The following is a 51964-nucleotide window of genomic DNA, read 5'->3' as shown; positions in this document are numbered from 1 at the left end:
CAGCTTATATAGTTTCTCATACTTACTTAACTTTGTCAAGAACTTTTTTTAAATTCTTTTTGTTAAGCTTAGCTGCTCTTGACAGCTTCATTATAGTATCATACAAGTTAGCTTGTTGTCAACATATTTTTGACTAACTTTTTTAACTTGTTTGCCGCCTCATCAAGCGACATGTGTTATCTTATCATAGTTTAAAAATTAAATATATAATTTATCTTTCATAGCATTAATTTATCTTTTTATTTCTTCTTTATTCTATGTCATTCTACATTATTTGCACATAGATACACGGGGATAAGTTATTATGATATCATATTAGTTTTATTAACTATAATTTTTATAACATAGCCTCTAAGTTATATATAACTTAGAGGCTATGTTGCATTACTTTATCATTATTCTAAATTATTCACTATTTCCTTAAACTTATTTCCTCTTGCTTCAAAGTTAGGGAACATATCAAAGCTCGCACAAGCAGGAGATAAGGTTACTATGTCCCCTTCTTCTGCTATTTCTTGTGCTCTATTAACAGCATCCTCAAGACTATTTTCAATTATAATAGGTAATTTTATATTTTTATCCTTTATGACTTTATCAAAAGCATCTTTTATCTTATATCTTGTAGCACCTACTAGTATCAATACTTTTATTTTTGAATATCCTTCTTCAGCCAGAGGTTCAAAAGGTATTTTTTTATCATATCCTCCAGCTATAAGAATTACCGGTTTTTCAAAAGCTCTAAGCCCCGCTACAGTTCTACTAGGGCTCGATGCAATAGAGTCATTGTAATATTTTATTCCCTTTATCTCTTGTACAAATTCGCATCTATGTTCTACTCCAGAAAATGTTGTCGCCACTTTTCTCATGGCTTCTATACTAACATCATCGCTAACAGCACAAAAAGCAGCAAGTAGGTTTTCTACATTGTGCATTCCCTTTAATTGAATTTCCTTTAATAAACATACTACTTCGCCATTTAAATAAAGCTTATTGTCATTAAAGAACGCACCCTCTTCAATATAATTTTCTATACTAAATTGCATTAAGCGACCTCTAGCTTCTTTATTCATAGAGCTCGTTAAGTCATTGTCCCTATTTAACACAAGTAGATCTGTATTGCTTTGGTATTTAAAAATATTTTTTTTCGAATCAACATACTCATCCATCCCTTTATGCATATCTAAATGATTAGGACTAAGATTTGTTACAATTGCAACCTCTGGTGAAACATTCATTGTCATAAGCTGAAAACTAGATAGCTCTAGTACTACTCTATCTGTATAGCTCATATCTTCTATTTTACTAAACAATGGAGTTCCTATGTTTCCACCTACCCATGTTTTATATCCATGCTCTTTTAAAATATTATAAACCAATGTAGTAGTTGTAGTTTTGCCATCACTTCCTGTCACTCCATAAATCTTAGCTGGACAGTACTTAACAAACTCCTCCATTTCAGAAGTTATATAAGCACCTTCTTCTTTAGCGTTAATTAAAGCGGGACTATCTATTCTCATAGATGGCGTCTTAAATACTACATCAAATCCCTTTAACTTATCTAAATATCCTTCTCCTAAGACAAGTTGTACGCCTTTTTTCTTCAGTTCAGCAGCAGTTTCACCTAGTTGATCTTCATCTTTTTTATCAAAAGCACTTACTTTTGCTCCTAGCTTTAATAAAAAGTCTATTAAAGGTCTATTACTTACTCCTATACCTACTACAGCAGTTTTTTTCCCTTTTATAAAGCCCTTAAAATCATTAAAATCCTTTTTCATCAAAAACCCTCCACTTTAACATGACTATTTAACAAAGTTTTAAAGCTAATTAAATCATTAAATCCTTTTATATATCTTATATCTAATTATATCACTTTAATATAATATATGACTTACTTTCTCAGTATCTTTTTATAATTGATATTGAAAAAGTCTCTTATATTCTTAATTTAAATGTTTTGTCCGTTTCATTTAAACTGTACTATTGTCCATAGTCGAAATTGCAAGAATATATTTAATTTAAAGACTTTGTTGTTGAGTATTGAAACTTATTGTCTTTATATGCTATACTAATTTCGTGCCGTAAGGAAACATTAATATAATTCCCCAAGTTTTAATTAAACATATAACATATCCCCATGATTAAACCCTATTTTGCCAGGTATGATACCTGGCTTTTTTGTTTTTACTTAAAAATTACTCTTAAGGATTATAACCATTTTAGGGATATTTATAAAAATTACTCCACTTAGCCCAAAAAAAATTAGAAGATACATACTACACACTTCATAGAATGATGTAGCACGTATCTTCTGGTATTCTTAGAATTCCATTTTACCTTTTATAAAGTCTCTTATTTCATCTATCTTTATTCTGAACTGCTGCATAGTATCTCTGTCTCTTATTGTTACAGTATCATCTTCTAAAGTATCAAAATCTACTGTTATACAGTAAGGAGTTCCAGCCTCATCTTGTCTTCTATATCTCTTTCCTATACTGCCTGCTTCATCATAATCAACATTAAACTCTTTTTGTAATTTACTATATAATTCTGATGATTTTTCAGAAAGTTTTTTAGTCAAAGGAAGTATTGCCGCTTTAAACGGAGCAATTGCTGGGTGTAAACGTAATACTGTTCTAACATCTCCATCCTCTAACTCTTCTTCGTCATATGCATCTACCAAAAATGCCAACACAACTCTATCTGCACCTACTGAAGGCTCGATACAATATGGCACATATCTTTCATTGGTAGTAGGGTCAAGATATGACATATCTTTTCCTGAATGCTCTTGATGTTGCTTTAAATCGTAGTCAGTTCTATCTGCTATACCCCATAGTTCTCCCCAACCAAACGGGAATCTATATTCTATATCAGATGTTGCATTGCTATAATGTGATAGCTCATCTTGTTCATGATCTCTAAATCTTATACTTTCTTCTTTAATTCCAAGATTTAACAGGAAGTTCCAGCAATACTCTTTCCAATAGCTATGCCATTCTAAATCAGTACCTGGCTTGCAGAAAAATTCTAATTCCATCTGTTCGAACTCTCTAGTTCTAAAAGTAAAATTACCTGGAGTTATTTCATTTCTAAAAGACTTACCTATTTGTCCTATACCAAATGGTACCTTTTTTCTTGAAGTTCTTTGTACATTTTTAAAGTTAACAAATATACCTTGTGCAGTTTCTGGTCTTAAATATATTTCTGCTTTAGAATCTTCTGTTACTCCCTGGAATGTTTTAAACATTAAATTAAACTTTCTTATGTCTGTAAAATTCTTTTTCCCGCAGCTAGGACACGCTATATTGTTTTCATCTATATAACCCTTTAACTTCTCATTACTCCATCCATCAGCACTAGCTTTTTCTATACCTTGATTTGTCATATGCTCTTCTACTATTTTATCTGCTCTAAATCTAGCTTTACATTCTTTACAATCCATAAGAGGATCTGAGAAATTTCCAACGTGACCTGATGCAACCCATACGTCCTTATTCATTAGAATAGCACAATCTATTCCAACATTGTATTCACTTTCATGTATAAACTTTTGCCACCAAGCTTTTTTAACATTGTTTTTTAATTCTACTCCTAAAGGACCATAGTCCCAAGTGTTTGCTAATCCTCCGTATATTTCTGATCCAGGATAAACATAACCTCTGTTTTTAGCCAAAGCTACTACTTTTTCCATAGTTTTTTCAACTGTCATAAATATTACCTCCTAATTTTTATTTTTATATTAATTAATAATTTTAAACTAGATTATATAAAAAAAAGGCCTACCATGAAGGGACGAAAATATTTTTCCGCGGTTCCACCCTTCTTGGCAAATGCCCTGCTTTCATCTCCTTGCTCTGAAGCTCCCTTCATAGACAAAACCTTAGTTGTTTACACCAACCACAACCTCTCTTTTAAGGCAATTTATCACTACTCTTCTTCATCATAGCAAGATATTTATTATTTTATGGTAAAAAAATAAAGCCTCACCATAAAGGGACGAAAATTATTTTCCGCGGTTCCACCCTTTTTGGCAAATGCCCTGCTTTCATAAACCTCACTCAAAAGCTCCCTTCATAGCAAAATCTTGGTTGCTTACACCAACCACAACCTCTCTTTTAAGATAATTACTATTACTCTTCTCTATCATTGTGAATTATAATATTTTTTATATTAATATATATAATATAGCAATAATTTAGTATTGTCAACGTTATCCATTAAGGTTTTTCTACTTTAATATAATTTACTATATCCATTAGATCAATATTTATACATTTTTATTACAAAAAATAAAAATGGCTCCGCGAAAAGGATTCGAACCTTCAACCCTTCGGTTAACAGCCGAATGCTCCACCATTGAGCTATCGCGGAACAACTTACATTTATTATTATATCAAGCATTCAAAAAAAGTCAACAGTTATTTTCACTTTTTTATATTTTCCACCTATTTTTATCTAATTTTATAATTTCTAAATCAAAAATCGACAGCTCACTAGAAGCTGTCGACTTAATATAATTTAGTTATTGCTGAGTTGGTTTCATTGTTGGGAATAATATAACGTCTCTTATAGAAGGTGAGTCTGTAAGGAACATTATCATTCTATCTACTCCTATACCAAGTCCACCTGTTGGAGGCATACCTATTTCCAATGAATTTATAAAATCATCATCCATCATATAAGCCTCATCATCTCCAAGCTCTCTTTCTCTAAGCTGTTGAATAAATCTGTCTTTCTGAACTATAGGATCGTTTAATTCTGAATAAGCATTACATACTTCTCTTCCGTATATGAACCCTTCAAATCTTTCAGTAAAATCTTGATTTCCTCTTTTCTTTTTAGTAAGAGGTGAATTTTCTACTGGATAATCGCATACAAAAGTAGGTTGTATCAATTTATGTTCGCAGAATTCTTCAAATAATGCAATTAAAATGTCTCCCTTTGTACATTCCTTTAATTCTTTCTTAAATTCAAGATGTTTTTCTTTTGCAATTTCTCTTGCCTCTTCATCTGTCTTTATTTCATTAAAATCTATGCCAGCATACTCTTTTACAGCATCTACCATAGTCACTCTTCTCCAAGGCGGAGTAAAATCTATTTCTATTCCTTCATATGTAACTTTTGTAGTTCCTAAAACTTTTTCACATACATATGCCATCATATTTTCAGTAATTTCCATCATATCATTATAGTCTGCAAAAGCTTCATATAACTCTATCATTGTAAACTCTGGATTATGTCTTACACTTATTCCTTCGTTTCTAAAGTTTTTGCCTATCTCATATACTTTTTCAAATCCACCAACAATAAGTCTCTTTAAATAAAGTTCTGTAGCTATTCTTAAGTACATATCTATATCTAAAGCATTATGGTGAGTTACAAACGGTCTAGCAGCAGCTCCACCTGCTATAGGCGAAAGTATTGGAGTTTCAACTTCTAAATAATCCCTATTATCTAAAAACTCTCTTATAGCTTTTATTATAGCAGTTCTTTTCATGAATGTGTCTCTTACATCCTGGTTAATTATTAGATCAACATATCTTTGTCTGTATCTCAAGTCTGGATCCTTTAATCCATGCCACTTTTCTGGAAGTGGTTTTAATGATTTTGAAATTAATTGGAAATCTCTAATATGCAGAGATACTTCTCCAGTTTTAGTCTTAAATACAGTTCCTGTTATTGACACAAAATCACCTATGTCAAAAGTCTTGTACTCCTTAAGTTTCACTTCACCAACATCATCTATTTTTATATATAGCTGAATTTTGCCATATCTATCATGAATATCTGAGAATCCAGCTTTTCCATGAACTCTTTTTGACATAAGTCTTCCAGCAACTGTAACATCTTTTCCTTCAAGTGAATCATAATTGTCTTTGATTTCTTTTGTTGTATGTGTTCTTTCAACCTTATAAACATCAAAAGGATCTTTTCCTTCACTTTGAAGATTTGATAACTTTTGTCTTCTTTCTCTGATCAACTCATTGAAATCTTCTTCTAATTTGTTTAAATTCTTTTCATCATTTGCCATTAATAAACCCTCCAATATTTTCTTGTGTAGCTTATCGTCTTATTCCTAGTATCTCATATTTGCTTACTCCATCCGGTACCTGTATCTCTATCACATCTCCTACTTTTTTGCCTACAAGTCCTCTTCCGACTGGAGATTCATTAGATATTTTATTGTTTAACGGGTCAGCCTCGGCAGATCCAACAATTATATACTCTACTTCTTCATCAAATTCATAATCTTTAACTTTTACAATTGAACCTATGCTCACTACATCAGTAGAAATTTCACTTTCATCTACTATCGTAGCATTTTTAAGCATATTTTCAAGTTGAACTATTCTACCTTCTACAAATGCTTGTTCATTTTTAGCTTCATCATATTCTGCATTTTCACTCAAATCTCCAAATGAAAGTGCTACCTTAATCTTTTCTGTTATCTCTTTTCTTCTAACTGTTTTTAAGTGTTCTAGCTCGTCTTCTAATTTCTTTACACCCTCATAAGTCATCACATATTTTTTTTCGTTCATTTTATTCTCCCCTTTTAATAGTTTACTAATAATTCTCTATATGATAATTTTACCCCTACCCATATGATAGCATAAACTTAGTAATTATTTTAAGTAATTATAAATCAGCATTATACTAATGTCAACATATTCAAAATCACCACAAAATATTCTAATCTTTCAATGATTATAGAACTAAAACCTCATCATTGAATATTATCTTATCTAAGAAAATGCTATTATACTTCAATGCCTCTTCTATATTTTCTTCTCCCATTTGACATAATATCGCACCTAAAAGTTCTGGTGACATATCTTCGTCTAATTCCCAAGGTACTTTGTAAGTAATATCATTTATAATAATATTATCTTTTTTTAACGGAATATACATATTGTTTAAATACCATATATTAGCTCTAGTTTCCAAATGAACATCTTTTGATGCTATAATAAAATCTGCATTTTCAATTGCATACTTGAAATCTGATGTCACTATAGGTGTTATTCCAAAGTTGGCTATAATATATTCTGCCATATGTGTAAGTTCATTTACATGTCTAGATAATAATACTATATATTTAGCTTCTTTTGCCATAAAACAAATTATATTAAAATTTATTATATCTACAGCATCATATATTACTATACAGCTATCTCTTATACTTTTGTGCATTTTCCTCAAGATAAGCTTTGAACTTGTCACTATCCCAAAAGCTATTAATTCCCTTTGGAAATCATTTAAATAGTCATAATCTAATTCCCTATATATTTTAGGCGCTAAATATATATCTCTTCCTTTTACCTTTCTCTTAGCAACTAACATGTTTTTATAGTATGATTGGCTATTAATATTGGGTGGAAGATTTATATCGGATATTTTTAAATTTAACTCCTTTATAAATCTTTCTCCCAGATATGATATTTTAAACCTATCCACTATTCTGCCAAAAAAGGTGTCATTGTCATAAGGAATCTTTTTATTGCAACTAACATACGCTATTGGCTTCATAAGGTATTTCCTTAAAATTATTCACGCTACTATTCTATTCCATTATATAATTAAAAATTACAATACTTTTATTCATAGTTATTTATTATTATTTAATCTTTCTTTATAATTTAATAAAATCTCTATTACATTTTCACTGCTTTTTTCATAATTGATTTTATCTTTTATTTCCTTATTACATTCTAAACCCTTTATGTACCAACCTATATGTTTTCTCATTTCTCTTACGGCCTTATCTTCAGCATTATAATAAAGAGATCTTTTATAGTGCTCTATACACATATCTATTCTTTCTTCCATACTAGGATAAACCATGTTTTCTCCCTTAATGCCGTTTTGAACTTGACTAAATATCCATGGATTTCCCATAGCGCCTCTACCTATCATTATTCCATCACACTTAGTCATTTCAAAAAGTGTCAGAGCGCCCTCGCAAGAAACTACATCTCCATTCCCTATGACAGGAATGCTCACAGCCTCCTTGACTTTCCTTATTATATCCCAATCTGCTTTACCCTCGTACATCTGTTCCTTTGTTCTACCATGAACAGTTATCGCATCTACTCCGGCTTGTTCTAATTCCTTTGCAAATTCTACTGCATTTATGTTATTAGAATCAAAACCTTTCCTAAATTTTACAGTTACAGGTTTTAATGAAGCTTTTTTCACTTCTTGCACTATCTTTGCAGCTAATTTAGGATCTTTCATAAGTGCAGATCCTTCACCATTTTTAACTATCTTAGGCGCTGGACATCCCATATTAATGTCTACAATACAGATATCATTATTGTCATTGAAAAAATCACAAGATTTTGCCATAACATAAGGATCATTACCGAATATTTGTACTGCTACTGGAGCTTCATCTCTTGAAATTTCTAACATACTTTCAGTATTTTCACTTCCGTAAAATAATGCTTTAGAACTTACCATCTCTGTATATACAAGGCCACATCCTAAGTTTTTACACAATCCTCTAAATGCTATATCCGTAACGCCTGCCATAGGAGCTAAAAATACAGTATTTTCAAATTCCAAATCTCTTATTTTCATTACAACACCTGTTCTCTATTCTTTTCGTAAATAATTCTAAGTCCTTTTAACGTTAGTGTTGGATCTATTACATTTATAAATTTAGATTCTTCATTAATAAGTTTTGCTAATCCCCCAGTTGCAATAACATAAGGTTCGTCTTCTCCGAGTTGCATCATTTCTTTCTTCATTTTATCAACTATGTAATCTACTTGACCTATATAACCATACACTATCCCCGCTTGCATACTTGATACTGTATTTTTACATATAACCCCTGCAGGTTTTATAAGCTCTATTCTTGGGAGTTTAGCTGCCTTCTGAAACAAAGCTTCTGAGGATATATTAATTCCAGGACAGATAGTTCCCCCTAGATAATCTCCTCTAGCTGTTATAGCACAGAATGTTGTAGCTGTTCCAAAATCTATTATAATAACAGATTTTTCATAAATTTCATGAGCTGCAACTGCATTAACTATCCTATCTGCACCTACTTCTTTAGGATTATCATATCTTATATTTATCCCAGTCTTTACTCCTGGTCCTACTACTATAGGAGTTATTTCAAAGTACTTTATAATCATATGCTCCAATGAGTACATAATATTAGGAACAACTGAAGATATTATAACTCCTTCTACATCTGAAGGATCAAGTTTGCTTTGCAAAAATAATTGTGTTACCTGAATACCATATTCATCTGCTGTTCTTATAGGATCTGTAGATAATCTCCAATTAGCAATTAGTTCTTTATTCTTATAAATCCCAAGAACAATATTAGTATTGCCTACATCTAAAACTAAAATCACTAACTGCACCACCTTTCTAGTAGTATATATTCTTATTTTTAATGCTAAACATAATTAAAGAGCAGCTCTGAAGCTGCCCTATAGTATACTCATTTTATTGTCAGTTTAATAATTTAATTTTAACAATTAAATTCTATTTGTCAAGAAAAAGGTTATGTCCTTTTGGCACTACGCCTGTACCTTTTTCATAAAATCATCACTATTTACTATATATCTTGTATGTATTCCTTCTCCTATTTTCCCATGCTCATCCCATGCTTGAACACTAAAGAAAAGTCTTTTACCCTCGACTCTTGTTAAAAGAGCTTCACATCTTACTTTCATTCCAACAGGTGATGCTTTGAGGTGCTTTATACTAACTTCTATTCCAACAGTTGTATATCCGTATGGAAGATGTAAATCTACACAACTTTTAGATGTGTTCTCCATAAGAGCTATCATAGCAGGTGTAGAAAAAACCTCTAAATTTCCAGATCCTATTTTGCTAGCCGTGTCATTTTCAGTTACGCATGTTTCTATTGTAGATGTTATTCCTTCTTTAACATTAAACTCCATAACAATCATCTCATTTCATTAAAATTTATATTAAAAATAGACACATATATGAATTATACCACTTTTATGTAGTTTTTAACATATATTTCACAAATAAAAAATAGAGGCTGATTAGCCTCTATCTTCTAAGCATTATTAAATATTTCTTCAAACTCATTTGCTTCAAGCTTTTCTCTTTCAAGTAATTCTTTAGCAACGGCATGAAGCTTTGATATATTTTCATTTAAAAGTTTTTCTGCTTTGTTGTAACCTTCATCAATAAGCTTTCTAATTTCTTTATCTATTTCAAAAGCCACTTCTTCGCTGAAATTTCTTCCTTTTCCAAAATCTCTTCCTAAGAAAACTTCATCATGCCCAGACCCAAAAGCTATTGGCCCTAAGTCACTCATGCCATAATCCATAACCATTTTTCTAGATATTGTTGTTGCTCTTTCAATATCATTTTTAGCTCCAGTACTTATATCTCCTATTATTAGCTTTTCAGCAACTCTTCCACCTAGAAGCCCTACGATTTCATCTTGAAGCTTTGTTTTAGACATATAAGCAGTATCCTTCTCTGGAAGATGCATAGTATATCCTCCAGCCATACCTCTTGGTATTATGCTTATTTGGTGAACTGGATCTGCAGTAGGCAGTAGCTTCATCACTACCGCATGCCCTGCTTCATGATAAGCTGTTAATCTTCTATCTTCCTCTGCTATAACCCTACTTCTCTTTTCAGGGCCTGCAATAACTCTAGTTACAGCTTCCTCAAGTTCATCCATCTCTATTGAATCTTTATTTTTTCTTACCGCTAAAAGAGCAGATTCATTCATTAAGTTTTCTAAATCAGCACCAGTAAACCCTGGTGTTCTTTTTGCGAGAACGTCTAGCTTAACTTCAGTAGATAAAGGTTTATTTTTTGAATGAACTCTAAGGATCTCTTCTCTTCCTTTAACATCAGGAGCTCCAACTACTATTTGCCTATCAAATCTTCCTGGTCTTAAAAGCGCAGGATCTAATATATCTGGCCTATTAGTAGCTGCTATCATTATTATACCTTCATTTGCTCCAAATCCATCCATCTCAACAAGTAATTGATTTAATGTTTGCTCTCTTTCATCGTGTCCACCACCAAGGCCAGCACCTCTTTGTCTACCCACTGCATCTATTTCATCAATAAAAATAATACATGGTGAGTTTTTCTTCGCTTGGTCAAACAAGTCTCTTACTCTAGATGCTCCAACACCTACAAACATTTCAACAAAGTCTGAACCGGATATACTGAAAAATGGCACTCCAGCTTCTCCTGCTATAGCCTTTGCTAGAAGGGTTTTTCCTGTACCTGGAGGTCCCACAAGTAATACCCCTTTAGGTATCCTTGCTCCCATTTCTATATATCTTTTAGGCTGCTTTAGGAAATCAACTATCTCTGCTAATTCAGCTTTTTCTTCATCTGCTCCTGCAACATCACTGAAAGTGACCTTTTTCTTATCAGGTGTAGCCATTTTAGCTCGGCTCTTCCCAAAATTCATAACATTTCGGTTGCCTCCACCACCCTGTGATTGCTGCATAAACATAAACCAGAATGCTACAAGCATTAATATTAAAAGTACCGTAGGTAAATATTGTACCCACATAGGTACTGCTGCTGGCTTAACATATACCTCCTTAACACTTCCATCCTTTGGATGTTCTCCTATAAATTGAAACAGTCTTTCTGATGGAACTACAGTCTCATATTGCTGACCATCTTTTAGTGTTCCTACTACTGTCATTTTATCTTCTTTTACTTCGAAGCTCGTTACTTTATTCTCTAACCAATATTTCTGAAAGTCATTAAAATTTATGGCTGTTGCACCTTCATTAGTTCTCACAAGCATTAGTGCTGCAAGAATTACTAATACAAATACTATAACCCAGGCCGTTGCGCTTGAAAATTTTTTCATTATAGGCCCCCCTCTCTTTCTAGTTTTATATTGTAAAATTGTATCATAAGGCAGATTTCATTACAATAAATTCGGCACTAATTTACTGATAAACCTCCTCCTTTAATATACCGATATACGGTAAATTTCTATACTTTTCTGCGTAGTCAAGACCATAACCTACTAAAAAATAGTCTGGAACAACAAATCCCATATACCTAGCATTGATTTCAACCGCTCTTCTTTCAGGTTTGCTTAAAAGGCATGCTATCTCAAGACTAGCAGGTTTTCTACCTTTTAGATATTCAATTAGGTATGCTAATGTTGTTCCTGAATCTATTATATCTTCTACTATTAAAACATGCTTACCTTCTATTTCAAAATCTAAATCCTTTAGAATTCTTACTATTCCTGAGGTTTTACTTGAATTGCCATAGCTCGATACTGCCATAAAATCCATTGTACATGGTATAGTTATTTCTTTTAATAAATCTGCCATAAAGGGAACAGATCCTTTTAATATTCCAACTAGCATTAAATCTTTCCCATCATAGTCTTTGCTTACTTGTTGACCTATTTCTCTTATTTTTGTTCTAAGTTGTTCTTCTGTAAGCAATACTTCTCTTATATCCTGTTGCATGCAATTCATTTAGGCTTCCTCACTTTCAATTGTTATTTTTAGAATTTTTTTTGTATTTTTGTCAACTTTAAAAAGTTCACTAACCCTGTATCCTACTACCCATGCAATTTCGCCACCAAAACATATAAGTGGAATTCTATCTCTTTCGTCTTTCGGCACTTTTAGATCTATAAATAAATCTTTTAATTTTTTGCTTCCCTTCATTCCTAAAGGCGTGAAACGATCTCCATCTTTTCTCCACCTAATTATAGTATCTCCTTTTATCTTATTATAGTCAAAATACTTAACAAAATTTTCTTGTTTCACAACTAGATTATCTGTTTTATCAATCAGCTCTAGGGTAATTCCTAAATTAAAATCTTTTATTTTATTTAATCCACTATGTAATGTATATTCAATGTTATTATTTTTTATATTTTGTTCTTTCTTCTTATAGACAGATATATCTCCATAATTATTTTGTATATGTATTTTGTTTGGAAGGGTCAGCATCTTACCTGTAGCATTTTTCTGAATATCAATCACATCATAAATATGAATCTTTTCAAAGTTATATAAATTGCCTGATACATTATAGAGCGCTAATCGTATAATTCTTGTAATTATAGATTCATGCTCTAAAAACGCTTCCTTAGATATTATAACCTTTTCTTTATTATCATCACAATATTTTTTATATTTTTCTTTTGCAATCATTTCTAAATAATCATTGTCTACTCTTATAGTGCTAGCTAATCTATTTAGGGTAGTCACAATATCTTCATTAAAATTTTCCTTTATGTACGGTATAAGCTGGAGTCGTACTTTATTCCTTGCATATATCGGCTCTAAATTTGTTTTATCTATTCTAGGATTAATATTATTATCCTCGCAATATTTCTCAATGCTTTCTCTTGAACAATTTATTAAAGGTCTTACAAAAATGTTGTCTCTTACTGATCTTATACCAATAAGACCTTCCATTCCTGTTCCTCGCATTATTCGCATCAAAACAGTTTCAGCCTGATCATTAGCGTTATGAGCTATGGCTATCTTTTGAGCTCCAAACTTACTTTTTAACTCATAAAAAAACTTATATCTTGCTTCTCTGCCCGCAGTTTCCGAGGAAATGTTTTTCTTTCTTACTAGGTCATTTATATTTACTCTCTTGCTTCTAAACTCTATATTTAGATTTTCACAAAATTTCTCAACATATTTTTCATCCTCATCCGACTCTTTTCCTCTTAGACAATGATTAATATGTGCTGCATATAAAGTTATTTGCAATTGCTCTTTTAAAGCATTTAATATATGTAAAAGGCATATAGAATCAGGACCTCCTGATACCGCAACTATTACTTTGTCTCCCTTTTCAAACATGTTATTTTCTTTTATTGTTTTTAGAGTTGTTTCTATCAAAGTTAACACTTCCTAAAAATAGTTTGTTTAGAAATAATATATTAATTATATCATAAATAATTTTCAATGTAAGAGTTTCGATCATATATTCCTATAACGACCTGTGTCTTCAGCAAAACAAAAAACTAAACACGCATTTTTTCATGCGTATTTAGTTTTTTCACTTTTTATTTTTGAATCAATATAAATTATATACCTTTTGTACAATTGCCGTCATATCATCCTTTACCTTTCCACCACTTAATTCTTTTGCCTTATTTATTATATTTTCGCACAAATCTCTTGGGTCTGTATTCTTCGAGTTTTTTAAGAATTCTACAATCCAATCTACCTTTCCAGCAGCCTCACTCTCATAGTCCAGTACGCCATCACTTAGCATTATTACTATGTCACCATTTTTAAGCTTCTTTTTAGTTATATCCACATCCGGTTTATCTAAAACTCCAATAGGTAATGTTTTAGAACTTATAACCTCAACCTCATCTCCTCTTTTTATAAAACTAGCAACTGATCCCACTTTCATAAAATCTATTTCTCCTTCATATAAATCCATGCTACTTAAGTCAAGTGTAGAAAATTTTTCATTCTCTGAAAACTTAATAGTCATAATAGAGTTAATAGTATTTATAGCTGTAAGTTTATTAAATCCTGCCTTTGCAAACTTTTCTATGAGCTCTACTGCAGCTCCACTTTCTCTTCCTGCTTGTGGCCCTGATCCCATACCATCACTTATTATAGTCATATATGTTCCATCTGGAAGCTTGCCGAAACTATAAGTATCTCCATTATGCTTTTCTCCATTTTTACATTCAGTACTTACATATGATGCTACATGATATTTTGGCGTTTCTTCAAAAGTAACATTACACCCATTCATTAGAGGGTTTAAATTGCAACCATCATCACTTACACACATACACTTTCCAGTGACTTCATTAATTAATGGTAAAACCTTTTTTATACATAATTGCTCTCCTCCACAAGCCTCCATTGATAATTTTACAACCAATCTATCATTTTTATTATTAAAACAGAATATATCTCTATACTGTATATTATTTTTATTCAACACTCTTCTTATATTATTTTCGGTATCAGTATTGAATTTTATATTATCATCAAATTCTTTTACGATCTCCGTTACAGAATTAGCCATGTTCTCTATCTGATGTGCCAAAAGCTCTCTACATTCACTTAGCCTATTTCTCCACATTTCATTTATTATATATCCGTTTACAATGTCTTCAGTGTTTTTAATAAGTACAGATCGTTTAGTGCATTTTCTTTCTAATTCATAGGGTACGTCCTTCTTGTTTTCTTGATAATTTCCAATAAGCTCACTAAATGCATTATAGGTATAAAAGGTTTCCCTTTTCCAGCACATAGACTTCATATTACATGTTGAGCAAACTCTATCAGCAAGATTTTCTATTAATGCACTACTTTTACTTTTCATTTCTAATTTATCGTTGTCTGCTAATTTTTCTAACACTTTTGACATATTAAGGAGCACATCTGAGAAGCTATTAAGCTTACCAATTAATATATCTTTAACTTTGTCAACATAGTTATCCTTGAAACATTCTTGCTTTTTTTGCCAATCTAATTCTAATTCTAATTTTCTATAAATCTTTTGCGGTATAGCAAGAAAAACTGCACAACTTATAATTGATTCTATAATTTTAAATTGTACACCTATATCTGAGTACATCTTTAGCACAGCAAAGGCTACTATGTATGCTAAACCACTCATCCACTTTCCAGTTTCTCTAAATATTCCTGATATGAGCCCACACAAGCCATATACCCCTATAGAAGTTATCATATCATTAGATGTAACCCCTATTATAGTTCCCATTGCTACACCTGCTGCCGCACCTGCTGAACTTCCTTTTACATATCCTAGTATAAGTACAAAAGTCAATGCTATAACATTTCTTATTGATACTCCATGAATGCTTGTCCCCCATGTTCCTGCTATTATAAGGGATGCAGTCACTGCCATACTTATTATTTCCTCGTTGGTATATAAATGTCTTGTTTTTAATTCTTTAAAGCATATTATTGAATAATGAATAATAAAATATAATGGAAAGATACATGTAATTTCAAAAAACGAAGTCAAAAATCCTATTGCTAAACTTAACTTTACAATTAATAATTTGTAAAGCAAAAATTCTAAAAAAATTGAAAAGAATATTAGTAATAATTTTTTCTTCTGTTCAATATTCTTTAATATATAGTTTAAAACTAAAAGTGTTGCGGTTACTATAAAATATACTGGTAAGTTTTTAACGTTATTATATAAAGAAACATACCCTAACAATGTTCCAATGCCCGATACTAAAGATACTTTGTTATTCTCAGAGACTATGATTGCTATTAAATAAGCTATTCCAAATGGAGCCATAAGATTTACCATAAGTACTCTGCCAACTAAAAATGCCGCTACAAAATAGCTAATAATTTTAAGGACATCTGATAGTTCTTGAAACTTTTGTTTTTTTTCTTCGTTTTTCATTTTTTTGATTCTTTGATATGGAAAAAGCTCCACTCCGTATTGCATCACATAACACCCACCTTATTTAATTACTTTCTATATTATAACAAAGGTATTTGGAAATAAATGTCACAAAGTAGTGTTGTGATGATTTTTTTTTAGGACATATATTCCTAAGTTTCTTTTTAATTATTTTATTTAGACAATTAATCTTAAAAAAAATATTTTCCATTATATTCCATGTCGTATATCAAAGATTTCTTTTATAATTCAACATTCTTATATATCTATAACTACATAGATATCAATTTTTAAACAATCTTGTATTATCAAGAATACAATAAAAAAACCTGTGATTTACTCACAGGTTTCATTTGGTAGCGGAAATAGGACTTGAACCTACGACACTTCGGGTATGAACCGAATGCTCTAGCCAGCTGAGCTATTCCGCCATATTATTTTTTTGGTTGCGGAGGCAGGACTTGAACCTGCGACCTTCGGGTTATGAGCCCGACGAGCTACCAGCTGCTCCACCCCGCGACATTGGTGCTGAAGACCGGAATCGAACCGGTACGGGTTTTAAAGCCCGCAGGATTTTAAGTCCTGTGCGTCTGCCAGTTCCGCCACTCCAGCACGTTGTATTGCTATCACCTAACAACATAGACTATTATATATTATATAAATATAGTTGTCAACTATATTTATTATATTTTTTTAATGTAAATATTAGGTAATATTAAAGAGGCTAAAATTAGCCTCCTCATATCATTACTAACTTGAAGTTCTTTTACAGCCTCTACCTCTTGAATCCTGATGTTTCTTTAGATCTTGAAATCTTTCTTCACTATCCTTTAAGAACTTTGTTAATCTGTCTTCAAAATTTCCTTGATTGGGTTTAGCTTTTTCTCTTTGCCAATCTATCTCTACAGGTCTATAACTCTTTGTCTCTGGAACAGCTTGTTTTATAGATAGACTTATCTTCCCATTATCATCAACTGAAATTACTTTAACTTTTACTTTATCCTTTTCCTTCAAGTAATCCCTTATATTTTTCACATAAGTATCTGAAACCTCAGATATGTGAACTAAGCCTGTTTTCCCATCGATATCCACAAATGCTCCAAAATTAGTGATATTAACTACTGTACCTTCTAGTATGCTTCCTGCCTTTAAGGTCATATTTAAAAGACTCCTCCTTAATAAAAATAATGTTTATATAAATTAAAAATTAAAAACAGATATTAGTTTTTTGTATCTATTACAGGAGTCTCGCCTTGTTTAATAAGACCTAGCCTTTCTCGTGCCAGTTTCTCTATATACATGTCTGATTTAGACATCTTAACTTCGTCCTGCAATTTTCGGTTCTTTTCCTTAGCTTTTTGTTCTTCTATTTTTTTATCAGCTATCTGGTTTTTTATATTACGCATGGTTATTTGCTGATTAATAAATATATAACAAACGTAAGTCAATATCAAAACAAAAATCACATTTTTTCCTTTGATTTTATTTCTCATAATATAATCACCAAACTCCCAAATAGGGATTTATTTTTAAATGCTATAATTACATTTTAATTTGATTTTCAATTTTCTTCAAGTTATTTTTTATAATTTCCTTTATTTTTTATTTTAATCAGATAAATTATGGCTTGAAATGGATAAAGTATTGAGTTTCTAGTCACTCTGAACACCCTTCCTAAGAACTTAAAAAGTTTGTATTGAGAACTTATAAAGAATCTACTGATTAGTTTCATGTATAAGTATATTCCTATTCCAATCCAAAGATATACGTACATTCCTATATATGCATAGTTAGTATATAATAAAAACGCAAAAACTACTACTGAAGTAAATAGCCAGAATAGAGTATCTTCTATAAAGGTTATAATTTTATTTGAATTGTTAAAACCTCTTATCAATCTATATAGATCAAACAATACTCCTGTTATTATCCCTGAGACAAGACTAAATATTATTAAACCAAATTGCTGATTTATTGAAATCACCATAATAGAGCTCCTATTTAAACAATCTTGATATTAGACTTTCTTTTTCCTTCTTAATTTGACTGTTGGTGTAGATACAAGAGTTTATAGTTCCTATAATTATTACATCTCCATTTTGCACGTCTAGTTTATTCATCTTTAAGCCTTGTCCCTTTATATTAAGAGTACCGAGGTTTGTATTTAGCACTATTTGTTCTTCATTAAAACTCACTACTTCAACAACGCCATTTAATATTAGTTTTTTTCTATTTTCAATACTTAATAAACTTTTCTTTTCTTCTATTTTTATTTCTTTTTTCTCCATATTATCCCCTCCACCTGTAATTAATATATGATTGACTACAAATGGATATTACTAACTAAGCAATATTGAGTTAATTATATTTATATATATTAGCTCTTTATATAAAAACTGCTGACAGATAAATCTGTCAGCAGTGATAGGCTGGATTATTCCTCATCTTCTTCTCCTGATATAATTTCATACATACCTTGCGCATTTTCCTTTTTAACATGCTCTGTAATATTTATTATTTTAGCCTTTAGAGATTTGCTAGCATACTGAATTTCTATAATATCGCCCTCTTTAACCTCTGTTCCGGGCTTAGCTACCTTCCCATTTATGCTAACTCTTCCCCCTTCACATGCCTCTTTTGCTACAGTTCTTCTCTTTATTATTCTAGAAACCTTAAGATATTTGTCTAATCTCATAGCATATACTCCTTATTAAAAGAAAAAACCTAGATTTACACCCAGGTTTTCTGAAATGATTATTTGTTTACTTTATCTTTAAATTCTTTACCAGCTTTAAATACTGGAACTGTTGATTCTGGTATAGTTATTTCTTCTTTAGTTCTTGGATTTCTGCCAACTCTTGCAGCTCTTTTTCTTGTTTCAAATGTTCCAAATCCAACTAATTGAACTTTATCTCCCTTTTCTAGTGTTTCTTCAACACTTTCAATAAAACCTTTTAACATTGCTTCTGCATCTTTTTTAGTTAATTTTGATTTTTCAGCTATGCTTGTAATTAATTCTGACTTATTCACCTTTTTTACCTCCTTAAATATCGAGTATGCTTATTCATAGCATACTAGCATATTCTTCACTAATTTTAAAAATCCTTCTTTTTTTACATCATTTTTACGTATAAAAGATAAATTATTTATTTTTAGCCTCTTCCCAAAGCATATCCATTTGCTCTAATGTCATATTGGCCATATCAACACCTTTAGATTTGGCTACTTCCTCTATATACGAAAAACGTTTTATAAACTTCTCTATAGTATAATTTAATGCAAACTCGGGGTCAATGTCAAGGAATCTTGCAACATTTACGGAAGCAAATATCAAATCTCCTATTTCTTCTACTATTTTTGCCATTTCTTTGCTTTTATATACACCTTTTACTTCATAATATTCTTCTAAAACCTTATCTAATGCATCTTCAATTTTATTCCAATCAAAACCAACCTTCGCAGCTTTTTTTTGAACCTTCTCAGCCCTCATGAGAGCAGGAAGATTTTTAGGTACATGTTTAAGTTCATCAGTATAACTTATAAGCCCTTGTTCCTTTTTCTTTATTTTATCCCAATTTGTTAAAACTTCTTCAGATGTATCTGCATTTATATTACTAAATACATGCGGATGTCTATTTATCATTTTTATGCAAATTTTCTCAATTACATCATTAATATTAAAAAATCCATCCTCTTTACCTATTTGCGCATGAAAAACTATTTGAAGCAATACGTCTCCTAATTCTTCGGCCAATTTGTCATCGTCTTTCTCATCTATGGCCTCCAGAACTTCATAGCTCTCTTCTACAAGGTATCTTTTCAAGCTCTCATGTGTCTGTTCTTTATCCCACGGACATCCATCGTTAGATCTCAATTTCTCCATTATATCTAATAAATCGTAGAAGTCTTTAGTACTATCTATATCTCTCGGAATATATATTGATGTTAGATAATCAATATCATCTTGTCTGTCCAGCTCGTATAATGGCATTTTTCTTATGCTTTCCAAGTTTTTAACACCGGCTGCCCTTACAAAGTATATTTCAAAATCATCTTTGTAATATTCCATTAGAGAAAGCTTTACCTCAGATGCAATAAATTTATCGTATACTTGAGTTATAATGGTACCAACCCTCTTATCTAATACTTGATTATTTATATCAAAAGCATCTATTATTTTAATTCCTTCTACAGGGTCTATCTTTAGACTCTCCATGAGGGCATCTACAAAACTAACTGCAGGAACAATTTCTGTCTCTATAGACTTTTTTTCGCAAAGTTCAAGTAATATATTTACTGATTTTTCTGCAACTAAAGGATGTCCTGGCACAGCATAAACTATATCATTGAACTTATTTTGCTGATCTATTAAGTCCTCTGCTATAGAACTATATACTTGATCAAAACTTTCTCCTTCTTCGTACTTATTATCGTAAGTTTCAAATAATATATTACTATTTTTTAAATAATCTACAGTAGGGTGCTTTTCTGTTCTTAAATAAATTTTAGATGCACTTTTCAATACCTCCAGAGCCCCAATGGTAAGCGCTTCCTTCGAACCAGGCCCCAATCCAATTATTTTTATCATGCATGTTCTCTCCTTTGCTTTTTAAAAAGCTTTTTCTTCACGTAGCTATACCTAAATATTCTGAGCAAAATTACTAATATTCCATATATAATCATACCAGAAGCTATAGATATGAAGCAGGATATTTTGCTACTTATGGTATAATTATAGACACTCATGTAGATAATTACAACCGCTATTATCATTAAAAGTGATGCAAATGCTGGTTTAATAAATATATCTGAAATATTCAATCTGATCTTAAGCCTTTTAGCTAAAAACAATATGTTTAGTAATGAGGCGACTATATAACCACCTATACTGCCTATTACAGCTCCATAGATATTTATATTGGGTATAGGTACCATTAATAAGGTAATAACAATTTTTACAACGCACCCTAGCCCCAAAATAAGCACAGGCATAATATAATATCCTACTCCTTGTAATATTGCAGTAGAAGTTTGTGCAATTATTATAAAAGGAATAGATATAGCTGAATACTGAAGTATTTCAAATCCAGCTGATTGTCCAGGAAATATTAAGTCTAGAATAGGCCATGCAAGACAAAATAGTCCAGCACAAGAAGGAAGGGCAATTACCATAGAAAGCTTCATAGCTAGTTCTATTTTATTGTCAACCTCAAGTTTTCTCTTTAATATGTGTGCCTCTGCAATTATAGGAACTAAGGAAGCACATAGTGCTGCTGATAAAGTAAGCGGAACATTTATCATAATAAATGCTTTTCCAGTAAGTTGTCCATATAATATAGTTGACTGTTTATAAGTAAAACCTGCTTCTAAAAGTTTCTGTGGAACCAGCGCTGAATCTATAAGGCTCATTATACTACTTACTGCTGCGCCTAACGAAACAGGTATGGCAATATAAAGCAACTTTCCCAATACATCGGTATTGTCTCTAACCTTTTTTACCTTAAACTCTTTTCTTATCTTAAAGTATTTTGCTACAAGATATATACCACCAAATATTCCTCCTGCTGCTGCTCCTAATGCGGCGCCACCAGCTGAGTACTCAATACCTCTAGGTAATAGCATATAGGCAAGTCCAACTCCTATAACTACCCTCCCTATTTGCTCAATAATCTGGGAAACTGCTGGATAGTTCATATTTTGCAGTCCTTGAAAAAATCCTCTAAATACACTCATTATTGATATAAAGATAGGTGCAAAGGCAATAGATATTAGTGAATAATAAGATTTGTTATCCCACTTTAAAAAGTGTATTATAGGCTTTGAAAAAATAAGCAGTATAGCTGTAAATCCTGCTCCTAATATGACCATGAGAAGCATAGCTTTTCTTAATACTAAAATTACACCCTCCTCATCGTGAATAGCATTACTTTCCGATACCATTTTGGAAATCGCTACAGGTATGCCTGATGCCGCTGCAATAAAAAACATATATAGAGGAAATGACATTTGATAATATCCTACCCCTTCGTCACCAATAAGCATCTGCAGTGGCCATCTAAAAAATAATCCTAAAAATTTCGCCAATATTCCTGCGATTCCTAATATAAAAGTGCCTTTAATAAGTGATTGTTTTTTCATAAAAATACCCCCGAACCATCGTATGACAAAAGCCTTGTCTCAATGTTTTTCACTTTAAAACTTATATAATCAAAAATAATTTATTTCTATGTTTATAATTATTTAAAATTAGGGGGTATTATTACTTTATAGATGAATATTTTTTGTCTTAGTGTCAATAATCATCTATAAAGCAGTAAATAAGATGGCAGCATAGCTGCCATTTTATTGTTCCATTTGCTTTCCTAAGAAGGACGATGCAGTTTCAGCTAACTTAACTTCAACCTCACTAAATTTTATTCCTTCTTCCTTAGCTACTATAATTACAGCTCCAATTGCATCTCCTTCTGCAATTATAGGAGAAATTACTTGTGCGGAATATTTTCCTTCTATCTCTTCATCATCATATAAAGCTATAGTCTTTTCTTTTCCTTCTCCAAGAGAAACGGATTTTCTTTCCTCTATCATTCTTTCAAGGTCACTGCTTATCTTCTTTTCTAAGTACTCTTTTTTTGGTGTTCCACTTATTGATATTATGCTGTCCTTATCACATATTATAACTATATTTCCTATTGTTTGTTGTAAGGATTCTGCATAGCCTTTTGAAAAATCACTTAATTCACCTATTGGAGAATATTTCTTAAGTATAACCCCTCCTTCTCTATCTGTGAAAATTTCCAAAGGATCCCCTTCTCTTATTCTAAGAGTTCTTCGTATTTCCTTTGGTATAACCACTCTACCTAGATCGTCTATGCGTCTAACAATACCTGTTGCTTTCATTGTTTAGTACCTCCTATATAATATAAATATAAGTTGTATTAATATTATCTTTCTAAATATGAAATTTTATACACAATTGTTACTTAAATTGGTAAGCACATATAAAATTATTTATATAAACAAAAATAAACCACAGCATTTTATTATTATGCTGTGGTTTATTTTATATTTTATGCAGTTATTGAAGATTTTTTTCATTCTTAGTTATTTTAGCTGATTTTTTCCATTCATCAATCTTTTGTGAAAGCATTTTATTTTTTTCTTGACTTTCTAATTGCTGTTTTATTTGATCTTTTACTGTTTCAAGTTTCTTAACAGGATATTCTTCCTTCTTTATAGTTTTTATTATATGGTATCCAAATTGAGTTTTTACAGGTGCTGATATAGCTCCTTCTTTTTGTCCTATAGCAGCAGCCATAAATGTAGGGTCGAATCCTGAATCAACATAATTCACAGTTCCTAAATCTCCACCCTTGTCTTTTGAACCAGGGTCCTGTGAAACTTCTTTTGCAACCTTTGCAAAGTCTTCACCTTTATCTAATCTCTCTTTTACCTTTTTAGCCTCATCTTCTGTTTTAACTAATATATGAGCCACATGTATTTTATTAGGCTTTTCTGTAAATTGCGCTTGATTTGCAGTATAATACTCTTGAACTTTCTTATCGTCAATCTTTACATCTTTTGTTACATTATCCGCAATGTTTTTAATAATTGCTTGACTTCTTAATTGTGTAAAGAACATCTCCTTTAAGGAATCCTCAGTAAAGCCCCCTTGTTTTAAAGCTTCTTGAAACTTACTAGTGTCATTTCCAAAGGACTTTTTAGTCTCATCTAATTGTTTAGCAGCTTCATCCTTTAATTTTGAGTCATCTGGAAGCAGATTTAACTCTTTTGCTTTTTGCTCAATAACTTTTTGAGTTATCATATCATCTAATATTTTTGTTCTCTGTTCTGTAAGAACACCTTTAGCCTCTTCATTTTTTTCATAATTTTCACCGTATTGTTGCTTAACCTGAGCTATAACCTGTTTCATATTCATATTATTATCTAGGTCTGCTCTAGTAATTTTTTCACCATTAACTACAGCTACAGGACTTTTAGCTATTGCTTCTGGTGTTTTGGCTATCATATTACAACCAACAGCTGAAAATCCAAGCATTGTTATTAAAGCTGTACACATTAGTTTTTTTATATTTTTCACAGTTTATTCCTCCACTTCTCTTAATGTTTTAGCGCAATACAAACTAATTTTAACACAAAAGTATTTTTACTACAAAGTTATTTTTGTTCATATATTTTTATCATATATTGCACTAATTCTTTAATTTCTAAAATTAAATCTTCTCTTTTTACATCTGCAAGTTTATAAGCAAACCCTGGTTTATCTCCCAGCTTTAGTCCTATTTTTCTAGTATAATCTCTTAATAATCCCTTGATAACATTCTCATTTATTCTAGATTGGCTTTCAAATATAAAAAGAACTTCATTCTTTCTTTCCTTTATTTCTTCTATACCAAGTTTTTTACCAATACTTCTTATATATGAAATATTCATAAGATTATATACTGATGAAGGTATTGTAGAAAATCTGTCTTCTAATTCGTCCTGAATTTCCATCATATCCTCGTAAGAGTCTATTGCTGCTATTTTCTTGTACACTTCAATTTTCTGTACCTCATCCTTTATATAAGAACCTGGTATATATGCATCTACTTTCAGCTCTACTGTTGTTTCCACTGGCTCGTTATCTATTTCTCCTTTTATAAGTTTTATCGTATCTTCTAACATCCTACAATATAAATCGTATCCAATAGAAGCCATGTGTCCATGTTGAGAAGCCCCCATCATATTCCCAGCTCCTCTTATCTCTAAATCCTTTAATGCTATTTTAAATCCTGATCCTAACTCAGTAAAATCCTTTATAGCCTTTAATCTTTTTTCTGCCACTTCTGTTAAAACCTTGTCTTTTCTATAGGTTAAATAGCAATAAGCCATTCTGTTAGTTCTTCCAACTCGTCCTCTTAGCTGATATAACTGCGATAATCCCATCCTATCAGCATCATATATTATCATAGTGTTTACATTTTGAATATCCATACCAGTTTCTATTATAGTTGTGGCAACTAAAATATCGTATTCATTTTTCATAAAATCTACAATAATTTTTTCTAATTCTCTTTCCTGCATTTGCCCATGAGCTAAAGCTACTCTTGCTTCAGGAATTAATTTTGATATATAGGACACCATTTCCTTGATATTTTCAACTCTATTATATACAAAGTATACCTGTCCTCCTCTATTTAATTCCCTTAATATAGCATCTCTCATCAACTGATCATTATATTCTATCACATAAGTTTGTACAGGGTATCTTTCTTCTGGAGGAGTCTCTATAACACTTATATCTCTAACTCCTACAAGAGACATATGTAGAGTTCTTGGTATAGGAGTTGCACTTAAAGTTAATACATCAACATTCTTCTTTAGTTTTTTGATCTTCTCCTTATGACTTACTCCAAACCTTTGCTCTTCATCAACTATTAATAGTCCTAGATCTTTAAACTGTATATCCTTTTGAAGAATTCTATGGGTTCCTATTAATATATCTACCTCTCCATCTTTTACAGCCTTTATAGTTCCCTTCTGTTGTGTTGAAGTCCTAAACCTACTTATCATATCAATTCTTACAGGGAAGTCTGAAAATCTCTTTACAAAGTTATTATAATGCTGCTGTGCAAGTATTGTAGTTGGTACTAAAAATGCTACCTGCTTCCCATCCATAACCGCTTTAAATGCAGCCCTAATAGCAACCTCTGTCTTGCCATAGCCTACATCGCCACATAGCAATCTATCCATAGGTTTATCGGACTCCATATCTACTTTTATATCGCCTATAGCTGATAATTGATCTGGCGTCTCATCATAAGGAAATTCTTCCTCAAACTGTTTCTGCCACACAGTATCCTTTGAGTATCTATATCCTTTAAGGGTAGTTCTTGCAGCATAAAGCTTGACTAAATCTTCTGCTATTTCTTCTATTGACTTTTTGACTTTCCTCTTAGCCTTTGCCCATTCCGAACTTCCTAACTTATTTATTTTAGGTGATTTTCCCTCTGTACCTATATACTTTTGCACCATATCAAGCTGCTCTACAGGCACATATAATTTATCATCCGAATCATATATCAGCTCTAGATAGTCTTTTTTATGACCTTCAAGTTCTAGCTGTTTTATTCCTTTATAGACACCTATACCATGATTTGCATGAACTACATAGTCTCCTGGCTTCAGTTCCGTAAAACTCTTTATTTTACTTACACCTTTTTTAGAAGTCCTATTTACTGTCTTTCTCTTAGCTTCTCCAAAGACTTCTTTGTCGGATATTACACACACCCTAAGATCCGGGTACTCAAAACCGTTTAGTTGACTTCCGAAGGTTATTACTACTTCTCCTGGCTGAATCTCATGTATCACATCTCTATAAGAGCTTTCTATTTCCCTGTCTCTTAATGTATCAACTAATCTCTCTCCTCTTGGCCTGGTACCAGAAAGAATAATTATTTTAAATCCTTTGGATTTCTTGTCCTTTATATCATCAATAAGCAAATCTATTTGTCCATGATAGTTATGTGAAGTGATTTGAGAAAAATTCACTATAGACCTTGGCGAAAGCATCTTAACAGATTTAGCAATAGCATCTATAGTTAGTATTTGCTTTTCCTCCAGCATTTCAACTATATGTTCCTTATTAAATAAAAGATCAATTTGTTTAGGTAAAATATTACCTCTTTGAAGAAAACTTTTATAATTTTCTTCAAATTCAAAATATACGCTATCCAGCTTCCCTTTGCATCTTTGAACGTCATCCATAATTATGAAATAATCTTCTGCATAATCAAAAAATGTTGATAAATTATCATGAAAGTAAGGAAGAAAACTGTCTATTGTCTCAAAGCTCCAATTTTCTCTCAGCAATTCAAGGTTTTTCCCAATAACCTCTTGTACTTTTTCCATAGTGTCCTTATTTTTTTGATCCTTCAGTCTATTTGATACAATTTCCAAGTCCTTTTCTATGCCTTCATACCCTTTTTTTATGCTTTCTCTATTTAAAATCATCTCTTTAGCGGGAAATATTTCAATACCTTCTACTTTTTCTATACTTCTTTGAGATTCTAAGTTAAAGTTTCTAATAGAGTCAACTTCATCGCCAAAGAGCTCAACTCTATATGCTTCCGCAGCAATAGGGGAATAAATATCCATTATTCCTCCTCTTATGGAAAACTGGCCTTTGTTATCTACAATTTCAACTCTTTCATATCCACATTGTATAAGTTTTTCACTTAAATCTTCTAAATCTAAAATATCACCTATTGAAATTTTAAAGGTATAATTTCTATATAAACCTACAGGAATATAGCTTGAAGCTATTGCTTCAATGCTAGTAACTACTACTTTCCTCTCTTTGTTTAGCATCTCCTTCATTACCTTTAGTCTTTCCCATCTTAGGTCTCCAGAGATTGCATCAATATTGTAAAATACTACTTCCTTAGTTGGGAAATAGTAAACATGAGGGATATAAAAAGATAAATCTTCATACAATTTCCTTGCTTCAACATCACTATGCGTAAGCACAAGAAATGGCTTGTCTAATTCCTCATACAATCCATTCACTAAATAAGCCCTTGCAGATTCTGAAAGTCCAAATACTCCTATTGGAAATCTAGACTTATCTATACTGCTTTTTATTTCCTTAAATTCCTTGTTAAATTTAAGAGGATTCATAAGTCCTTCTAGTCTCATTTTATAACAACCACCCTACAAACTATAAAAATTTAGTTATAAACCTTATATTTTAAAACCATTAAATTTATTCATTGCTTCTGTTATTCCTTCTTTTATTGCACATTCAACAGCATCTACACTAACTTTAAATGCTTCTTCAATCCTTTCCCTGTCTTCAGCACAAAATTTGCCTAGAACATGTGAAACCAATTGGTCCTTAGGCTGTCCCACTCCTACTTTAACCCTCGGAAATACATCTGTTCCTAAATTAGCTATTATATTTTTTATTCCATTATGACCTCCAGCACTTCCTTGAGTTCTTATTCTAAGTCTTCCAATGTCAAGACTGATATCATCATAGATAACAATTATATTTTCATTTGGTATCTTGTAGAAGTTAACTACTTCTCTTACACTTTCACCACTTAGATTCATATATGTACTTGGTTTGAGCAAAATTACCTTTTCGTATGCTATAGTTCCTTCTCCATACATCCCCTTAAATTTTTCCCTGTTGACAGGTATATTATACCTATCGCTTATTAAATCTATTATATCAAATCCAACATTATGTCTTGTATGCTCATACTGCCTTCCTATGTTCCCTAGTCCAACTATTAAAAACATTTCTTCACTCCTAACCATCTCGTAATTGTTAATCACATAATTAATATATTATACTAAAAGACATAAATAATAAAGAGACTACAAAAGTCTCCTTATCTATTTTTTTCTTTCACATCTGAAAGAGTAATATTTACTTCTATAGTTTTTCCATTTCTCCAAATTTTACACTGGATAGTGTCTCCAACCTTATGTTTATCTAAAACATCTGACAAATCTTCAACCTTAGTTATCTTTTTCTTATCTAGCTCAATAATAATATCTGTAGGTTTAATTCCAGCAACTGATGCACCGCTTCCTTGAACTACTTCTCTTATATAAACTCCTTGAATATTATTCTTCTCTGACACAACACCCTGACCATAAATGCCAAGGGATGGCCTTGAAACTTTACCATAATCCATTAGAGATTTTATTATATCCTTTGCTTCATTTATTCCTATTGCGAATCCCATTCCTTCTGCATTTGCCTCTGCCCCTATTTTTAAACTGTTTATTCCTATAACTTCACCCGTTTCATTACAAAGTGGCCCTCCACTATTGCCAGGATTTATAGCAGCATCTGTTTGCAAAACCTTATATATAGCTCCACCATATTGAATTTTTCTATTTAATGCACTTATTATTCCAGCTGTAACCGATCCTGAAAACTCTTCTCCCAAAGGATTTCCTATAGCGATGGCTATATCTCCTACTTTAACTTTAGATGAATCTCCAAACTTAGCAACCGGCAAATTTTGTGCATCTACCTTTATAACAGCTAAATCTGATCTTGGGTCAGTCCCAATTAAAGTCGCTGGTAAAGTTTTCCCACTAGAAAGCTTTACTGTTATCTTAGTTGCCCCTTCTATTACATGATTATTAGTAACTATATATCCATTAGGATCAAATATTATTCCTGAGCCACTTCCAACATCCTGTACACCAAAGTAACCTTCTGCCTTATTACTTATACCGACTACTGCGGGACTCACTGTTTCAGCAACCTTAGTTATATTAGTTTTAGGTAAATCTACGGCCTTCGTTTTAGCATCTTCATCTTTAGATTCAATCAAAGATTGATTAATTGGTGTATATGCTTTATTGGAATATTTTTTATTAACTATATAAGCTCCAGATACTCCACCTGAAACTGCTGCTATGAGTATAAAGGCTACGCCTTTAAATAAACCTTTTAATTTAGCTTTTGTTCTTCTATTTGTAAACTTTATCTCACCTTTTCCATCGCTTACATTTTTCCACTTAACATCTTTAACACTATCAAACCTGTTTTCATCCATCCAAGTACACCTCATAATCCATCAATATTAGGGACATTATAATAAAATATTTTTACACAAATATGAACAAAGTGTAATTATTCTTTAAATCCTTTTCAAAGTAAAAGTGAACATTACTCCTTGTGATTCCTTATTTTCAATCCATATGTCTTCCCCTAGCTGAGTAAGTATACTTCTGACTATAGATAGTCCAAGTCCTGTGCTAATTTTAGATGTTCTCGACTTATCTCCCTTATAAAACCTATTCCATATATATTTTAAATCATTCTCAGGTATAGTTGGGCCGTCATTAAATACTGATATTAAAGCCTTATCTCCTTTTGACTTTGTGCAAATTTTTACGTTTCCATCTTTTTTAACATATTTTATAGCATTATCTACAAGATTTGTAACTACTTGATTTATTCTATCTCTATCTGCTGCCACATAAAGATTATCATCCTGCATTAACACGTCTACCTTTAAATTTTTTTCTTTTATCTTCTGTTCAAATTTTATTACACATAATCTTATAATTTCGTTAATATCTATTTCTTCAATCCTTAGTTTAAATTGTCCCGCTTCAATAGCAGATAAATCCAACAAGTCATTTACAAGCCTTGTAAGTCTTTGAGTTTCTTCATAAGCAATTGATAGATAGTAATTCTCTTTTTCCTTTGGAATTACTCCATCTAAAATTCCACCAATAAATCCTTTTATAGAAGTTATTGGGGACCGTATCTCATGAGATACATTTGATATAAATTCTCTTCTATTCTTCTCTACTTCCTCTAAGGAATCTGCCATGGAATTAAAGGATTCTGCAAGCACGCCTATCTCGTCTTTTGATTTTATGCTTACCCTCTTATCCACTTCCCCCTTAGAAATTTTATCTGCTACATAATTTATTTGAGCAAGAGGCTTAACTATTATTTTTTGCGAAAAATAATAGATGACTATACATGAAATTACAATAGCAAATAAAGCAGAAATCCAAATGATCTCATATACCCTTATTAAGGTTCCCTTTAATTCACTTACAGAGGTATGCATCATTATAGCTCCTTTGAAAACACCTCTAGAAAAAATAGGTATATCGAAGGTATGCACAGGAACCTTAAATATATCTCCATAAATTCCTCTTTTTTCAATAGTGTGTCCCAGCCTTAGATCTTCCAATTCTTTTGTAAGAACCTGAGTATATAGAATTTTCTTATGGTCAATATCTGAAACAGCATATGCATATCCGTAATTATCTATAAGCCATATATCCGCGGACAAGTAATTGCCTATATATGTTAATGTTTCATTTATTTTATCAGATGAAATATTCCCTTCAAGATATTGTACCGCAGCAGTGCCTATAAATTGAGATTCAGTAATAAGCTGCCCCTTTCTTTGCTCAAAATAATAACTTTCAAACCAGTAAGATAGAAATGCAGCTGTCATAATAAAGCTTACCGCAATTATAGCTGCAAAAGTAGCTACTAGCTTGGAGAACAACCCTTTTTTCATCTACTTCACCTCAAACTTATATCCTACTCCCCATACTGTCTCAATTTGCCAATTTGGCCCTCCTTGAAGTTTTTCTCTAAGTCTTTTTACGTGAACATCAACAGTTCTTGAATCGCCAGGATAATCATATCCCCAAACTTCGCATAATAGTTGTTCTCTAGTAAATACTCTATTTTTATTACTTGCTAAATAGTATAATAACTCAAATTCTTTTGGAGGCATCTTTATTTCTTCGTCTTTGTAAAGTACAATATATGAATTAATATCAACTGTCAATTGTTCAAATTTTAATATCTCTTTATTTTCGTTATCTACATTATATCTTCTTAAAACAGCCTTTACCCTTGCCAATAATTCCTTAGGTTCAAATGGTTTAACTATGTAGTCGTCAGCGCCTAATTCAAGTCCTAATACTTTATCAAAGGTTTCTCCTTTGGCAGTAAGCATAATTACAGGAGTCTCGTAATCCTTTCTTATCCATTTAAGTACATCTATACCGTCGATATAAGGAAGCATTATATCTAGCAAAACTAAATCTGGTTTATACTCCTGAAAAACATCCTCAGCTTCTTTTCCATTGTGGCAAACCTTAGTATCATATCCCGCATTCTCTACATACATTTTTATTACTTCACATATGTTTTGATCATCATCAACAATTAAAACCCTTCCGATTCTTCCTTCCATATTGTATCTCCCTTCGTATATTATATTTTATAATAAATAATATAATTCAAATTATAATACATTTAATTCTATATATCTAATTTATCACATATTATATATCCTCTAATAGTATATCCTTAAAAAGTTACAAATAATTTACTATAATTTAATAGTATAAAAAGCATGCAGTAATTTAATTCTGCATGCTTTTAAAATCAATTTCTAGTCTTCAAATAATTTGCTTACTGAAATATCTTCATATATTCTTTTAATTGCTTCTGCAAATACAGGTGCTACAGATAATATCTTAAACTTATCTAACATTTTTTCTTCTGTTAGATCTATAGTATTTAACATTACCAATTCCTTAATAGCTGATTCCTTTATTCTGTCTATTGCCGGACCTGATAACACAGCGTGAGTACAACAAGCGTAAACTTCTTTTGCTCCCATTTGAACTAATGCATTAGCACCATTTGTTATAGTTCCTGCTGTATCTATCATATCATCTACTAGTATTACAGTTTTATCTTGTATGTCACCTATAACATTCATTATTTCTGATACATTAGCCTTTGGTCTTCTCTTATCAATAATAGCTATTGGCGCATGTAACTTATCTGCAAATTTTCTCGCTCTTGTTACACTTCCAAGGTCTGGTGAAACAACAACTATGTCTTCTCTTTCTGCAAATCCTTTTTGTATAAAGTATTTTGCTAAAATAGGCGCTCCCAATAAATGATCTAGTGGTATATTGAAATATCCCTGAATTTGAGATGCATGTAAGTCCATTGTTAAAACTCTATCTGCTCCTGCAGCAGTTAATATGTCTGCAACAAGCTTTGCAGTGATTGGATCTCTTGCTTTTGCTTTTCTATCTTGTCTTGCATATCCATAATAAGGTATTACCGCTGTTATTCTTCCTGCTGAAGCTCTTTTAAAGGCATCAATCATTATTAAAAGCTCCATTAGATTGTCATTTACAGGGTTATTTGTAGATTGAACTACAAACACATCTGTACCTCTTACAGTTTCGTTAATGTTTGCTGATATCTCGCCATCACTGAATGTTGAAACTACAGCATCTCCAACAGATAATCCTAAAATACCTGCAATGTCTTTTGCTAGTCCTGGATGAGAATTACCAGCAAAAATTTTAATATTTTTACCATGGGTTATCATTATGAAATCCTCCTAAAATTTTATTTCTTTATTCCTTTTTTCTCTAACCAACCTTCTTTATTAACCTGCTTGCATCTTGCGATAGCTAAAGCTCCTTCTGGAACTTCATCAGTTATAGTTGATCCTGCTGCTATATAAGTGTTATTGTTAACTTTAACTGGCGCAACTAGGTTTGTGTTGCAACCAATAAATGCATTATCACCAATTACTGTTTTATGCTTTTTCTGTCCATCGTAATTTACAACAACTGTGCCACATCCGAAATTACACTTGCTTCCTATCTCAGCATCTCCTATATATGTTAAATGAGAAACCTTTGTTTCATCTCCTATAGTAGATTTTTTTATTTCAACAAAGTCTCCAATTCTAGCTGATTTGCCTATAACACTTTCAGGCCTTACATATGCGAATGGCCCTACTGTAGTTCCTTCACCTATCTTACTTTCTAATATTGTAGAACATTGTATTGTAACATTTTTATCTATAATACTATCTTTTATCCTAGAATTAGAGTGAATAGTACAATTTTCTCCTATTACTGTTTTGCCTTGAATAACGTTACCTGGATATATTATAGTATCATTACCTATTTCAACATCTATATCTATATATGTGCAATCTGGATCAATTAGAGTAACTCCGTTGTCCATATGCATTTGATTTATTCTCTTTCTCATTACCTTCTCAGCTTCTGAGAGTTGTACTCTAGAATTTATACCCATAGTTTCTTCAAAGGGTATCGGCAACGCTCCTATTTTTTCGCCTTCATTTTTTAGAATTCCTATAACATCAGGTAAATAGTACTCTCCTTGAGCATTGTTATTGTCTAGTTTGTCTAAACTTTTAAGTAGACTTTCTATGTCAAAACAATACATTCCTGAGTTTATTTCATTAATCTTCATTTCTTCTTCAGTGCAGTCCTTGTGCTCTACTATCTTGCAAACTTCTTGATTACTTTCTCTTAATACTCTGCCATATCCATAAGGGTTATCTACTATTGAAGTCAATATAGTTGCTTTATAGTTTTTACTACCATGAAAATCAAAGAGCCTTTCCACCGTACTTTTCGTAATTAAAGGAGCATCTCCTGTAAATATTGCTACAGTACCTTTCTTACCCTTTAAAAATTCCTTTGCACACATAACAGCATGACCAGTTCCAAGCTGCTTATCTTGCAATGAATAGTTTACAGTCCTATTGGTAGTAGCATCCTTTACTTTATCTGCTCCTCTGCCTACAATTACATTTATGTCATTTACTTTTGCTTCTTTTACTGTATCTATTACAACGTTTACCATTTCTTTTCCACATATTTTATGAAGTACCTTAGGCGTGGAAGATTTCATCCTTTTTCCTTCTCCAGCGGCTAATATTATAGCACAATTATACATTATAACACCTCTTTATGGTCATAAACCTACATTTTTCTACTTTATATTATACGAACATCCCTTAAATATTATATTTTATATAGATATTATTTTCAACCTTATGAGTCATTTTTATATAAAAAAATCAATAATAAAAAGGAGTAGCTATACTCCTTTTTATTATTCTTCCGTAATTTGCTCGGAAGCAACTTCTTCATTTTTTACTTTTTCAAACTCTTCTAAAATAGATTTTTGTATTTTTTCTCTTGTTTGAGTATTAATTGGATGTGCAATGTCTTTAAACTCTCCATCAGGAGTCTTTCTGCTTGGCATTGCTATAAAAAGACCATTTTGGCCTTCTATAACCTTTATATCGTGAACTACAAATTCATTATCAAAGGTTACTGAAACTATAGCTTTCATCTTACCTTCAGCAGCAATTTTTCTTACTCTAACGTCTGTAATTTGCATATAAAATCCACCTCCAAGATGCTTATGTATATATTATTCTCTACATTTTATATTTTTCCTTCTTTATTTTGTTAAAAATTAATAAATTTTTTGAAAATTATATTATTTGAACATTTCAGAAGGAAATAACAATGCTTCCCCATTTTCATCAATACCTTTAAAATCTACTATTGATACATAATCTTGAATAAGTTTCTTAGGCGTTTCCACATTATCAATCAGTACACCTATCCCTAATAGTTCACTATCAAATTCTTTCAATAAATCTATTATACCTGATGCTGTACCTCCAGCCTTCATAAAATCATCTATAAATATACACTTACTTCCCTTATTCATTGCCTTTTTAGATAGGGACATATTTTGAATTCTCCCGGTAGATCCTGAAACATAATTTATACTCAGGGTTGATCCTTCAGTAACCTTTGTTTCTCTTCTAACTACTACCAATTGAACTCCGAGCATTTTAGCCACTTCATAAGCTAGTGGAATTCCTTTAGTTTCAACTGTAACTACATAATCCACATTTTTATCAATAAATGATGCAGCAAGTATAACACCTGCTGTTTGTATAACCTGAGGGTTAAACATTAAATCAGTCATGTATAAAAAATTCCCTGGTATTATTCTTTCTCTATTTTTCAAAATAATACATAGTTTTTCAGCAAATTCCTTAATTTTTTCATTAGATAGTCCACATACATACTTAACTCCTCCAGCAGCGCCAGATATAGTTTCAACTCTTCCCATACTAAGCTTCATTAAAATATCCTTGACTACAACTAAATCTTCACTTATTGTAGACTTAGCAGCGTTAAACATATCAGTAAAATTATTTAAGTTTATAATTTTATTTGGATTTTCTATTAATATTTTTGTTATGGCTGCAACCCTTTGGTTTCTACTAAATTTATCCATAATCATCACCTATTCACTTTAAAATTTACGAATATTTTTTTAAAATTATATCCTATTATTCATATTTTATTCTAAAAAAACCATATAATCAATAACTTTATTATCTTGTTTCATATATGCCAAAGTTCAAAATAAAATTTAACAATTGTGTTTTTTTGACTAATTTTTGTATATAATTATTAAATGAAGTTATTTAATTAAAGGAGCTGATTCTAATGACATTTGATTTTATAAACGATAAAAATAAAAATATACACTTTATAGGTATAGGCGGTATAAGTATGAGTGGCCTAGCTGAGATTTTATTAAACAGAAGCTTTAAAGTGTCGGGCTCTGATATGAAGGCTTCACCTATAACTGATACTCTATCAACTAGAGGTGCTGAGATTCATATAGGCCAAAAGAAAGATAACATAAATAAAGATATAGACTTAGTAGTATATACTGCAGCAATATCTGAAGACAATCCTGAGTTAATGCGCGCTAAGGAGCTAAACATACCGACCATAACTAGAGCTGAATTTTTAGGCAGCATAATGAAAGGTCATAAATTTAACATAGCTGTAGCTGGAACACACGGAAAAACAACAACAACTTCAATGGTTTCTCATATATGTCTAGATGCTGATTTAGATCCTACCATACTTGTAGGTGGACAGCTTGATGCCATAAATGGAAACGTACGTCCAGGCAATAGTGACTATTTTGTAACAGAAGCTTGCGAGTACAAAGGTTCTTTCCTTGAGTTTTTTCCTTATGTAGGAGTAATACTAAATATAGATGCAGATCATCTAGATTATTATAAAGATATAAATGATATTGAAAATGCATTTATAAAATTCGCTAAGCTTATCCCTAATGACGGTTACTTAGTTTGTTATGCTGAAGATGAAAGAATGAAAAATGTGATTTCTCAATCAAACTGCAACGTAGTTACTTATGGAATTGACTCTGGTGATGTTGTGGCAAAAAATATTGTATTTAATGAAAAGGGATGTGCTTACTTTGATGTGTATAGAGGTGAATCAAAACTTTTATCTATACAACTAAATATCCCTGGTAAGCATAATATTTTAAATGCTCTTGCTAGTATATGCTCTGCTTTAAGCCTTAATATATCTTATGAAAATATAGTAAATGGCTTACAAAGTTACAAAGGTACTCATAGAAGATTTGAACTAAAAGGAGTAAAAAATGGAGTTACTGTTGTTGATGACTATGCTCACCATCCAACAGAAGTTAAAGCTACATTGAGTGCAGCTAAAAATTATCCTCATAAGAAAATATTCTGCGTATTTCAGCCACACACCTATTCAAGAACAATAAATCTTTTTAATGAATTTAGTGAAGCTTTTGATGGTGTGGATGAACTTATATTAGCAGATATATATGCCGCAAGAGAGAAGGATACTGGTATCGTAAGCTCTTCTATGCTTGCAGACAAAGTGAAAGAAAGAGGCGTAAAATGCTCTAACATCCATAGTTTCGATGAAATAGTATCTTATCTAAATAAAAATTTAGAAAATGGTGATATTCTTTTAACTGTTGGTGCAGGAGACGTCTTCAAAATAGGAGAAATGTATCTTAAAAATTAAAAAATATAACTATGCGTAAAATCCTCCAACATGGTAATAATATAACTTATAACCTGTTGGAGGTGTTTTCTATGAAAAACTTTTTGATATCTGCTGTAGTAGATATTATTTTAATTTTTATTTCCTATTTTTTGTTTAGAAATATAATTAGTGGTCCTACACGCCACAGACTTTATGAAAAATTCTTTGGTTCTTTTGCTAAATTTGTAATTTATACATTTATAGCAACTTTAATTATAACAGGCGTTACAGCCTTAATCCTTTATAGAACCTGGTACATAGCTTATATTAATATATTGGCACCAGCATTGGTTTCTATACTAGTAGGATTTCTTATGTCAACTGTTCCTACACGCGGTGCAGGAGATGAAAAAAGCAAATAATAATTTTTAACGCTTACAAATAACTGATAGTAGTGAAATAACAAATCTATCAGTTATTTTATTATTATATTCACTATTGACTTTTTCCAAAATATAGTATATGATATTAAATATACCGGGGTGTGGCGCAGATGGGAGCGCGCGTGGTTTGGGACCATGAGGTCGCAGGTTCAATCCCTGTCACCCCGACCATTGAGTTACTAATGATTAGTAACTCTTTTTGCATTAAATACTAATATTTGTCGGGGTGTGGCGCAGTTGGTAGCGCGCTTGCTTCGGGAGCAAGAGGTCGCAAGTTCAAATCTTGTCACTCCGACCAAAAATACGTGGTAGATAAAATTTATCACGTATCTTTTTATAAGATTAAGTTCATTTTATATTTGAATAGATATTATCAACATTTATAATAATTCCTATATTAAATTTTTCATTTTAGATCAATCATTAGAAATTGGGTTAATGTTTTAAATTTAGAGTAAATTATAAATAATATGGTATAATATAAATTATTACTTACTTATAAGGAGTTGTTAGCATGAAAGCAAAATATAGTGATTTATTCAAGTCATTAATAAAAGCATATTATGAAGACAAGTTTGAGGATAAGGTAAATGAAATCTTAGCATCGAATGAACTTGATAAAGAAAATCTATGTAAAGTTATTTCCTCACTTTGTGGAACCGGTATAACTTATAGTCCAAACTTTATTTCAGACTTAAAAAAAGCTATATCCTCTTACGAAGCAGACCATAAAATAGTTAATAAAATCAAACATTGTTCAATGGATTGTACAGATGAAAATGGAGAAACTATATGCCAAAAATCATGTCCCTTTAACGCTATATTTATAGATAAGGAAAAACATACAAGTGTCATTGATTGTGAAAAATGTACTGATTGTGGTTTTTGTGTAGAAGCGTGCCCTACTGGTGGAATTCTTGATAGAGTGGAATTTATTCCATTAGCGGAACTCCTTAAAAGTAAATCACCAGTTATAGCTGCAGTAGCTCCAGCAATTATTGGTCAATTTGGTGATACTGTAACTATAGATCAATTAAGAGCTGCTTTTAAAAGAATTGGTTTTACTGACATGGTAGAAGTGGCATTTTTTGCAGATATGCTTACCTTGAAAGAAACTGTTGAATTTGACCGTTTTGTAAAAAAACAAGATGATTTAATGATAACTTCATGCTGCTGTCCAATGTGGGTTGGTATGCTTAAAAGAGTTTATAACAACCTAGTAAAAAATGTTTCTCCTTCTGTATCTCCAATGATTGCTTCTGGCAGAGTACTAAAGAAGTTGAATCCTGACTGCAAGGTTGTATTTGTAGGGCCTTGTATTGCTAAAAAGGCAGAAGCAAAAGAGAAAGATTTATTGGGAGATATAGATTTCGTGCTTACTTTTGCAGAAATGAAAGATATCTTTGAAGCTTTAGATGTAAAACCTGTGGAAATGGAAGAGGATACTTCTACTGAATATGCATCAAGAGGTGGAAGACTTTACGGTCGTACTGGAGGAGTATCTACTGCTATAGGTGATGCAATAGAGAGAATATATCCTGAAAAACACAAGTTATTAAAGACAGCTCAGGCGAATGGAGTAAAAGATTGTAAAGAAATGCTTGAAAAAGCACAAAGAGGCGAGTTAGATGCTAACTTTATAGAAGGAATGGGCTGCATCGGCGGCTGCGTAGGTGGCCCAAAAGCTGTTATTCCAAGAGAAAAAGGAAGAGAACACCTTGATGAAATGGCTGAAAATTCATCTATAAAAGTAGCCGTTGATAGTACTTGCATGAATAAAATACTCGATAGCATGGGTATATTTTCCTTTGAAGATTTTAAAGATGAAGAAAAAGTACATATATTCGAGAGAAAATTTTAACAGAATTTAATAACATACATACGTTTTTAAAAGGAGAATGCCTCACAAATTTCTGAGGTATTCTCCTTTTGATTGTATATAATATATTAGAATTTAAGGTCACTTTTTACAGTTTATATTGCTTATATTTGATGTTATACTATAAATCGAGGTGATGTTTATGCTTAAAAATATTAAAGGTGCAATATTTGATATGGATGGTACTCTTATAGACTCTATGTGGGTATGGAGCAAGATAGATGAAGAATATTTAAAAAAGAGAAACATTATTTTACCTAACAACTTGAAAGAAGATATAGAACATATGGGCTTTACAGAAGTCGCTCAATATTTTAAAGATAGATTTAATATTTCTGACACAATAGAAGAAATTCAGAGAGAATGGAATGAAATGGCCATCAATCAGTATACTCATCATGTTTCATTAAAGCCCGGTGCTAGAGAGTTTTTGTCCCTATTGAAAGCAAAAGGAATAAAAATTGCTTTAGCAACAAGTAACTGTAAACCATTGATAGAAATTGCTCTTAAAAGAAATGATATATATCACTATTTTGATTCAATAACAACTACCGACGAGGTTTCTAGAGGCAAAGATTTTCCAGACGTATATTTACTAGCATCAGAGAGACTAATGCTAAAGCCTAAGGAGTGCGTTGTATTTGAGGATATACTGCCTGCTGTTAAAGGGGCAAAGGCTGCTGGTATGACTGTAGTAGGCGTACATGATTCCTATTCAGAATATCAAAAGGAAGACATAATAAATTCTGCTGATATGTATATTCTTCAATATAGAGAACTTATAGAGGCTGTTTAATGTTTAAAATCCTAGTTAAATTTAACTAGGATTTTTTTATTTTATGACAGTTTTGACTTATTAGTGAATATAATAATATTGTATATCTATAGGGAGGTTAAAGTCCTAAATGGACTTTAACGGGTGATTTTGCTGGTGGAAACAAGCAAAATCACCCAGTGTTCCGACTGAAAGGAGGAAAGGTTAATGCTGGCGTTTTTATTTGTACTCCTCGTTGGTTTCTCTTTATTTGTTTCTTACTATTTCACAAATAAGGTATCAAATCAAAGAAAGCAAATTTTACTTCTAAAATATCAAAATAATAATTTAAAGCACAAAACAAATTCAGAGTCCAGTTTGCATACTACTATCAAATATCTAAACCCTAATTATAGTGAAGGTATCATTAAGGATGACTGTAATTTATATATAGCACCTTTAAGTAATTCTGCTATAATTAATTATTTAAATCAATCTACTATAATACAAATATATGATAGTGCAGAAATCAATGATGAACTATGGTATGAGGTTTCGATTCTGTCAGAAGATAGGATTAACTCAAAGGGATGGATAAAAAATAATTATATAAATTTCAAGGATAGTATATAAGATTTAAAGCCCGAAAATTAACTTTCGGGCTTTAAACCTTATATACTATCTTAGTTGCCCAAGTGAAGAAAACACAACTTAAAAAATTTATCCAAATCTTCTATTAAAACTAAATAAATTATTAAATATTGAATAAATAATTAAAATTAACTTAATTAATTAAAAAATTTTGAAAATTTATAATAACGTGGTATACTTATATACAGGTAAGAGCCTTCAGCAAATTATACTAATAAAACTCTTTAAGCGATATATTAAAACAACTCTATTGCGTATAAAACTAAGTTCTGTAATGAATTTAAAAAGATTTACGCATTACACTTCTTAAATATCAAGTTGCAGTAAATGAAAAAATATCAAACCAGTACGAGCTTTTGAACTGTATGTTTAAAGAGTTTCTTAGAAGAGCAATGAATGCTATGCATACATTATAAATTACATATTTTAAGGGGGTATTTTATTCATGAATAAACCAGTATTATCAGATCATTTCAAAAAAAGAATGCCATCAGATGTAAGACTTGGGCAAATCAAATTTGAGGGACGTAAAGTTAAACCTGCATTAATCAATGTAGCGATTGGAAACGTTTCGCTTCCAACAAATCCTGCTATGCAGAAAAGAATGTTTTCATTAAACGCACCTGAAAGTCCATTTGCAAAAGGCGTTATAAGATATTCAGGTACTGCTGGTGTTCCTGAAGCTCAAGAAGCTTTTAAAAACATTCTCAAATGCGAAGGTTTTAATACTGATAAATTACACGTTGCAGTAACTGATGGCGGATCTAGCGGTATGGAATTGTTATTACTTGGTGTTTGCGGAGATGCAGGCACAGATGAAAAACCATTTATGATGATTGATCCAGCCTATACAAATTATATTTCTTTTGCAGAAAGAATAGGACGTAAAACTGTTACAGTAAAACGTCATTTAAGCGAAGATGGAAAGTTCAGTCTTCCAGAACTAGATAAAATTGAAGAAACTATTAAAGAGCACAATCCTGGAGCACTTCTTGTAATACCTTACGACAATCCTACAGGTCAGCTCTATGATTATCCAGCTCTTAAAGAGCTTGCTAAACTATGCGTAAAATATAATATGTGGATGGTAAGCGACGAAGCTTATCGTGAATTGTATTATGATGAAAAGACTGATCTAGTAAGCATCTGGGGATTAAGTGATGCAGATGTACCTGGCATAGAAGGAAGAAGAATAAGCTTAGAAACAGCATCAAAGGTATGGAATGCCTGCGGTTTAAGAATCGGAGCTTTAATCACTGACAATGAAGAATTCTATACTCAAGCAGTAGCTGAATATACTGCTAACCTTTGCAGTAACGTTATAGGTCAGTATATATTTGGTGCACTAGCACATGAAACTAAGGAAGATATCGCTGGATGGTGCAAAGGACTTCGTGAGTACTACAAAGAGATAATGTTTAAATTCTATAATAATCTAAAGGAATTAGAACCTGGTCTAATCGTTTCTAGTCCTGATGCATCTATATACTCAGTAATTGATGTTAGAAATATTGTAAAACCAGGATTTGATTCAATCGACTTTGTTTTATACTGTGCACAAGAGGGCTCAGTAAACTTAAACGGAGTGGATACAACTCTTTTAGTAGCACCTTTAAAAGGTTTCTATGACATTAAATCAGGTGATGCTAATCCAGGAAGTACTCAATTCCGTGTAGCATTTATAGAAACTCCAGAAAACATGGAAAAAGTTCCTGAATTATTCGTTAAGCTTTTAAAACAGTATGAAGCTCAACGCTAAAATTTACAAAATAAGCGCGATAAAAGATTAAATACCACCTGCATAAAGTGTGGTTTACTATGGGGTTACCTTTTGTTAGGTGACCCAACATAAATAAAAGGAGTGCGTTGCACTCCTTTTTATTTCTATTACACAATTTTTAACTTACTATGTTCTTCTTACGTAGCATTGCCTTACACGTATATACAATATATTAACTTCTAAATTCAATTTATTGAAATGAATAAAGTATAGACACTTAAAGAGCTTGATTTATAGAAATAAATATGATAAACTTTATAAAAATTAATGTTATGAGGTGAATATTGAAAATGATTTATTAATCTTATTTAAACTGGATTTATATAACTAAGCAAAGTTTAAGATCATACTTTTAAGTATGGTTGTTCAAGTTGCTTTTTTATGTAATATAATTGAGTTTTGGATAAGATTATGTTTATAACAGATCATTTTGCCATATATACTTCATGGTAACTTTAAATGGATGTTAATATGTACTATAACAGCTTTTTAACATTCACGTTTTAATTTTATGATTTTATATGAACACATTAACTTTCCGAAACTATACAGTTTAGGAGAGTTTTTTTATGCTTAATTTAAAAAATTAATCTAAATAACTATAAATAATTTCCGTGACTTACTAAAACTCAAAATACAAAAGATAATTTATAGTACAAGACATCATATCAAAGTACAAAAAAATCCAACCTAAATATATTATAGCTTAAATTAAGGAAAGGTGGGTATTAAATGGCTTTATTAAAAGTTACTGAAAGAGTTTATTTTCTTGCCAATGAACAAGAAACCGATAGACCATTATTAGGTTACATCAAAGGAGATAAGTATTCACTTATGATTGATGGTGGAAACTCAAAAAATCATATAGAAAAATTTAATAAGTTATTAAAAGAATCTAATTTAAAAATTCCAGATTACGCAGCTATTACTCATTTTCATTGGGATCATACGTATGGAATGCACGCAATCGAAGGAAAAACGATAGCATGTGAAATAACCAATAAAAAGTTAAAAATCATGGCTAAATGGGAATGGTCTGATACTGCAATGAAAAACCGTCTATTAACTGGTGAGGATATCGAATTTGCAGATACAAATATCCGTAAAGAATATCAATCTTTACAAGATATAAAAGTGGTAACAGCTGATATAGCATTTGATGATGAATTAAAACTTGATTTAGGTGGTATTAATATTATTTTAAAGAATGTTATTGCCCCTCATTCAGAAGATTCTGTTATAGTTTATGTCCCTGAAGAAAAAGTGATTTTTATTGGAGATGCTTATAGCAAAGATTATTATGACAATTGTAAATATGATCCAATTAAAATAAAAAACTTTATTACCACTTTAGAAAATCTAGAGTTTAATACTTGTTTTGTAGGACATTCTAATCCTTTGAAAAAGGAAGATATTATTAGATTTTTAAACTCACAATATGAGCAAATTGTAAAAGAAAATCATTAAGTTCAAAAATATGAAAAAGAGCTAGTTTTCTAGCTCTTAATTAATAAATATTATACGATTTTAGTTGTCCAAGATTCACAATCCCATATATCTGTAACTACATCTCTATAAAATTCTGGTTCGTGACATACAAGAAGTATAGTTCCTTTATATTCTTTTAACGCTCTCTTTAACTCTTCTTTTGCTTCTACATCCAAATGATTTGTAGGCTCATCAAGAATAAGTATGTTTGTTTCCTTATTTAATATCTTACATAATCTAACTTTTGCTTGCTCACCACCACTTAAAACTACAACTTTACTTTCAATATGTTTCGTTGTAAGACCACACTTTGCAAGAGCTGCTCTTACTTCATATTGAGTAAACGAAGGGAAATCCTTCCATATTTCTTCTATACAAGTGTTATAGTTTGCTTCCTTTATTTCTTGTTCAAAATAACCAATGTGTTGGTAATCACCAAGCTCCACTTCACCAGAAACAGGCTTTATTTGTCCAAGTAAGCTTTTTAAAAGTGTTGACTTACCAAGACCGTTTGCCCCTACTAAAGCAATCTTTTGTCCTCTTTCCATGTAAAGACTTAATGGTTTTGTTAATGGCTCATCATATCCTATAACTAAATCCTTAGTTTCAAAAATCATCTTACCAGCAGCCCTAGCTTGTTTAAAGTTGAACTCTGGCTTTGGCTTTTCTGCTGTAAGTTCTATTCTATCAATCTTATCAAGCTTCTTTTGTCTAGACTTTGCCATATTAGCAGTAGCAACATTAGCTTTATTTCTAGCAACAAAGTCCTCTAGCTTCTCTATCTCCTTTTGTTGTCTATCATAAGCAGCTTCTAATTGAGCCTTTTTAAGCTCATACAATCTTTGGAATTCATTATAGTCTCCAACATATCTTGTCAGTCTTCTATTTTCAATATGATAAATTAAATTAATTACACTGTTTAAGAATGGAATATCATGAGATATTAATAAAAAGGCATTTTCATAATTTTGAAGATATCTCTTTAACCACTCAATATGCTCCTCATCCAAATAGTTTGTAGGCTCGTCTAGAAGTAATATATCTGGATTTTGAAGTAATAACTTACCTAAAAGAATTTTGGTTCTTTGTCCGCCAGATAAATCTGAAACATCTTTATCAAGTCCTAAATCTAAAAGTCCTAATCCTTTTGCCACTTCCTCTACCTTAGCATCTATAACATAAAATCCATTATGATCCAACATGTCTTGAATTATAGCAGTTCTTTCAAGGGCTTTATTCATCTCGTCTTCATTCATGTCTCCCATACTGCCATAAAGTGTATTCATTTCTGTTTCAAGATCAAAAAGGTATTGGAATGCACCTCTTAATGCTTCTCTAATTGTCATACCTTTAATTAATGAACCATGCTGATCCATGTAACCTACCCTAACATTATTTGACCAAATAACTTGTCCTTCGTCTGGCATAAGATTGTCTGTTATTATGTTCATAAATGTTGATTTACCTTCACCATTAGCTCCAATAAGGCCAACATGTTCACCTTTCAGTAATCTAAATGAAACATCTTCTAATATAGCTCTATCACCAAATCCATGGCTAACATTTTTAACCGTTAGTATACTCATATTTTTTCTCCTCAAACCTTTCATATTAAACATAAAATATCTCAAAATACTACAAGAAATAGTTTAATTTATTCTTGAGTATTATGTCAAAGGAATTTTAATGTATAAATTATTATTTTAAATTACAGTATGATAAAAAATATTATATACTACAATTTTCAAATTGTGGTATACTACATAATGAATGAAAACAGGGAGGTAATGCGCTAATGGCTTGCAAGTTTTACTTATATAAAGGCAAGGGAAGAAAAGCTGAAAATGGGCACCCTTGGATATATACTACGGAAATAGAAGGCTACGATGGTACATATGAAAATGGTGATATAGTTGAAGTTTATAATTTTAAAAGCGACTTCATAGGAAAAGGATATATAAACGATGCTTCAAAAATTGCTATAAGAATGATGACAAGAGACATAAATGAAGAAATAGACGAAGATTTTTTTAGAAAAAGACTTAATGCCGCTTGGGAATACAGAAAAAAAGTTATAGACACATCAAGTTGTAGGTTTTTATTTGGAGAAGCGGATTTTGTTCCTGGACTTATAATAGATAAGTATGAAGATTACTATGTAATGCAATCTTTAGCACTTGGAATTGATAAGTACAAGGATATAGTAGTAAAATTGCTAAAAGATGAATTTGGTGCAAAAGGCGTATATGAAAGAAGTGACGTAAGAGTACGTGAACTAGAAGGAATGGAGCAAACTAAAGGATTTTTAACAGAGGCTTTTGATACTAACGTTCAAATTATAGAAAATGGAGTAAAATATCACGTAGACATAGAAAATGGACAAAAAACTGGATTTTTCCTTGATCAAAAAGAAAATAGACACGCTATACATAAAATTTGCAAAGATGCTGATGTATTAGATTGCTTTACCCATACAGGATCATTTGCATTAAATGCTGGGATAGCTGGTGCAAAAAGTGTACTTGGTCTTGACATATCCGAATTAGCTATAGCTGAAGCAACAAGAAATGCTGAGTTAAATGGTATTTCCGATAGAGTTAAATTTGAATGTCACAATGCCTTCGATGTACTTCATCAGTGGGTTAAAGAAGGAAGAAAGTACGATGTTGTAATACTCGATCCTCCTGCTTTTACAAAATCTAGATCTACAATTGATAGTGCAGTAAGAGGATATAAAGAAATTAACCTTAGAGGAATAAAAATGGTTAAGCCTGGTGGTTTCTTAGTTACTTGTTCTTGCTCACACTTTATGAACCCTGATTTGTTTAAGGATACCATTGCTGACGCTGCTAAAGATGCTAGAAGGGTTTTAAGACAGGTAGAATTTAAGACTCAATCTCCAGACCATCCAATTCTATGGAACTCTGATGAGTCTTATTACCTAAAGTTCTATATATTCCAAGTAGTTTAGACACATTGTAAAAATTTTGCGTCACAAAATTTTTAAGAGGACATTTGACAGTGGACAGTGGACAGTGAAGGTGAGTTTTCTTTCTTACGTCAGAAAACTATTATATTTTTGAGCTCGTTTCACTAATGTGAAACATCGGCTTATAAATATAATTAAAGATTTTTCGTAGTGTAACGTAGAAAAATCATCCTTCATTGTCCTCTGTCAATTGTCCTCTGTCCTCTAAAAAATGCGACCCATTTTTTTAAACAACGGCTCTCTTATCTTTGTTGTCACTTACGGTAATTGTTCCATCATTATACTCTGGAACTATATTAATTATATCTTTTTGACAGCAGTAGTCTAAATCTTCCTCTAGGTTTAGTTCTTTAATTCTTTTATAGTGACTGGCATATTTTATAAAACTTATTATGTTTTGATTTTCTTTATATATATAATAAGCAGTTTTAGATATATCAGTAAGTTCAATGTCCGACCTCTCTCTTAGCAAACAATCAATAATATATCCGGCACATATAAAGTCATCCATGGAAAACTGACCTAAAGTACCCGCATTTACTATAACTACATCATTATCTAAACTAATTAGCTTTTCTGCTACAGCCTTAGCATTTATTAGCGCACCTATTAATATATTCTTAGCTCCTAAACTACCTTGTATAGCTCTTGTACCGTTGCTAGTAGTTATAACCAATGTTTTACCCTCTACAATGTCTCTTCTATATTCAAGGGGAGAATTAGCGCAATCAAAACCTTCTATTTTTAATGCTTTTCTTTCTCCACCAAGAATATATTTTTTTCTATCCTTATTTGCTATCTCCAATGCTTCTTCTATTGTTAATACTGGTACCACAGCCTTACAGCCATTGTTCATTGCTGTAGTTATAACAGATGTAGCTCTTAACATGTCTATAACTACTATAGACTTTTTTAAAATTTTTTCTTGTTTTATATCATCTGCTGAAATTATTAAATCTACTTTCATAAAAATCTCTCCTATTATTTTCTCTGAATAACCTCTCATAAAGAGGTAGACATCGAATAAAGTACAGTGCTTGTCCTTATTGTTGACGAAAAATAAAAGAGGAATTTTATTTGTGATATATGCCTTGATATATTCCCCTTTTTTCTAGTTCCGAATCTATAGCATTCAATATCTCCCACTTTTTTAAGCTCCACTGTGGACCTATAAGTAAACTTCTAGGAGCGTCTCCTGTTAGTCTGTGGATCACCATATTTTGCGGAATAATCGATATTGAAGAACATAGTATATCAATATATTCTTCTTGGCTTAAAAATTTTAATTCTTCTTTATCATAAAATTCCACAAGAGGAGTATTCTTCATCAAATGCAGCAAGTGAAATTTAACTCCCTGCACATCCTGTTTTGCTACATAATTTACTGTATTTAACATATCTGATTTTGTTTCTCCCGGTAGTCCGAAGATAATATGAGTAACAACATCAATATTTCTCTTTCTAAGATTTTCTACAGCCTTTTCAAAAGTACCTAAATTGTATCCTCTATTTATTTTTTTCGCTGTGTCTTCATTAGAGGTTTGTAATCCTAATTCAACCCACAGATAAACTCTTTTACTAAATTCCTCTAAAAGACTTAGTACATTCTCTCCTAAACAGTCAGGTCTTGTAGCTATTGCTAAAGCTACAACACCTTCCTCATTTATAGCCTCTTCATATTTTTCTCTAAGAACATCTACATGTGCATAAGTATTTGTATATGCTTGAAAGTATGCTATATATTTGCCTTCCTTCCACTTTTTACTCATAACTTCTTTTATGGATTTAAACTGTTGTTTTATAGAAAATTGTCTATTACCTGCAAAATCCCCAGAACCTCTTTCACTGCAGAATACGCAGCCTCCCTTGCTTATAGTTCCATCTCTATTAGGGCAAGAAAAACCAGCATCTAGTGAAATTTTAAAAACCTTACATCCAAATTTTTGTCTTAAAAAATAGTTTAAACTATGATATCTTTTGTCTCCCCACTTCATTGCTTCTCTCCATAAGTAATTTTTTATTTAAATTATATCACATTTTCTTTGGTTTAAAATCTCTAAGATTAATCTGCCATTTCCCTATAACATCTGAAGCAGATTTATCATCTGGCTTTTTAGGCACTACATCAAAATTTAGAGTTTCTTTATCATAGGATGAAAATACAACATCTACCTTATCCATAGGAAATTTTTCCTCAAATTTGAATGGTATTAAATCTCCTCCATCTGATTTATAAGTACGTATGCAACGTCCTATATCAGGCTTTGTATATTGTACAGTAACAAATTTTTCTGTTGGTGAAAACGTCATGAACTCTACCTTTGAACTCTTTAGTAAATCTAAACTGGTTATATCTTTTCCTATAGGTTTTTCTTGAGCCTTTCCACCGCCTCCTTCCTTTTGTTTGCCGCCTCCAGTATCTCCACCTCCGGTATCTCCGCCTTCTCCGCCGCCTTTATCTGAAGCTTGCACTGCCATGGCTTCTTCTAATTTTATAACTGCAATATAAGCATCCTTGTCAAAAGTACTTAATGCTAAGCTATCTCCGCCATAGGAAAAAGTTATAATTCCATATTGGCTCTTAGGAACTGTAATTTTATCTATATTTGTCTTATCATCTTTTGGAAAAGCATAATTTGGTATACCACCAAAGTCTACTACAAGATTTGTGTTTACATTATTCTTGTTTCTAAGCCTTATTTGATTATTCTGTATAAAAGCTTCCTTCTGTATTATGTTATTTGTTTCAGTTATCTTATAATCTGTGTCTTCTTTTTTTATTTTCAAAGTATATTCATCTAAAGATGCAAAAGGTTTAGTTACGTCCGATCTAGATACTCTCATTTTAAAAAGTCCAGATTTTCCTATTTCATTTGTTTCTGACAAATCATATCCCAATATCTTCAAGCTTCTATTTTCTTCACTAATAGAACTTTTCGAAAGCTCTTTCGAGTAAAATCTCTTGCTATTTTCAGTATCTTCTTTCATTAAATATTTCATATAAGTATCAGCTACATTTGTAGCTGCTTTCATATCAAAGCTCTCTGTAGTGCTTTTACTTTCTTCTTTTTTCTTCGAAGCGCAACTTACTAATACACTTTGAATAAACAATAACGAAATTGCAATTACTAAACCTAATACCCACCTTTTGTTCGCCTTCCTCATTTTACTCCCCTCCGTTTATGTAAAATTTCATGGAAATTCCTTTTCGATTCCTCAAAGGAATAAACAATCCACACAAAATCAGAGATTTTGGTTCTCTGCTTATGTTCTAGTTTTCCCTTAAAATAAAAATTTAATTTATAAATCATTATTTTAATGTTATTAATATATATTTATATAGATATGTCTATTTAGGAATGTCACTAGTAATTATTTTATGTGTTCTTAAATTTCAATGTTAGGAGGGGTTAAATTGAAAAAAAATTTATATTTAATTTTTCAAGTTGGTGCAGTTTTTATTGGGACTATAGTTGGAGCTGGACTTGCATCTGGCCAAGAAATAACTCAATTTTTCACAACATATGGATACAAAAGCTTTATAGGTATATTTATTTGCTTTTTTATTTATATTTTGATGGGTTCAATAATTATTGATATAAGTTTAAGGTACAAGCTCTCTTCTTATGATGGTCTTATTAAACTAGTAAGTCCTGGATTTTTAGGAAGAGCTACTAATTTTCTTACTACTATTTTTCTGATCAGTGGTGCTGCAATAATATTAGCTGGCAGTGGATCACTAATCCACCAGTACTTTGGTATATCTAAATGGTTTGGCATAATAATAATGTCTCTTACCGCAGCGCTTGTGCTTTTTAGAGATACAAAAGGACTTATAGAAATAAACTCTTTTATCGTTCCTTCTCTTATTACTGTTATAGTAACTATATTCATATTATACTTAGCTTTCTATAAAAATATAAACTCAGTACATTTAAAGACTATTCCGCATTATAAATCTAACTGGCTTTTTTCATCACTTATTTATGGTGGTTTTAACATATTGTGCTGCAGCGGCGTTCTTGCACCTCTGAGCACAGAGATTAAGAATAGGAAAATTCTTATTCCAGGCATATTCCTAGGTTCCTTAGGTTTGACTATTTTATCCTTTATTATAAATTTTTTGCTTCTTTTAAATATACCTTATATATTCAAATATGAAATCCCTTTGTTATACATAGCCAATAGATTTGGTACTGTAATGCAGGTACTGCTATTAATCATAATATGGCTTGAGATGTTTTCTACTGAGGTATCTAACATATATAGTGTAAGCAAAAACTTAGAAGAAGCCTTTGGTATTTCCTACAAAAAATTAGTTATATTAATTATTCTCATAGCAATTCCTATA

General features: G+C 31.4%; 44 protein-coding genes, 6 tRNA genes and 1 other annotated feature (1 of these 51 only partly in view). Of the genes, 11 read left to right on the top strand and 39 right to left on the bottom strand.

All coding sequences use genetic code 11. The features are described 5' to 3' along the window. Positions 1–395 precede the first annotated feature (395 nt). The 35 genes from murD to purR all read right to left on the bottom strand — a co-directional run bounded on the left by murD (position 396) and on the right by purR (position 36073). Positions 396–1775 (bottom strand): UDP-N-acetylmuramoyl-L-alanine--D-glutamate ligase, encoded by a 1380-nt coding sequence (gene murD, locus I6U51_RS09705; protein ID WP_211142450.1) that lies wholly within the window; start codon positions 1773–1775, stop codon positions 396–398. Positions 1776–2317: 542 nt separating this feature from the next. After that, complete coding sequence (locus tag I6U51_RS09700; RefSeq protein WP_211142449.1) at positions 2318–3709, bottom strand: glycine--tRNA ligase; 1392 nt, start codon at positions 3707–3709, stop codon at positions 2318–2320. Between the two features lie 280 nt (positions 3710–3989). Further along, positions 3990–4156 (bottom strand) — a binding site (T-box leader). 140 nt (positions 4157–4296) lie between these two features. Beyond that, positions 4297–4371, bottom strand: a tRNA-Asn gene (locus I6U51_RS09695). A gap of 151 nt (positions 4372–4522) precedes the next feature. Then, the gene (gene lysS / locus I6U51_RS09690) at positions 4523–6031 is read right to left on the bottom strand and encodes a lysine--tRNA ligase (RefSeq protein ID WP_211142448.1); all 1509 of its coding nucleotides are present in this window, start codon (positions 6029–6031) and stop codon (positions 4523–4525) included. Between the two features lie 31 nt (positions 6032–6062). Beyond that, on the bottom strand, positions 6063–6539 hold the full coding sequence (greA, locus tag I6U51_RS09685) for a transcription elongation factor GreA (RefSeq protein ID WP_211142447.1): 477 nt from the start codon (positions 6537–6539) through the stop codon (positions 6063–6065). Between the two features lie 166 nt (positions 6540–6705). Next, positions 6706–7527, bottom strand: coding sequence for a Rossmann-fold NAD(P)-binding domain-containing protein (locus tag I6U51_RS09680; RefSeq protein ID WP_211142446.1), 822 nt, complete (start codon positions 7525–7527; stop codon positions 6706–6708). A gap of 78 nt (positions 7528–7605) precedes the next feature. Beyond that, entirely contained in the window at positions 7606–8580 is a 975-nt protein-coding gene (gene dusB, locus I6U51_RS09675) for a tRNA dihydrouridine synthase DusB (RefSeq protein WP_211142445.1), read from the bottom strand. Beyond that, entirely contained in the window at positions 8580–9368 is a 789-nt protein-coding gene (locus tag I6U51_RS09670; protein WP_211142444.1) for a type III pantothenate kinase, read from the bottom strand. Before I6U51_RS09670 ends, dusB begins: the two co-directional genes overlap by 1 nt. 168 nt (positions 9369–9536) lie before the next feature. Beyond that, the gene (locus I6U51_RS09665) at positions 9537–9923 is read right to left on the bottom strand and encodes a thioesterase family protein (protein WP_211142443.1); all 387 of its coding nucleotides are present in this window, start codon (positions 9921–9923) and stop codon (positions 9537–9539) included. Positions 9924–10048: 125 nt separating this feature from the next. Further along, positions 10049–11851 carry an ATP-dependent zinc metalloprotease FtsH gene (ftsH, locus tag I6U51_RS09660; RefSeq protein ID WP_211142442.1) on the bottom strand — a complete coding sequence of 601 codons (1803 nt, stop codon included), beginning with the start codon at positions 11849–11851 and terminating at the stop codon, positions 10049–10051. An 82-nt stretch (positions 11852–11933) separates the two neighbouring features. Then, complete coding sequence (gene hpt, locus I6U51_RS09655; protein ID WP_211142441.1) at positions 11934–12479, bottom strand: hypoxanthine phosphoribosyltransferase; 546 nt, start codon at positions 12477–12479, stop codon at positions 11934–11936. Next, a complete protein-coding gene (tilS, locus tag I6U51_RS09650) occupies positions 12480–13868 on the bottom strand; it encodes a tRNA lysidine(34) synthetase TilS (protein WP_211142440.1) in 1389 nt (462 codons plus the stop codon). A 178-nt stretch (positions 13869–14046) separates the two neighbouring features. After that, positions 14047–16434, bottom strand: coding sequence for a stage II sporulation protein E (gene spoIIE / locus I6U51_RS09645; protein ID WP_211142456.1), 2388 nt, complete (start codon positions 16432–16434; stop codon positions 14047–14049). Positions 16435–16743: 309 nt separating this feature from the next. After that, a tRNA-Met gene (locus I6U51_RS09640) sits at positions 16744–16820 on the bottom strand. A 12-nt stretch (positions 16821–16832) separates the two neighbouring features. Further along, positions 16833–16908, bottom strand: a tRNA-Met gene (locus I6U51_RS09635). Positions 16909–16912: 4 nt separating this feature from the next. Continuing rightward, a tRNA-Leu gene (locus I6U51_RS09630) sits at positions 16913–17001 on the bottom strand. A 138-nt stretch (positions 17002–17139) separates the two neighbouring features. Beyond that, positions 17140–17547 carry a S1 domain-containing RNA-binding protein gene (locus I6U51_RS09625; RefSeq protein ID WP_211142439.1) on the bottom strand — a complete coding sequence of 136 codons (408 nt, stop codon included), beginning with the start codon at positions 17545–17547 and terminating at the stop codon, positions 17140–17142. A 62-nt stretch (positions 17548–17609) separates the two neighbouring features. Next, on the bottom strand, positions 17610–17882 hold the full coding sequence (locus I6U51_RS09620; RefSeq protein ID WP_178907182.1) for an FtsB family cell division protein: 273 nt from the start codon (positions 17880–17882) through the stop codon (positions 17610–17612). 83 nt (positions 17883–17965) lie between these two features. After that, positions 17966–18376 (bottom strand): spore cortex biosynthesis protein YabQ, encoded by a 411-nt coding sequence (gene yabQ, locus I6U51_RS09615; protein WP_211142438.1) that lies wholly within the window; start codon positions 18374–18376, stop codon positions 17966–17968. A gap of 10 nt (positions 18377–18386) precedes the next feature. After that, on the bottom strand, positions 18387–18677 hold the full coding sequence (yabP, locus tag I6U51_RS09610) for a sporulation protein YabP (protein ID WP_211142437.1): 291 nt from the start codon (positions 18675–18677) through the stop codon (positions 18387–18389). Between the two features lie 146 nt (positions 18678–18823). Beyond that, the gene (locus I6U51_RS09605; RefSeq protein ID WP_178907185.1) at positions 18824–19084 is read right to left on the bottom strand and encodes an RNA-binding S4 domain-containing protein; all 261 of its coding nucleotides are present in this window, start codon (positions 19082–19084) and stop codon (positions 18824–18826) included. 59 nt (positions 19085–19143) lie between these two features. Continuing rightward, on the bottom strand, positions 19144–19419 hold the full coding sequence (locus tag I6U51_RS09600) for an HU family DNA-binding protein (RefSeq protein ID WP_178907186.1): 276 nt from the start codon (positions 19417–19419) through the stop codon (positions 19144–19146). 112 nt (positions 19420–19531) lie between these two features. Further along, entirely contained in the window at positions 19532–20977 is a 1446-nt protein-coding gene (gene yabN / locus I6U51_RS09595) for a bifunctional methyltransferase/pyrophosphohydrolase YabN (protein ID WP_211142436.1), read from the bottom strand. After that, entirely contained in the window at positions 20974–22527 is a 1554-nt protein-coding gene (locus I6U51_RS09590; RefSeq protein WP_211142435.1) for a putative polysaccharide biosynthesis protein, read from the bottom strand. The genes yabN and I6U51_RS09590 overlap by 4 nt, the downstream gene beginning before the upstream one ends. A gap of 204 nt (positions 22528–22731) precedes the next feature. Then, positions 22732–23286 carry a stage V sporulation protein T gene (spoVT, locus tag I6U51_RS09585; RefSeq protein ID WP_211142434.1) on the bottom strand — a complete coding sequence of 185 codons (555 nt, stop codon included), beginning with the start codon at positions 23284–23286 and terminating at the stop codon, positions 22732–22734. 178 nt (positions 23287–23464) lie between these two features. Then, a complete protein-coding gene (locus tag I6U51_RS09580; protein ID WP_211142433.1) occupies positions 23465–24487 on the bottom strand; it encodes a peptidylprolyl isomerase in 1023 nt (340 codons plus the stop codon). Positions 24488–24564: 77 nt separating this feature from the next. After that, positions 24565–28086 carry a transcription-repair coupling factor gene (gene mfd / locus I6U51_RS09575; protein WP_211142432.1) on the bottom strand — a complete coding sequence of 1174 codons (3522 nt, stop codon included), beginning with the start codon at positions 28084–28086 and terminating at the stop codon, positions 24565–24567. 45 nt (positions 28087–28131) lie between these two features. Beyond that, a complete protein-coding gene (gene pth / locus I6U51_RS09570) occupies positions 28132–28695 on the bottom strand; it encodes an aminoacyl-tRNA hydrolase (protein WP_211142431.1) in 564 nt (187 codons plus the stop codon). Positions 28696–28787: 92 nt separating this feature from the next. Then, positions 28788–29972 (bottom strand): S1C family serine protease, encoded by a 1185-nt coding sequence (locus tag I6U51_RS09565; protein ID WP_211142430.1) that lies wholly within the window; start codon positions 29970–29972, stop codon positions 28788–28790. Positions 29973–30056: 84 nt separating this feature from the next. After that, the gene (locus I6U51_RS09560) at positions 30057–31466 is read right to left on the bottom strand and encodes a HAMP domain-containing sensor histidine kinase (protein ID WP_211142429.1); all 1410 of its coding nucleotides are present in this window, start codon (positions 31464–31466) and stop codon (positions 30057–30059) included. After that, the gene (locus tag I6U51_RS09555) at positions 31467–32153 is read right to left on the bottom strand and encodes a response regulator transcription factor (protein ID WP_211142428.1); all 687 of its coding nucleotides are present in this window, start codon (positions 32151–32153) and stop codon (positions 31467–31469) included. It lies immediately after the preceding gene. Between the two features lie 201 nt (positions 32154–32354). Then, positions 32355–33314 carry a ribose-phosphate diphosphokinase gene (locus I6U51_RS09550; RefSeq protein WP_211142427.1) on the bottom strand — a complete coding sequence of 320 codons (960 nt, stop codon included), beginning with the start codon at positions 33312–33314 and terminating at the stop codon, positions 32355–32357. 20 nt (positions 33315–33334) lie between these two features. Further along, the gene (gene glmU, locus I6U51_RS09545) at positions 33335–34705 is read right to left on the bottom strand and encodes a bifunctional UDP-N-acetylglucosamine diphosphorylase/glucosamine-1-phosphate N-acetyltransferase GlmU (RefSeq protein WP_211142426.1); all 1371 of its coding nucleotides are present in this window, start codon (positions 34703–34705) and stop codon (positions 33335–33337) included. Positions 34706–34864: 159 nt separating this feature from the next. After that, positions 34865–35155 (bottom strand): septation regulator SpoVG, encoded by a 291-nt coding sequence (gene spoVG / locus I6U51_RS09540; protein WP_178907198.1) that lies wholly within the window; start codon positions 35153–35155, stop codon positions 34865–34867. Between the two features lie 102 nt (positions 35156–35257). Further along, a complete protein-coding gene (purR, locus tag I6U51_RS09535; RefSeq protein ID WP_211142425.1) occupies positions 35258–36073 on the bottom strand; it encodes a pur operon repressor in 816 nt (271 codons plus the stop codon). Positions 36074–36288: 215 nt separating this feature from the next. On the opposite strand from purR, the gene murC reads away from it, so the two are divergent. From murC to I6U51_RS09490, 9 genes are all read left to right on the top strand, one after another. Next, positions 36289–37668, top strand: a complete 1380-nt coding sequence (gene murC / locus I6U51_RS09530) for a UDP-N-acetylmuramate--L-alanine ligase (RefSeq protein WP_211142424.1) — start codon at positions 36289–36291, stop codon at positions 37666–37668. Positions 37669–37739: 71 nt separating this feature from the next. Then, positions 37740–38051: a hypothetical protein gene (locus tag I6U51_RS09525; protein WP_211142423.1), complete on the top strand. Its 312-nt coding sequence runs from the start codon at positions 37740–37742 to the stop codon at positions 38049–38051. 116 nt (positions 38052–38167) lie between these two features. Continuing rightward, positions 38168–38243: transfer RNA gene (locus tag I6U51_RS09520), tRNA-Pro, on the top strand. A 51-nt stretch (positions 38244–38294) separates the two neighbouring features. Continuing rightward, positions 38295–38370, top strand: a tRNA-Pro gene (locus I6U51_RS09515). Between the two features lie 216 nt (positions 38371–38586). Continuing rightward, positions 38587–39933, top strand: a complete 1347-nt coding sequence (locus tag I6U51_RS09510; protein WP_178907202.1) for a [Fe-Fe] hydrogenase large subunit C-terminal domain-containing protein — start codon at positions 38587–38589, stop codon at positions 39931–39933. Positions 39934–40093: 160 nt separating this feature from the next. Continuing rightward, positions 40094–40747 (top strand): HAD family hydrolase, encoded by a 654-nt coding sequence (locus I6U51_RS09505; protein ID WP_211142422.1) that lies wholly within the window; start codon positions 40094–40096, stop codon positions 40745–40747. Between the two features lie 186 nt (positions 40748–40933). After that, positions 40934–41338: a hypothetical protein gene (locus I6U51_RS09500; protein ID WP_211142421.1), complete on the top strand. Its 405-nt coding sequence runs from the start codon at positions 40934–40936 to the stop codon at positions 41336–41338. A 463-nt stretch (positions 41339–41801) separates the two neighbouring features. Next, a complete protein-coding gene (locus I6U51_RS09495) occupies positions 41802–43115 on the top strand; it encodes a pyridoxal phosphate-dependent aminotransferase (protein WP_211142420.1) in 1314 nt (437 codons plus the stop codon). Between the two features lie 753 nt (positions 43116–43868). Then, entirely contained in the window at positions 43869–44603 is a 735-nt protein-coding gene (locus tag I6U51_RS09490) for an MBL fold metallo-hydrolase (RefSeq protein WP_211142419.1), read from the top strand. A 50-nt stretch (positions 44604–44653) separates the two neighbouring features. Here the strand turns inward: I6U51_RS09490 and I6U51_RS09485 are convergent, their stop codons facing one another. Next, positions 44654–46210, bottom strand: a complete 1557-nt coding sequence (locus I6U51_RS09485) for an ABC-F family ATP-binding cassette domain-containing protein (protein WP_211142418.1) — start codon at positions 46208–46210, stop codon at positions 44654–44656. A gap of 209 nt (positions 46211–46419) precedes the next feature. Here I6U51_RS09485 and I6U51_RS09480 point away from each other — a divergent pair, with 209 nt between their 5' ends. Beyond that, on the top strand, positions 46420–47595 hold the full coding sequence (locus I6U51_RS09480) for a class I SAM-dependent rRNA methyltransferase (RefSeq protein WP_211142417.1): 1176 nt from the start codon (positions 46420–46422) through the stop codon (positions 47593–47595). 244 nt (positions 47596–47839) lie between these two features. On the opposite strand, the gene I6U51_RS09475 is transcribed toward I6U51_RS09480, so the two are convergent. From I6U51_RS09475 to I6U51_RS09465, 3 genes are all read right to left on the bottom strand, one after another. Next, positions 47840–48580, bottom strand: a complete 741-nt coding sequence (locus I6U51_RS09475) for a 2-phosphosulfolactate phosphatase family protein (protein ID WP_211142416.1) — start codon at positions 48578–48580, stop codon at positions 47840–47842. Between the two features lie 106 nt (positions 48581–48686). Beyond that, positions 48687–49607 (bottom strand): tRNA modification radical SAM protein MnmL/YtqA, encoded by a 921-nt coding sequence (gene mnmL / locus I6U51_RS09470; RefSeq protein WP_211142415.1) that lies wholly within the window; start codon positions 49605–49607, stop codon positions 48687–48689. Between the two features lie 37 nt (positions 49608–49644). Beyond that, the gene (locus tag I6U51_RS09465; RefSeq protein ID WP_211142414.1) at positions 49645–50778 is read right to left on the bottom strand and encodes a hypothetical protein; all 1134 of its coding nucleotides are present in this window, start codon (positions 50776–50778) and stop codon (positions 49645–49647) included. Positions 50779–51028: 250 nt separating this feature from the next. Between I6U51_RS09465 and I6U51_RS09460 the strand changes: the two genes are divergently transcribed. After that, positions 51029–51964 carry the 5' portion of a YkvI family membrane protein gene (locus I6U51_RS09460; RefSeq protein ID WP_211142413.1) on the top strand. It continues 111 nt past the right edge of the window, so 936 of the gene's 1047 nt are visible here — the first part of the coding sequence; the start codon lies at positions 51029–51031; the stop codon falls past the right edge of the window.

Origin of the sequence: Clostridium aciditolerans (assembly GCF_016316925.1) — a bacterium.
Lineage (GTDB): Bacteria > Bacillota > Clostridia > Clostridiales > Clostridiaceae > Clostridium_AM > Clostridium_AM aciditolerans.
The sequence above is the reverse complement of the archived record's forward strand: the minus strand, read 5'-3'. Positions and strand labels throughout refer to the sequence as shown.

Bases quoted from the DNA above. Each gene is read 5' to 3' on its own strand.
- spoVT (WP_211142434.1), bottom strand. From the start codon at position 23,286: ATGAAAGCAACAGGTATTGTTAGACGCATAGACGATCTAGGTAGAGTG.
- I6U51_RS09680 (WP_211142446.1), bottom strand. From the start codon at position 7,527: ATGAAGCCAATAGCGTATGTTAGTTGCAATAAAAAGATTCCTTATGAC.
- I6U51_RS09500 (WP_211142421.1), top strand. From the start codon at position 40,934: ATGCTGGCGTTTTTATTTGTACTCCTCGTTGGTTTCTCTTTATTTGTT.
- I6U51_RS09480 (WP_211142417.1), top strand. From the start codon at position 46,420: ATGGCTTGCAAGTTTTACTTATATAAAGGCAAGGGAAGAAAAGCTGAA.
- I6U51_RS09625 (WP_211142439.1), bottom strand. From the start codon at position 17,547: ATGACCTTAAAGGCAGGAAGCATACTAGAAGGTACAGTAGTTAATATC.
- lysS (WP_211142448.1), bottom strand. From the start codon at position 6,031: ATGGCAAATGATGAAAAGAATTTAAACAAATTAGAAGAAGATTTCAAT.
- I6U51_RS09590 (WP_211142435.1), bottom strand. From the start codon at position 22,527: ATGAAAAAACAATCACTTATTAAAGGCACTTTTATATTAGGAATCGCA.
- yabQ (WP_211142438.1), bottom strand. From the start codon at position 18,376: ATGGTGATTTCAATAAATCAGCAATTTGGTTTAATAATATTTAGTCTT.
- I6U51_RS09550 (WP_211142427.1), bottom strand. From the start codon at position 33,314: ATGATAACCCATGGTAAAAATATTAAAATTTTTGCTGGTAATTCTCAT.
- I6U51_RS09485 (WP_211142418.1), bottom strand. From the start codon at position 46,210: ATGAGTATACTAACGGTTAAAAATGTTAGCCATGGATTTGGTGATAGA.
- mnmL (WP_211142415.1), bottom strand. From the start codon at position 49,607: ATGAAGTGGGGAGACAAAAGATATCATAGTTTAAACTATTTTTTAAGA.
- I6U51_RS09505 (WP_211142422.1), top strand. From the start codon at position 40,094: ATGCTTAAAAATATTAAAGGTGCAATATTTGATATGGATGGTACTCTT.
- I6U51_RS09620 (WP_178907182.1), bottom strand. From the start codon at position 17,882: ATGAGAAATAAAATCAAAGGAAAAAATGTGATTTTTGTTTTGATATTG.
- I6U51_RS09525 (WP_211142423.1), top strand. From the start codon at position 37,740: ATGAAAAACTTTTTGATATCTGCTGTAGTAGATATTATTTTAATTTTT.
- I6U51_RS09490 (WP_211142419.1), top strand. From the start codon at position 43,869: ATGGCTTTATTAAAAGTTACTGAAAGAGTTTATTTTCTTGCCAATGAA.
- hpt (WP_211142441.1), bottom strand. From the start codon at position 12,479: ATGAATTGCATGCAACAGGATATAAGAGAAGTATTGCTTACAGAAGAA.
- I6U51_RS09560 (WP_211142429.1), bottom strand. From the start codon at position 31,466: ATGAAAAAAGGGTTGTTCTCCAAGCTAGTAGCTACTTTTGCAGCTATA.
- murC (WP_211142424.1), top strand. From the start codon at position 36,289: ATGACATTTGATTTTATAAACGATAAAAATAAAAATATACACTTTATA.
- glmU (WP_211142426.1), bottom strand. From the start codon at position 34,705: ATGTATAATTGTGCTATAATATTAGCCGCTGGAGAAGGAAAAAGGATG.
- mfd (WP_211142432.1), bottom strand. From the start codon at position 28,086: ATGAGACTAGAAGGACTTATGAATCCTCTTAAATTTAACAAGGAATTT.
- I6U51_RS09510 (WP_178907202.1), top strand. From the start codon at position 38,587: ATGAAAGCAAAATATAGTGATTTATTCAAGTCATTAATAAAAGCATAT.
- ftsH (WP_211142442.1), bottom strand. From the start codon at position 11,851: ATGAAAAAATTTTCAAGCGCAACGGCCTGGGTTATAGTATTTGTATTA.
- I6U51_RS09565 (WP_211142430.1), bottom strand. From the start codon at position 29,972: ATGGATGAAAACAGGTTTGATAGTGTTAAAGATGTTAAGTGGAAAAAT.
- I6U51_RS09465 (WP_211142414.1), bottom strand. From the start codon at position 50,778: ATGAGGAAGGCGAACAAAAGGTGGGTATTAGGTTTAGTAATTGCAATT.
- I6U51_RS09700 (WP_211142449.1), bottom strand. From the start codon at position 3,709: ATGACAGTTGAAAAAACTATGGAAAAAGTAGTAGCTTTGGCTAAAAAC.
- purR (WP_211142425.1), bottom strand. From the start codon at position 36,073: ATGGATAAATTTAGTAGAAACCAAAGGGTTGCAGCCATAACAAAAATA.
- I6U51_RS09495 (WP_211142420.1), top strand. From the start codon at position 41,802: ATGAATAAACCAGTATTATCAGATCATTTCAAAAAAAGAATGCCATCA.
- I6U51_RS09475 (WP_211142416.1), bottom strand. From the start codon at position 48,580: ATGAAAGTAGATTTAATAATTTCAGCAGATGATATAAAACAAGAAAAA.
- murD (WP_211142450.1), bottom strand. From the start codon at position 1,775: ATGAAAAAGGATTTTAATGATTTTAAGGGCTTTATAAAAGGGAAAAAA.
- I6U51_RS09555 (WP_211142428.1), bottom strand. From the start codon at position 32,153: ATGGAAGGAAGAATCGGAAGGGTTTTAATTGTTGATGATGATCAAAAC.
- spoVG (WP_178907198.1), bottom strand. From the start codon at position 35,155: ATGCAAATTACAGACGTTAGAGTAAGAAAAATTGCTGCTGAAGGTAAG.
- I6U51_RS09605 (WP_178907185.1), bottom strand. From the start codon at position 19,084: ATGAGATTAGACAAATATCTTAAGGTTTCTAGAATAATAAAGAGAAGA.
- greA (WP_211142447.1), bottom strand. From the start codon at position 6,539: ATGAACGAAAAAAAATATGTGATGACTTATGAGGGTGTAAAGAAATTA.
- pth (WP_211142431.1), bottom strand. From the start codon at position 28,695: ATGTTTTTAATAGTTGGACTAGGGAACATAGGAAGGCAGTATGAGCAT.
- spoIIE (WP_211142456.1), bottom strand. From the start codon at position 16,434: ATGCAATACGGAGTGGAGCTTTTTCCATATCAAAGAATCAAAAAAATG.
- yabP (WP_211142437.1), bottom strand. From the start codon at position 18,677: ATGGAGAAAAAAGAAATAAAAATAGAAGAAAAGAAAAGTTTATTAAGT.
- I6U51_RS09665 (WP_211142443.1), bottom strand. From the start codon at position 9,923: ATGGAGTTTAATGTTAAAGAAGGAATAACATCTACAATAGAAACATGC.
- yabN (WP_211142436.1), bottom strand. From the start codon at position 20,977: ATGATAAAAATAATTGGATTGGGGCCTGGTTCGAAGGAAGCGCTTACC.
- dusB (WP_211142445.1), bottom strand. From the start codon at position 8,580: ATGAAAATAAGAGATTTGGAATTTGAAAATACTGTATTTTTAGCTCCT.